Annotated in this window: 52 protein-coding genes; 28 read left to right on the plus strand and 24 right to left on the minus strand. The window is 61.0% G+C overall.

The window, feature by feature from the left end:
- Positions 1-57: 57 nt before the first annotated feature.
- Both B348_RS0117565 and B348_RS0117570 read right to left on the minus strand, forming a co-directional pair.
- Entirely contained in the window at positions 58-1,146 is a 1,089-nt protein-coding gene (locus tag B348_RS0117565; RefSeq protein WP_017737379.1) for an endonuclease/exonuclease/phosphatase family protein, read from the minus strand.
- Between the two features lie 40 nt (positions 1,147-1,186).
- Positions 1,187-1,846, minus strand: coding sequence for a YciC family protein (locus B348_RS0117570; protein WP_017737380.1), 660 nt, complete (start codon positions 1,844-1,846; stop codon positions 1,187-1,189).
- Between the two features lie 180 nt (positions 1,847-2,026).
- Here B348_RS0117570 and B348_RS0117575 point away from each other — a divergent pair, with 180 nt between their 5' ends.
- The 4 genes from B348_RS0117575 (at position 2,027) to B348_RS0117590 (ending at position 4,483) form a co-directional block, all read left to right on the plus strand.
- Positions 2,027-2,764 (plus strand): DUF2076 domain-containing protein, encoded by a 738-nt coding sequence (locus tag B348_RS0117575; protein ID WP_017737381.1) that lies wholly within the window; start codon positions 2,027-2,029, stop codon positions 2,762-2,764.
- A 128-nt stretch (positions 2,765-2,892) separates the two neighbouring features.
- A complete protein-coding gene (locus B348_RS0117580) occupies positions 2,893-3,369 on the plus strand; it encodes an NYN domain-containing protein (RefSeq protein WP_026136858.1) in 477 nt (158 codons plus the stop codon).
- A 25-nt stretch (positions 3,370-3,394) separates the two neighbouring features.
- Positions 3,395-4,006 (plus strand): PolC-type DNA polymerase III, encoded by a 612-nt coding sequence (locus B348_RS0117585; protein WP_017737383.1) that lies wholly within the window; start codon positions 3,395-3,397, stop codon positions 4,004-4,006.
- Between the two features lie 228 nt (positions 4,007-4,234).
- A complete protein-coding gene (locus B348_RS0117590; RefSeq protein WP_017737384.1) occupies positions 4,235-4,483 on the plus strand; it encodes an acyl carrier protein in 249 nt (82 codons plus the stop codon).
- Between the two features lie 88 nt (positions 4,484-4,571).
- Here the strand turns inward: B348_RS0117590 and B348_RS0117595 are convergent, their stop codons facing one another.
- Positions 4,572-5,033 (minus strand): Lrp/AsnC family transcriptional regulator, encoded by a 462-nt coding sequence (locus tag B348_RS0117595; protein WP_017737385.1) that lies wholly within the window; start codon positions 5,031-5,033, stop codon positions 4,572-4,574.
- 160 nt (positions 5,034-5,193) lie between these two features.
- On the opposite strand from B348_RS0117595, the gene yedA reads away from it, so the two are divergent.
- Both yedA and B348_RS0117605 read left to right on the plus strand, forming a co-directional pair.
- Positions 5,194-6,090 carry a drug/metabolite exporter YedA gene (gene yedA / locus B348_RS0117600; RefSeq protein ID WP_017737386.1) on the plus strand — a complete coding sequence of 299 codons (897 nt, stop codon included), beginning with the start codon at positions 5,194-5,196 and terminating at the stop codon, positions 6,088-6,090.
- A gap of 47 nt (positions 6,091-6,137) precedes the next feature.
- Complete coding sequence (locus tag B348_RS0117605) at positions 6,138-7,472, plus strand: DEAD/DEAH box helicase (RefSeq protein ID WP_017737387.1); 1,335 nt, start codon at positions 6,138-6,140, stop codon at positions 7,470-7,472.
- 121 nt (positions 7,473-7,593) lie between these two features.
- On the opposite strand, the gene B348_RS0117610 is transcribed toward B348_RS0117605, so the two are convergent.
- Both B348_RS0117610 and B348_RS0117615 read right to left on the minus strand, forming a co-directional pair.
- On the minus strand, positions 7,594-8,820 hold the full coding sequence (locus B348_RS0117610) for a TIGR03862 family flavoprotein (protein WP_017737388.1): 1,227 nt from the start codon (positions 8,818-8,820) through the stop codon (positions 7,594-7,596).
- 171 nt (positions 8,821-8,991) lie between these two features.
- On the minus strand, positions 8,992-9,912 hold the full coding sequence (locus B348_RS0117615; RefSeq protein ID WP_017737389.1) for a histone deacetylase: 921 nt from the start codon (positions 9,910-9,912) through the stop codon (positions 8,992-8,994).
- A gap of 75 nt (positions 9,913-9,987) precedes the next feature.
- Here B348_RS0117615 and B348_RS0117620 point away from each other — a divergent pair, with 75 nt between their 5' ends.
- The 3 genes from B348_RS0117620 to B348_RS0117630 are packed head-to-tail and all read left to right on the plus strand — an operon-like array spanning position 9,988 to position 12,049.
- Positions 9,988-10,557 (plus strand): GNAT family N-acetyltransferase, encoded by a 570-nt coding sequence (locus tag B348_RS0117620; RefSeq protein WP_017737390.1) that lies wholly within the window; start codon positions 9,988-9,990, stop codon positions 10,555-10,557.
- A 38-nt stretch (positions 10,558-10,595) separates the two neighbouring features.
- Positions 10,596-11,465 (plus strand): acyl-CoA thioesterase II, encoded by an 870-nt coding sequence (tesB, locus tag B348_RS0117625; protein ID WP_017737391.1) that lies wholly within the window; start codon positions 10,596-10,598, stop codon positions 11,463-11,465.
- The gene (locus B348_RS0117630; RefSeq protein WP_017737392.1) at positions 11,462-12,049 is read left to right on the plus strand and encodes an HAD family hydrolase; all 588 of its coding nucleotides are present in this window, start codon (positions 11,462-11,464) and stop codon (positions 12,047-12,049) included. The genes tesB and B348_RS0117630 overlap by 4 nt, the downstream gene beginning before the upstream one ends.
- A gap of 133 nt (positions 12,050-12,182) precedes the next feature.
- Here the strand turns inward: B348_RS0117630 and B348_RS0117635 are convergent, their stop codons facing one another.
- From B348_RS0117635 to B348_RS0117645, 3 genes are read right to left on the minus strand one after another with little or no spacing between them, the layout of a single operon-like run.
- Positions 12,183-13,157, minus strand: a complete 975-nt coding sequence (locus B348_RS0117635) for a hypothetical protein (RefSeq protein ID WP_017737393.1) — start codon at positions 13,155-13,157, stop codon at positions 12,183-12,185.
- The gene (locus B348_RS0117640) at positions 13,158-14,051 is read right to left on the minus strand and encodes a neutral zinc metallopeptidase (protein ID WP_017737394.1); all 894 of its coding nucleotides are present in this window, start codon (positions 14,049-14,051) and stop codon (positions 13,158-13,160) included.
- 57 nt (positions 14,052-14,108) lie between these two features.
- A complete protein-coding gene (locus B348_RS0117645; protein ID WP_017737395.1) occupies positions 14,109-14,522 on the minus strand; it encodes a lipoprotein in 414 nt (137 codons plus the stop codon).
- Positions 14,523-14,705: 183 nt separating this feature from the next.
- Between B348_RS0117645 and B348_RS0117650 the strand changes: the two genes are divergently transcribed.
- A complete protein-coding gene (locus tag B348_RS0117650; RefSeq protein ID WP_017737396.1) occupies positions 14,706-15,584 on the plus strand; it encodes a DMT family transporter in 879 nt (292 codons plus the stop codon).
- Between the two features lie 2 nt (positions 15,585-15,586).
- On the opposite strand, the gene B348_RS0117655 is transcribed toward B348_RS0117650, so the two are convergent.
- Positions 15,587-16,921, minus strand: coding sequence for an MFS transporter (locus B348_RS0117655; RefSeq protein ID WP_017737397.1), 1,335 nt, complete (start codon positions 16,919-16,921; stop codon positions 15,587-15,589).
- Between the two features lie 212 nt (positions 16,922-17,133).
- On the opposite strand from B348_RS0117655, the gene quiC reads away from it, so the two are divergent.
- Positions 17,134-19,035 (plus strand): 3-dehydroshikimate dehydratase QuiC, encoded by a 1,902-nt coding sequence (gene quiC, locus B348_RS0117660; protein WP_017737398.1) that lies wholly within the window; start codon positions 17,134-17,136, stop codon positions 19,033-19,035.
- An 80-nt stretch (positions 19,036-19,115) separates the two neighbouring features.
- Positions 19,116-19,781: a TetR/AcrR family transcriptional regulator gene (locus B348_RS0117665; RefSeq protein ID WP_017737399.1), complete on the plus strand. Its 666-nt coding sequence runs from the start codon at positions 19,116-19,118 to the stop codon at positions 19,779-19,781.
- A gap of 73 nt (positions 19,782-19,854) precedes the next feature.
- On the opposite strand, the gene B348_RS0117670 is transcribed toward B348_RS0117665, so the two are convergent.
- Positions 19,855-20,703: a shikimate dehydrogenase gene (locus B348_RS0117670; protein WP_017737400.1), complete on the minus strand. Its 849-nt coding sequence runs from the start codon at positions 20,701-20,703 to the stop codon at positions 19,855-19,857.
- Positions 20,700-21,140, minus strand: a complete 441-nt coding sequence (gene aroQ, locus B348_RS0117675; RefSeq protein ID WP_017737401.1) for a type II 3-dehydroquinate dehydratase — start codon at positions 21,138-21,140, stop codon at positions 20,700-20,702. The genes B348_RS0117670 and aroQ overlap by 4 nt, the downstream gene beginning before the upstream one ends.
- Positions 21,141-21,380: 240 nt before the next feature.
- On the opposite strand from aroQ, the gene B348_RS0117680 reads away from it, so the two are divergent.
- Positions 21,381-21,809 carry a hypothetical protein gene (locus B348_RS0117680; protein WP_017737402.1) on the plus strand — a complete coding sequence of 143 codons (429 nt, stop codon included), beginning with the start codon at positions 21,381-21,383 and terminating at the stop codon, positions 21,807-21,809.
- Positions 21,806-22,270 carry a DUF2442 domain-containing protein gene (locus B348_RS0117685; RefSeq protein ID WP_026136859.1) on the plus strand — a complete coding sequence of 155 codons (465 nt, stop codon included), beginning with the start codon at positions 21,806-21,808 and terminating at the stop codon, positions 22,268-22,270. Before B348_RS0117680 ends, B348_RS0117685 begins: the two co-directional genes overlap by 4 nt.
- Before the next feature lie 138 nt (positions 22,271-22,408).
- Here the strand turns inward: B348_RS0117685 and trmA are convergent, their stop codons facing one another.
- Both trmA and B348_RS0117695 read right to left on the minus strand, forming a co-directional pair.
- Positions 22,409-23,488 (minus strand): tRNA (uridine(54)-C5)-methyltransferase TrmA, encoded by a 1,080-nt coding sequence (gene trmA, locus B348_RS0117690; RefSeq protein WP_017737404.1) that lies wholly within the window; start codon positions 23,486-23,488, stop codon positions 22,409-22,411.
- A complete protein-coding gene (locus B348_RS0117695) occupies positions 23,485-24,780 on the minus strand; it encodes an NCS2 family permease (RefSeq protein WP_017737405.1) in 1,296 nt (431 codons plus the stop codon). Before B348_RS0117695 ends, trmA begins: the two co-directional genes overlap by 4 nt.
- Positions 24,781-25,002: 222 nt before the next feature.
- Between B348_RS0117695 and B348_RS0117700 the strand changes: the two genes are divergently transcribed.
- Positions 25,003-25,449 carry a DUF4879 domain-containing protein gene (locus B348_RS0117700; protein WP_026136860.1) on the plus strand — a complete coding sequence of 149 codons (447 nt, stop codon included), beginning with the start codon at positions 25,003-25,005 and terminating at the stop codon, positions 25,447-25,449.
- Here B348_RS0117700 and B348_RS0117705 read toward each other — a convergent pair whose 3' ends face one another.
- A complete protein-coding gene (locus B348_RS0117705; protein ID WP_017737407.1) occupies positions 25,450-26,691 on the minus strand; it encodes an MFS transporter in 1,242 nt (413 codons plus the stop codon).
- Between the two features lie 317 nt (positions 26,692-27,008).
- Between B348_RS0117705 and B348_RS0117710 the strand changes: the two genes are divergently transcribed.
- The 3 genes from B348_RS0117710 to B348_RS1000000131100 are packed head-to-tail and all read left to right on the plus strand — an operon-like array spanning position 27,009 to position 29,637.
- Complete coding sequence (locus B348_RS0117710; RefSeq protein ID WP_017737408.1) at positions 27,009-28,448, plus strand: cytochrome ubiquinol oxidase subunit I; 1,440 nt, start codon at positions 27,009-27,011, stop codon at positions 28,446-28,448.
- Between the two features lies 1 nt (position 28,449).
- Entirely contained in the window at positions 28,450-29,457 is a 1,008-nt protein-coding gene (gene cydB, locus B348_RS0117715; protein ID WP_017737409.1) for a cytochrome d ubiquinol oxidase subunit II, read from the plus strand.
- Between the two features lie 12 nt (positions 29,458-29,469).
- Positions 29,470-29,637, plus strand: coding sequence for a DUF2474 domain-containing protein (locus B348_RS1000000131100; protein WP_017737410.1), 168 nt, complete (start codon positions 29,470-29,472; stop codon positions 29,635-29,637).
- Between the two features lie 65 nt (positions 29,638-29,702).
- Here the strand turns inward: B348_RS1000000131100 and B348_RS0117725 are convergent, their stop codons facing one another.
- Both B348_RS0117725 and B348_RS0117730 read right to left on the minus strand, forming a co-directional pair.
- Entirely contained in the window at positions 29,703-30,827 is a 1,125-nt protein-coding gene (locus B348_RS0117725) for a methyltransferase (protein ID WP_017737411.1), read from the minus strand.
- 159 nt (positions 30,828-30,986) lie between these two features.
- A complete protein-coding gene (locus B348_RS0117730) occupies positions 30,987-31,697 on the minus strand; it encodes a LuxR family transcriptional regulator (RefSeq protein ID WP_017737412.1) in 711 nt (236 codons plus the stop codon).
- A gap of 459 nt (positions 31,698-32,156) precedes the next feature.
- Between B348_RS0117730 and B348_RS0117735 the strand changes: the two genes are divergently transcribed.
- A complete protein-coding gene (locus B348_RS0117735) occupies positions 32,157-32,933 on the plus strand; it encodes a ferredoxin--NADP reductase (RefSeq protein ID WP_017737413.1) in 777 nt (258 codons plus the stop codon).
- Between the two features lie 43 nt (positions 32,934-32,976).
- On the opposite strand, the gene mscL is transcribed toward B348_RS0117735, so the two are convergent.
- The gene (gene mscL, locus B348_RS0117740; protein ID WP_017737414.1) at positions 32,977-33,393 is read right to left on the minus strand and encodes a large-conductance mechanosensitive channel protein MscL; all 417 of its coding nucleotides are present in this window, start codon (positions 33,391-33,393) and stop codon (positions 32,977-32,979) included.
- Between the two features lie 287 nt (positions 33,394-33,680).
- Here mscL and katB point away from each other — a divergent pair, with 287 nt between their 5' ends.
- From katB to radA, 3 genes are read left to right on the plus strand one after another with little or no spacing between them, the layout of a single operon-like run.
- Entirely contained in the window at positions 33,681-35,222 is a 1,542-nt protein-coding gene (gene katB, locus B348_RS0117745) for a catalase KatB (protein WP_026136861.1), read from the plus strand.
- A gap of 59 nt (positions 35,223-35,281) precedes the next feature.
- Positions 35,282-35,821 (plus strand): ankyrin repeat domain-containing protein, encoded by a 540-nt coding sequence (locus B348_RS0117750; RefSeq protein WP_017737416.1) that lies wholly within the window; start codon positions 35,282-35,284, stop codon positions 35,819-35,821.
- A gap of 35 nt (positions 35,822-35,856) precedes the next feature.
- Entirely contained in the window at positions 35,857-37,224 is a 1,368-nt protein-coding gene (gene radA, locus B348_RS0117755) for a DNA repair protein RadA (RefSeq protein ID WP_017737417.1), read from the plus strand.
- A gap of 136 nt (positions 37,225-37,360) precedes the next feature.
- On the opposite strand, the gene B348_RS0117760 is transcribed toward radA, so the two are convergent.
- The gene (locus B348_RS0117760; RefSeq protein ID WP_017737418.1) at positions 37,361-37,729 is read right to left on the minus strand and encodes a PilZ domain-containing protein; all 369 of its coding nucleotides are present in this window, start codon (positions 37,727-37,729) and stop codon (positions 37,361-37,363) included.
- A gap of 174 nt (positions 37,730-37,903) precedes the next feature.
- Between B348_RS0117760 and B348_RS0117765 the strand changes: the two genes are divergently transcribed.
- From B348_RS0117765 to yjiA, 3 genes are all read left to right on the plus strand, one after another.
- Complete coding sequence (locus tag B348_RS0117765; RefSeq protein ID WP_026136862.1) at positions 37,904-39,970, plus strand: carbon starvation CstA family protein; 2,067 nt, start codon at positions 37,904-37,906, stop codon at positions 39,968-39,970.
- Between the two features lie 15 nt (positions 39,971-39,985).
- Positions 39,986-40,183 (plus strand): YbdD/YjiX family protein, encoded by a 198-nt coding sequence (locus tag B348_RS0117770; protein ID WP_017737420.1) that lies wholly within the window; start codon positions 39,986-39,988, stop codon positions 40,181-40,183.
- 168 nt (positions 40,184-40,351) lie between these two features.
- Positions 40,352-41,311 carry a GTPase gene (yjiA, locus tag B348_RS0117780; RefSeq protein WP_017737422.1) on the plus strand — a complete coding sequence of 320 codons (960 nt, stop codon included), beginning with the start codon at positions 40,352-40,354 and terminating at the stop codon, positions 41,309-41,311.
- A gap of 183 nt (positions 41,312-41,494) precedes the next feature.
- Here the strand turns inward: yjiA and glyA are convergent, their stop codons facing one another.
- On the minus strand, positions 41,495-42,748 hold the full coding sequence (gene glyA / locus B348_RS0117785) for a serine hydroxymethyltransferase (RefSeq protein ID WP_017737423.1): 1,254 nt from the start codon (positions 42,746-42,748) through the stop codon (positions 41,495-41,497).
- Positions 42,749-42,979: 231 nt separating this feature from the next.
- The gene (locus tag B348_RS0117790) at positions 42,980-46,831 is read right to left on the minus strand and encodes a bifunctional diguanylate cyclase/phosphodiesterase (RefSeq protein WP_026136863.1); all 3,852 of its coding nucleotides are present in this window, start codon (positions 46,829-46,831) and stop codon (positions 42,980-42,982) included.
- A gap of 285 nt (positions 46,832-47,116) precedes the next feature.
- Here B348_RS0117790 and ettA point away from each other — a divergent pair, with 285 nt between their 5' ends.
- The 3 genes from ettA to gdhA all read left to right on the plus strand — a co-directional run bounded on the left by ettA (position 47,117) and on the right by gdhA (position 51,079).
- Positions 47,117-48,781, plus strand: coding sequence for an energy-dependent translational throttle protein EttA (gene ettA / locus B348_RS0117795; RefSeq protein ID WP_017737425.1), 1,665 nt, complete (start codon positions 47,117-47,119; stop codon positions 48,779-48,781).
- A 179-nt stretch (positions 48,782-48,960) separates the two neighbouring features.
- Positions 48,961-49,518 (plus strand): hypothetical protein, encoded by a 558-nt coding sequence (locus B348_RS0117800; RefSeq protein WP_017737426.1) that lies wholly within the window; start codon positions 48,961-48,963, stop codon positions 49,516-49,518.
- Between the two features lie 223 nt (positions 49,519-49,741).
- A complete protein-coding gene (gene gdhA, locus B348_RS0117805) occupies positions 49,742-51,079 on the plus strand; it encodes an NADP-specific glutamate dehydrogenase (protein ID WP_017737427.1) in 1,338 nt (445 codons plus the stop codon).
- On the opposite strand, the gene B348_RS0117810 is transcribed toward gdhA, so the two are convergent.
- From B348_RS0117810 to B348_RS0117825, 4 genes are all read right to left on the minus strand, one after another.
- Complete coding sequence (locus B348_RS0117810) at positions 51,076-51,564, minus strand: GreA/GreB family elongation factor (RefSeq protein ID WP_017737428.1); 489 nt, start codon at positions 51,562-51,564, stop codon at positions 51,076-51,078. The two genes, gdhA and B348_RS0117810, sit on opposite strands and share 4 nt — an antisense overlap.
- Positions 51,565-51,634: 70 nt before the next feature.
- On the minus strand, positions 51,635-51,991 hold the full coding sequence (locus B348_RS0117815) for a hypothetical protein (RefSeq protein ID WP_017737429.1): 357 nt from the start codon (positions 51,989-51,991) through the stop codon (positions 51,635-51,637).
- A gap of 270 nt (positions 51,992-52,261) precedes the next feature.
- The gene (locus B348_RS0117820; RefSeq protein WP_017737430.1) at positions 52,262-53,347 is read right to left on the minus strand and encodes a type I restriction endonuclease; all 1,086 of its coding nucleotides are present in this window, start codon (positions 53,345-53,347) and stop codon (positions 52,262-52,264) included.
- 215 nt (positions 53,348-53,562) lie between these two features.
- Positions 53,563-53,862, minus strand: coding sequence for a chorismate mutase (locus B348_RS0117825; protein ID WP_017737431.1), 300 nt, complete (start codon positions 53,860-53,862; stop codon positions 53,563-53,565).
- Positions 53,863-53,963 lie beyond the last annotated feature (101 nt).

A 53,963-nucleotide genomic window follows, 5' to 3' on the forward strand; every position in this document is an offset into this window, starting at 1 on the left:
TGACCCACCGCTATCGCAGGCAAGCCAGCTCCCACACAAGCCAGCCCCCAATGGGCGCTATTGCGCGGCGGGCAACAGGAACCGCGCAATCACCGGCAAATGGTTGGAAATACGCAACGTATCGTCCTGCCGCACCCTGGCTTCCACCCGCTTGATGCGCGGGCTATAGAACAGATAATCAAGGGTGCGATCCGGGCCATCAATGCTCGGATCATTCGGAAAGTTCGTCAGCCATTTCTCCCGATCAATGCCACTGGATTGGCTGTTGCTCGGGATCATCGGGTATTTGTCCCACAGCAGATGCAGCTCGCTGTCCGGCGAATACTGCCCGCGTTTAGCCGCGTCCAGGCGTAGGAATTGCCCCAGCGGCAGCAGGTTGAAATCCCCGCCGATCAACCAGGGTGTGCCCCGGCCTTCGAATTTATCCAGCAGCTTGAGGGTGGCTTGCACTTGCGCCTGCACCGCACTGCGCCCAGGTGCGTTGCCGTCCAGGCGGGTGTTGAGGACGGCCAGTTGGCCACCGTCGCTCAGCGGCAGGTAAGTCAACAGCAGCGCCGGCTTGGGTTGGAACTGGCGGCTGAGGATATTGGCCTCGGGCGCCGGCAATTGCAGGCGCTCGGCATGTTCGATCTGGTAGCGGCTGAGGGTCGCCAGCTTGCGGCCGACGCTGCCGAAGATGTGGCGGTCGGGGACGAAGTCGGCTTTCCAGTCGAAGGCCTGGGCGCTGCAGGGGTAGAGGTCGACCAGGCGTTCCTGCAACAGGGCAAGCTGGTCCTGGTAGTGGGAGGGCTTGGCGTTTTCGTCGAGTTCCTGCAACAACAGGAGGTCGGGTTGTTCGTCGCGGATCACCCGGGCCACTTCGTCGAGGCTGAACGCCATGTCTTCGACGGTGGGGCGCTCGTCGGGGCCGCTGCCGTCGGCGGTGTCGTACCAGAAGACGTAGTTCTTGCCGGCCAGGTACTGCACGTTCCAGGTCATGACCTTGAGCGCCTGCCCCGGCAGCAGGGTCGGCGCACGCGGTGCCACGCAGCTGACGGGCAGGGTTTCCTTGGGTTCGGGGCGCCAGGTCAGGCTGTAGATCAGGGCAGTGAGCAGGCCTGCGCTGATCAGCAGGCCCAGCAGGGTGATGCGCAATAAACGGGTCATTGGCTCGGCTTATGGCGTTTCAGAGATGGCACGGAGCATATCACCGCGCGTCGGCGTCGCCACCGATCAGCATGAATAAACGGAACAGCACCACGCTGGTGAACAGCTGCAGGAAGCTGTGGGCGCTGTCCATCACCAACCCCAGCAGCGGCGCGGGCGTTGGGTAGGCCGCGACACTGGCGCCCTTGAGCAGCCACAGCGGCGCCATCACGCACAGCAGGCACACGAGGATGCGCCAGAAATGCCCACGGGTCAGGCGCAAGCTTTCCTTCATCGCCTCCAGCGCCGACATGCCGCGCAGCACCAACAGGTACTCGGCAAACGCCAGCACCACCATCAGCCACAGCCCCGGCAGGAAATACAGCGATAACCCCAGCAGGATCAACAGCGTGCTCATGGCTGTCAGCAGGGCAAAGCGCGGCCACAGGGTCAGGGCCATGGCCCATACATCCTTGGTGCGCGGCGACTCGCCACGGGTGCGGGCGTCGAGAAACAGGATCAGGGCGCCGGTGTACAGCGGGTACACCAGCAACCCCACCACCACGCTGTAGCCGGGGAACGCATCCGCGCCCAGCGTGTGGTCGAGTACCTGTTGCAGCAGGGCTTCGAGGATCACCAGCGGCAGGCACAACTGGACGATGGCGCCGAGGTTGCCGAGGGTGAAACGAAAGGAGTCGCGCAGTACGTCTAACGGATTCATCAAGTTCTTCGCAGGCCTGAAAGCAAGGGCAACACTTTAACCGATCGTGACCTTTGGCACGCAAACGTAAACCTTGCGTAAAGACCATTGAAACAACTCGTAACACCCCCATAACTAGATCGCACTCAGCCTGACGTCAGGCGAGGCCACGATTTCTACCGGCAATCTAACGAGGTCGCCATGAACAGCGAAGAGCAAACCCTGATCGATGGACTGTTTTCACGGTTGCAACAAGCCGAAACGGACTCAGCCCCCCGCGACGCCCTGGCCGAAGCGCGGATCAAGGAGCACATGACGCGCCAACCGGCGGCCGGGTACTACATGACCCAGTCGATCCTGGTGCAGGAACATGCGCTCAAGAGCCTCGACGCGCAGAACAAGCAGCAGGCGCAGCAGATCCAGCAGTTGCAGGAAGAGTTAGAGCGCGCCAAAGCCCAATCGGCACCCGCCGCAGCGCCGAGCAGCGGTGGCTTCCTGTCGAGCATCTTTGGTGGCGGCGGTTCTCGTGAACAGCCACCGGCGCAGAGCGCGGCGCCATCGTCGGGTGGCTGGCGTGAACCGGCACGGCCGTCGTTCAGCCAACCGCCGGCGCCGCAGCAAAGTTATCAACAGCCTCCCGCCGCCGCGCCGGTGGGCAGCGGCTTCCTCGGTGGCGCGATGAAAACCGCGGCCGGTGTGGCCGGTGGTGTGTTGCTGGCCGAAGGCATCAGCAGCCTGTTCCATCACAACCAGCAGCCGCAGGTGGTGGAAGAGATCATCGAACAGCCGGCACCGGCCAGCGATCAAGGCGGCTGGGGTAATGACGACCAGAAGTTTGCCGGCAACGACAACTGGGGCAGCAACAACTCGGACAGCTTTGCCGACAGCGATTATTCCGACGATTCCTCCTCCTTTGGCGACGACGATTCCTTCGTCTGACACTCCCAAGCCCGGTGCGCTTCGTCGCCCCGGGCTGATTTTTCTCGGAAACGCCCCCATGGCTGGCATACTGGCGCCTTTGCGGGCGTGCGCGTCCGGCATCCAAGTGGCTGTCATGGGGAAGTGCGGTGAAGAAAATTGCAGTGTTCGCCGATGTACAAAACCTCTACTACACCGTGCGCCAAGCGTATGGCTGCCACTTCAACTACGCTGCCCTGTGGGCTGACATCAGTTCACGCGGGCAGATCGTCGAGGCGTACGCCTATGCCATCGACCGGGGCGACAGCAAGCAGCAGCAATTCCAGCAGATCCTGCGCAACCTGGGCTTCACGGTAAAACTCAAGCCGTATATCCAGCGCAGCGACGGCTCGGCCAAGGGCGACTGGGACGTGGGCATCACCCTCGACATCATGGACGCCGCCGACCACGTCGACGAAATCGTCCTGGCCTCCGGCGACGGTGATTTCGACATGCTGCTCGAGCGCATCATCCACAAGCATGGCGTTGAAGCCGTGGCCTACGGCGTACCGGGGCTGACGGCCAATTCGCTGATACGCGCTGCCAGCCGCTACGTGCCGATCGAAGGCGCGTTGCTGCTCAAATAAATGGTTAGACGGAGTTGGAACAGGTTTGGAACGTATAGCGGTCATCGACTTTGAAACCACCGGCATCAGCCCCAGCAGCCAGTGCCGCGCCACGGAAATCGCCGTGGTCATCCTCGAGCGCGGCCAGATCGTGGACCGCTACCAGAGCCTGATGAAAACCGGCGTGCACGTGCCCGCGTTCATCGAACAACTCACTGGCATCAGCAACGCCATGCTGCGCAGCGCGCCACCGGCGGAGCGGGTGATGAACGAGGTCAACGAGTTCGTCGGCACCACGCCGCTGCTGGCGCACAACGCCGCGTTTGACCAGAAGTTCTGGGACTTTGAGCTGGGCTTGATCCGCCGTACCCGTTTGCAGAAGTTTGCCTGCTCGTTGCTGCTGGCGCGACGGTTGATGCCTGCGGCGCCGAACCACAAGCTCGGCACGTTGAACACCTTTGCCCAACTGCCCCACACAGGCAAGGCTCACCGGGCGATGGCGGATGCGGAGATGGCGGCGAACCTGACGGCGCATCTGGCGCAGGAGTTGCGCGGTACCCACGGTTTGCGCGAATTGTCCCACGACCTGCTGTGCAGCTTGCAGAAAGTCCCTGCGGCAAAAATCACCGAACACCTGAAGAAACATCGCGGGTTTTAACCCCACCACATTCCCCTGTGGGAGCGGGCTTGCCCGCGATGACGGTGTGTCAGGCAGTGCAAATGCTGGCTGACCCACCGCCATCGCAGGCAAGCCCGCTCCCACAGGGGTTATGTGTCGTTCATCGGGACTGTGTGCAGTCCAGCGCCTGATCCACGACCACTTTCGCCATCTCCACCAAATCTGGTATCTGTTTCGATATTGGAAGAGGGCAAGGAGATTGGCGAAATGAGGGCTCAGATCAGCGAAAGGGTCATTCAATTGTTCGTTGAAATAATTGGCTTTATCGACCGTAGCCAAGTGTCGGAGCAAACGGACTTCATCCATGACTTCAAGATCATCGATGACGACCTGACCTGTTTCATCATGCAGATCAAGTGGCAATTCAACCTGCGTGCGACTCAGGAAGATTGGGATCACATCACCACGATCAAGCAGGTTGTCGATCTGATTAAACAGCGCTCAAGTCCGCTGTGAGGCAACTGACGCCATCGCGGGCAAGCCCGGCTCCCACAGTGGAATGCATTCCAACTGTGGGAGCTGGCTTGCCTGCGATAGCGATCGTTCAGCCACCACTTTTCCCATTGCTCTCCAACTGCGCCAACGGCACCCGCCGCTCTATCGCACTCGACAAAATAATCGACGTCTTGCTGAAGCCAAACTTGGCGACCCGGTTGATCAAATTTTCAAGCTCCGGCATCGAGCCCACAGCCGCCTGCATGATCACGCACGGATCACCCGTCACCCGATGGCATTCGGTCAGCTCGGGGATTTCCGCCAGGGCGTCGTACACCTTCTGGCTGCCGTGGTTGGTCAAGCGCAGCTCAATGACACACTGGATCGGCAAACCGACCTTGGACAGATCCACCTTGGCCTGATACCCCGTGATCACCCCGCTGGCCTCCAACTTGGCCACCCGTTCCGCCACGGCCGGTGCCGAGAGGTTCACCGTGCGTGCCAGCTGGGCGTAGGACGCACGGCCGTCTTCGAGCAAGGCGCTGAGGAGCATGCGGTCGTATTTGTCCATGATAAGGCTCCAGTTGCGTGTGGCTTTCGAAAGCATGGGTTATAGCCTTCATAACCATGCTTTGAAAAGTGTATGGGCGGTTTAAACAGGTTTTGTAACTTATGTTTAAGGGCCTGCCTTTTTAGAATAAGCATCCCATCTCCTGCCATAGAGCCACCCAATGCCTGGCCCAAGTCGCTTTCCCTTACCGTTGATCGCTGCCTTTTTTGCGTTGTATGTGATCTGGGGTTCCACCTACCTGGTGATCCGTATCGGCGTGGAGTACTGGCCGCCGCTGATGCTCGGCGGGATTCGCTTTTTGGCGGCGGGGGCGGTGATGTATGGCTATCTGCGCTGGCGCGGGGTGCCGGCGCCGACGTGGGAGCAGTGGAAGGCGTGCGCGAAGATCGGGATTTTGCTGCTGACCTTCGGCAACGGCGCGGTGACGTTGGCCGAGCATTCCGGGGTGTCGTCCGGGGTGGCCGCGCTGGCGGTGGCGACGGTGCCGTTGTTTACCTTGCTCTGTGGATATTTCTGGGGTGCACGTAATACTCGTCTGGAATGGGCGGGTGTGATCCTGGGGATCGCCGGCATTGCCATGCTCAACATGGGCAGCACCTTGCAATCGAGCCCGATGGGCGCAGCTTTGTTGCTGTTCGCGGCCGCTTCGTGGGCGTTCGGTTCGGTGTGGAGCCGCCGCTTGCCATTGCCCCAGGGCGCGATGGCCAGTGCGGCGGAGATGCTGGTGGCGGGCGTGACACTGTTGATCGGCAGCGCGCTGACCGGTGAACGCCTGCAAGCCATGCCGCCGCTTGAAGGCTGGCTGGCCCTGGCGTACCTGGCCGTGTTCGGTTCGATCATCGCCTTCAACGCCTATATGTACCTGCTCAAGCATGTGCGTCCGGCAGCGGCGACCAGTTACGCCTATGTGAACCCAGCGGTGGCGGTGTTGCTCGGGATCGTATTCGTCGGCGAAACCATCGGCATGGAAGAAGCCCTGGCGATGCTGGTGATCATCAGCGCGGTCCTGCTGATCAGCCTGCCCCAGTGGCGCAAGCCCAAGCCCGAAATAAGGTAAACTGCGGCGCATTGCGTGCTTGCGCTGAATTTTCCTACGGTAACTACATGACTTTCGCCTCCCTTGGCCTGATCGAACCCTTGCTGCGCGCCCTTGAGACGCTTGGCTACCAGACCCCGACGCCGGTGCAGGCGCAAGCCATTCCGGCGGTGCTGGCCGGTCGCGACCTGATGGCTGCGGCCCAGACCGGTACCGGCAAGACCGCCGGTTTCGCCTTGCCGTTGCTGCAACTGCTGACCATGGAAGGGCCGAAAGTCGCCGCCAACTCGGCGCGTGCACTGATCCTGTGCCCGACCCGCGAGCTGGCCGAGCAGGTCCACGCCAGCGTCGCCGAGTACGCGCAAAACCTGCCGCTGACCACTTACGCGGTATACGGCGGCGTGAGCATCAACCCGCAGATGATGAAGCTGCGCAAGGGCGTCGACATTCTGGTCGCCACCCCTGGCCGCCTGATCGACCTGTTCCGCCAGAACGCGCTGAAGCTCAACCAGCTGCAAACCCTGGTGCTGGACGAAGCCGACCGCATGCTTGACCTGGGCTTCTCCGAAGAGCTGGCGAACATCTACCGCATGCTGCCGAAAAAGCGTCAGACCCTGCTGTTCTCCGCGACGTTCTCCGATGACATCCGCCTGCTCGCCGGGCAGATGCTCAACGACCCGCTGAGCATCGAAGTCAGCCCGCGCAACGTTGCTGCCAACACCGTGAAACAGTGGGTGGTGCCGGTGGACAAGAAGCGCAAGCCAGAGCTGTTTGTGCACCTGATGCGCAAGGGCCGCTGGAAGCAGGTGCTGGTGTTCGCCAAGACCCGTAACGGCGTGGATGCGCTGGTGGACAAGTTGCAGGGCCTGGGCATCAACGCCGATGGCATCCATGGCGACAAACCCCAAGCCACGCGCCAACGCGCGCTGGACCGCTTCAAGTCGAGCGACGTGCAGATCCTGGTGGCCACCGACGTGGCGGCCCGTGGCCTGGATATCGAAGACCTGCCGCTGGTGGTCAACTTCGACCTGCCGATCGTGGCTGAGGACTACATCCACCGCATCGGCCGGACCGGTCGTGCGGGCAACACCGGTGAGGCGATTTCCCTGGTGTGTGCCGATGAAGTGAACATGCTGTCGGCCATCGAGATGCTCACGCGTCAGACGTTGACCCGCAAGATGGAGCCGGACTTCGAACCGGAGCACCGCGTGCCGGACACCGATGCCAGCGGGCAGGTGGTGAAGAAGCCGAAAAAACCGAAGAAGCCTAAAACGTCGGGTGGTGGCGGCAAGCGCAACCTGGGCAAGTGGGTGGACAGCGGTGAAGTGGCACCGTCGGAGCCTTCGATCAAGCCGGTACGCAAGGTGCCGGTGTTTAATACCGGGCCGCGTAAGAAGAAGTGATTTTGCGCTGTAGCTGATGGCCTCATCGCAGGCAAGCCAGCTCCCACATTTTGATGTGTGAACACCGTCAAATGTGGGAGCTGGCTTGCCAGCGATAGCGGCATCGAATCCACCACTAATCTCAGCGCTTAAGCCACTCCACCATCCCCCGCCCAGCCGCTCGCCCGCTGGCAAAACACCCCGTCAGCAAATACCCGCCCGTCGGCGCTTCCCAGTCCAGCATCTCCCCCGCACAAAACACCCCGGGCAATTGCTTGAGCATCAAGCGCTCATCCAACGCTTCGAACGGCACGCCGCCGGCGGTGCTGATCGCTTCGTCCATTGGCCGGGTTTTCACCAGCGGCAGCGGCAGGGCCTTGATTGCGGCGGCTAGCAGCATTGGATCGTTGAAGTGTTCGGCAGGCGCCAGCTCGCGCAACAGCGCTGCCTTGACGCCATCCAGCCCCAACTGGCTGTGCAAATGCTTGCTCATCGAACGCGAACCACGGGGTTTGGCCAGCGCGGCGTGAATCTTGTCCACAGGCTTGCTCGGCAACAGGTCGATATGCACCGTGGCCGAGCCGGTTTGGTTGATCGCTTCACGAATCGGTGCCGACAGGGCGTAGATCAGGCTGCCCTCGATACCGGTGGCGGTGACCACGCACTCGCCGAGCCGGGGTTTGTCGTCACTCAGGCCGATCGCGACATTCTTCAACGGTGCGCCAGCGAATTTGCTGACCATCAATTCACTCCAGGCCGACACCTCGAACCCGCAGTTGCTGGGTTGCAGCGGCACATTGCATACACCTCGGTCTTCCAGCAACTTGAGCCAGGCGCCGTCAGAGCCCAGGCGCGACCAACTGCCGCCGCCGAGGGCCAGCAGCACCGCATCGCTGTGGACAGTTTTCTCGCCGTCGGGACTGTGGATAAGTAAATCACCGCTGGCATTCCAGCCCGTCCAGCGATGGCGGGTGTGGATAACCACGCCCTGGTCCCGCAGGCGCTTGAGCCAGGCGCGCAACAGCGGCGCGGCTTTCATGTCGGTAGGAAACACCCGGCCAGAGGTGCCGACAAAGGTTTCGATACCCAGGCCGTGTATCCATTCGCACAACGCCTCGGCGCCAAACCCACGCAGCAGCGGGGCCATGTGCGGTGCACGTTCGGCATAGCGCGACAGGAAAGCCGGGTAAGCCTCGGAATGGGTAATGTTCATGCCGCCCACGCCGGCCAGCAGGAATTTTCGCCCCACGGAAGGCATGCCATCGTACACATCCACGCGCAGCCCCGCCTGGCTCAAGACTTCGGCGGCCATCAGCCCGGCAGGGCCGCCGCCGATGATGGCGACGTGTTGAGGTGGGGTCTGGGGCATGGCAAGGGCTACGGTCGACTAAACAGGGCGAGCATTCTACCCGACGAGAACACAAACGACTGATCAAAAAATGTACAGCTTCCTACAAGCTATACAGTTACTGGCTCACAGAGGCTTACGCTCAAGTTATCCACAGGCCGTTCCACAGGCATTGTGGGTAACGCCCACAACTCAATGACAGCCTGATGACGCCCACACCCGCTGTGCGCTGTGGTGCAGGATGCCGTGGCGACGGGCCAGGGCAGGGCGGTCCTTGCTGTAGCCGCCGCCGATCACGCCCATCACCGGGATATCGCGGCCCAGGCAGTGGCGCATCACGCTTTCATCGCGGGCGGCGACGCCTTGGTCTGTCAGTTTGAGGTAACCGAGGGCGTCGTCCTTGTGCACATCGACGCCGGCGTCGTACAGCACCAGGTCTGGCTGGTAGAGCGGCAGCAGGTAGTTGAGCGCGTCGTCCACCACCTTGAGGTAATCGCCGTCGCCCATGCCCATGGGCAGCGGGATATCCCAATCACTCTGGGCCTTGCGCGCGGGGAAGTTTTTTTCGCAGTGCAGCGACACGGTGATGGCGTCCGGCGTGTCGTGGAGGATGCGTGCGGTGCCATCACCCTGGTGCACGTCGCAGTCGAAGATCAGCACGCGGTTGACCCGGCCGCTGGCCAGCAGGTAATGGCTGATCACCGCGAGGTCATTGAAGATGCAGAAGCCGGCCGGGTAATCGTAGTGGGCGTGGTGGGTGCCACCGGCCAGGTGGCAGGCGAGGCCGTGCTCCAGCGCCTGTTCGGCGGCGAGGATGGAGCCGCCGACCGCACGCACGGTGCGCCGGGCGAGGGCTTCGTTCCACGGCAGGCCGAGGCGGCGCTGGTCTTCGCGGGACAATTCGCCGCCCATGTAGCGTGCGATGTAGCCAGGATCGTGGGCCAGGGCCAGGATCTCGGGTGGGCACAACTGCGGGCGCAGCAGTTGGCTGTCCTCGGTCAACCCGCTGGACACGAGGTGGTCACGCAACAGGCGGAACTTGTCCATGGGGAAGCGGTGGTCCGCCGGGAACTCGGGGCTGTAGTCGTCGTGGTAGATCAGTGGCAAAGGCATGGGATTTTCTGATGGGAACCTGCGACGGATCTTACCCGCGTTGTACACTCACGCACATCGCAAGGGAGGGGACCCATGGAGCCGATACTCGAACTGGAAAGCGCACGGCTGGTGCTGCGCCAATGGCGCGACAGCGACCTGCCGGAGTTTGCGCGCATGTGCGCCGACGACCAGGTGATGCGCTACTTCCCGGCCAAGTTGAGCCACCTGGAAAGCGCCGCGCTGATCGGGCGGATCCGTGGCCACTTCGCCGAATACGGCTTTGGCCTATGGGCCTTGCAGCGCAAGGATACAGGCGAGTTCATCGGCCTCACCGGGCTGCTGAATGTCGGCTTTGACGCGGCGTTCACCCCGGCGGTCGAGATTGGCTGGCGCCTGGCCCGCGAGCACTGGGGCCTGGGTTACGCAAGCGAGGCGGCCTGGACCGCATTACGCGCGGGATTCGATCGCTTGCAACTGGATGAAATCGTCGCTTTCACCACCGAAGCCAACATGCCCTCACAAAAAGTCATGCAGGCCATCGGTATGCATTACGATCCCCAGGCAGATTTTGCACACCCCAAGGTCGCAGCCGATGACCCGCTGCGCCATCATGTGTTGTACCGCATCACCCGCGCCCAATGGTTGGACACGCTGCACGGATAAGCAGCCCGGAATGCCCCATAGATTGTAGGAGTTGCTCTATGAGCCAAGTATTGGAAGATCTGGTGGACCTGCTGACCCTGGAGCCGATCGAGGAAAACCTCTTTCGCGGCCGCAGCCAGGACCTGGGTTTTCGCCAACTGTTCGGCGGCCAGGTGCTCGGCCAGTCGCTGTCGGCTGCCAGCCAGACCGTAGAAGAAGCGCGGCACGTGCACTCCCTGCATGGTTATTTCCTGCGCCCCGGCGATGCAAAATTGCCGGTGGTGTATTCGGTGGACCGCGTGCGCGATGGCGGCAGTTTCAGCACGCGCCGCGTCACCGCGATCCAGAAGGGCCACCCGATCTTCACCTGCAGCGCCTCGTTCCAGTACGACGAAGAGGGCTTTTCGCACCAGAGCACCATGCCCGTGGTGGTCGGCCCGGAGAACCTGCCGTCGGAGCTGGAACTGACCCAGCAACGCGCGCACCTGATCCCCGAGCACATGCGCGACAAGCTGCTGTGCCCCAAGCCCATCGAAGTGCGCCCGGTCACCGAAAAAGACCCGTTCAACCCGCAGCCGTCCGACCCGGTCAAGTACGTATGGTTTCGTGCCGATGGCGCCCTGGCCGACACGCCTGCGCTGCATAAATACCTGCTGGCCTACGCCTCGGATTTCGGCTTGCTGACCACCTCGCTGCTGCCCCATGGCAAGACCGTGTGGCAGAAAGACATGCAGGTCGCCAGCCTCGACCATGCGCTGTGGTTCCACGCCGACCTGCGCGCGGACGACTGGTTGCTGTACGCCATGGACAGCCCGTGGGCCGGCAATTCCCGTGGGTTCTCCCGAGGCAGCGTGTACAACCGCGCCGGGCAACTGGTGGCGTCGGTGACCCAGGAAGGCTTGATCCGCCATCGCAAGGATTGGGCATGAGCCTGTCAGACGTTAAACACTGGGTATTCGACATGGACGGCACCCTCACGGTGGCCGTGCATGATTTTGCGGCGATTCGCGAGGCGCTGGAAATTCCGCCTGAGGACGACATCCTCACTCACCTGGCGGCTTTGCCCCAGGAGGTTGCGGCGGCCAAGCATGCGTGGTTGCTGGAACATGAGCGCGAGCTGGCGCTGGGTTCGGTGGCTGCAGAGGGCGCCGTGGAACTGGTGCGTGAGCTGGCCGGGCGTGGTTATCGCTTGGGCATCCTGACGCGTAATGCGCGGGAACTGGCACACATCACTCTGGAGGCGATTGGCTTGGCGGACTGCTTTGCCATCGAAGATGTGCTGGGGCGTGATGATGCCAAGCCGAAGCCGGATCCTGATGGATTGTTGAAACTGGCGGCGGCGTGGGATGTGGCGCCGGCGGAGATGGTGATGGTGGGGGATTACCGCTTTGACCTGGATTGCGGCCGGGCGGCGGGGACGCGCACGGTGTTGGTGAATTTGCCGGAGAACCCGTGGCCGGCGCTTGTCGACTGGCATGCTGAGGATTGCGCGGCCTTGCGCCGGATGATCTAGATAGGCCTCTGCAGATCAAATGTGGGAGCTGGCTTGCCTGCGATAGCTAACGGTCAGTTGAAATATGTTCAGCTGACCCACCGCAATCGCAGGCAAGCCAGCTCCCACATTTTTGATTGGGTTTCTTCAGTTGTTATTGTGCAAACAGGACTTTCTGGCCTTCAGGCGATGTAAACATCCCATCCCCGTTATGCCCCACCCCCGGCACCTCAATCAACCGATGCCCCAACTGCGGATGCCGCTGCTTGAGGTAGTCAAAATAGTTGTGCCCACGAATCAACCGATACGCACCCTGGGTTTCGGCCTCGCAGCCTTTGTCCAGCGCGTGATGATTCGGGTCGGTGTCCTGCTGGCCCAGCAGGTAAGTGATGTTGCGTGACACGTAAGCCTGTTCAAGCGCCTCGACGCTTCTGCCTTTGGCGTAAGCCGGCAAGTTCCGCATGCCGTATTTCCAGTCGTTGAAACCCGGGCAACTGGCCGCATCGAATTTCATTGGCCGCTGCGGGCTGAAGTAGGCGTAGGACGAAGGATTCGCCACCACATACCGCAGGCCGATGCCTTCGGTTTGCAGCTTCGGGTGGTCGTGGCTGGTGAGGGCAAAGCGCTGCACCACCTGGCCGCCACCGGAATGTCCGGCCACCACGATTTCCTTCAGCGCCGGGAACAGCTTGCGGTTGCCCAAGTGCTTGATGATTTGGTCGAGTGCGCCGTAGGAACTGATGTGGCCCGGGCCGGTGGACGGCTCGCCGGCCATCCAGCCATTGTCGGTCCAGCGCAGGATCTGCTTGTCCAGATGCTCATGCTGCGCATCCGACTCGATCAGAAAACGCGGGGCGATGACCAGGGTGCTGGCGCCTTGTCCGGCATTTTCGGCGGCCTTCTCGCCACTTTCCAGGTAGGTCTGCGCATCGCGCAGGCGACCGTGCACGATGATCAGCGCACGGGTCACGTCGGGTAGCGGCTGGCGCCAATCCTGGCTCAGGCCGACGCTGAGGTCGCCGGCCTCCAGGGGGAATCGATCAAGACTGGCTTCCTTGGCGCCGTGTCCGGCCGCCCAGGTTGAACAACTGACTAACAGGCCCAGCAGCAATCCCAATCGTTTATTCATTTAAAGACTCTTGGCGGAAAAGGTATCGCATTGAGTGATCTGGCCCTGGGCGAAGCCGGTCTTGAACCAGCGTACGCGCTGCGCCGAGGTGCCGTGGGTAAACGAGTCCGGCACCACGCGGCCCTGACCCTGTTGCTGCAAACGGTCATCGCCGATGGCGTTGGCCGCGTTCAGGGCTTCTTCGATGTCGCCGGGTTCCAGCCAGTTCAGGCGTTTTTGCGCGCGGTTGGCCCACACCCCGGCGAAGCAGTCGGCTTGCAGTTCCTGGCGTACCAGCAGGCCGCCGTCGCCCTGCATCTGCCGGCCCTGCTGGCGTGCGGCCTGGATTTTCGACGAGATACCCAGCAACGTCTGCACATGGTGCCCGACTTCGTGGGCGATCACGTAGGCCTGGGCGAAGTCGCCCGCAGCCTGGAAGCGTTGGGACATTTCGCGGAAGAAATCCAGGTCCAGGTACACCTGCTGGTCTGCCGGGCAATAGAACGGGCCGCTGGCCGATGTGGCCCCACCGCAAGCGGAATTCACCCGGCCGCGGAACAGGATCAGTTTCGGGTTCTTGTAGGCCAGGCCGTTTTCCTGGAACACCTGGGCCCAGGTGTCTTCGGTATCGCCGAGCACCGCGCGGACAAAATCCGCCTGCTCATCGTTGGCCGGCGGCGCCTGGCGCGTCTGGGTGCTGACCGACGGCGCCTGCTCCATCTGGCCGGTGAGCTGGCCGAGGATCTGCAACGGGTCCTGGCCGGTCAGCCAGCCAATGCCGACGATCAGCACGATGGCGGTCAGGCTCAGGCCCTTGCCACCGCCAAAGCGCATGCCGCCACCGCCACCGCCGCCGCCACTGTCATCGCGGGCATCCACCACGTTGTCGCTGCGTCGGCCTTTTTTCCATAGCATGGGGGCAATCCTCTCGGTGAACGGTCCTACAAGTAAGTGGGATGAGTATGGACGTTATTAGCGGCAGTAGCCTTCGCCGGTTGCCACGATCAGGCAGTCCTTTTTATCTGCCAGCCACTTCAGGCCGGTGGCTTCGCCGTCACCGGCGCGCAGCAGTTGCGGGCCGTCCGGGCGGGTGAAGGCGATGCCGTCTTCGGCGGCTTCACCTTTGAAGGTGCCCGAGTCGTCGGCGTCGAGGCCGTATTGCATGGTGAGGAGGTAGTGACCCCGGCCGATGCTGTCGTCCTTGGCGATGGTCAGGTGCAGGCCCTCGACGCCCACCCACTTGCCGACCCATTGGTCGGTGGGCGGGGTTGCTGGCACCAGCGTCGCTTGCACGGAGGCGGGCGCGGGTTTTGGTGCTTCCTTGGCTTCCTGGTTGCAAGCGGCAAGCAGGGCGACGGCAGACAGAACGAACAGGGTTTTTTTCATAGCGGCAGGCCTTGGCTAAAAAGTGTGCAACGTACGGGCAAACGTGGGACGTTGGACTTCAATCCCGTGATTTAGTGCGCTGTTCGCACAGTGTTTGGTTATGCTCTTGGGGCAGACGCCGGCCCGGCTGCTAGATTACCGGGTTGAGCAGCCCGCGTTCAGCCCGTCATGCAAGAGAACTCAATGACCGTCAGCACTCCCCTCTCCGGCGTCAACCACCCCTTCAAAGGCATTTTGCTGATTGTGGTGGCCACTTTCCTGTTCTCCAGCCACGACGCCTTGTCCAAATACCTCGCCGGGTTCTACCCGATCGTGATGGTGGTGTGGGCGCGCTACCTGGTGCACACCTTGCTGATGGCCGGGATTTTCCTGCCGCAATCGGGCCTGCGCGTGCTGCGCAGCAAACGGCCGGGCATGCAGGTGGTGCGGGCGTTGTGCCTGTTGGGCACCAGCCTGTTCTTTACGGCGGCGCTGCATTACATCCCGTTGGCGGAAGCCACAGCGGTGAACTTCCTCGCACCGATCCTGGTGACAGCCCTCTCGGTGCCGCTGCTGGGCGAGCACGTCACACGTGGCCAGTGGCTGGCGGTGATCTGCGGGTTTGTCGGCGTGTTGATCATCATCCACCCCGGCGGTGAACTGTTCACCCCGGCGGTGCTGCTGCCGCTGTGTTCGGCGCTGTTCTTCTGCTTCTACCAGTTGCTCACGCGCATCCTCAGCCAATACGACACACCAACCACCAGCAACTTCTTCGCCGGCCTGTGCAATACCTTGGTGATGAGTGCGCTGGTGCCGTTCTTCTGGCAGATCCCGACGCTGTGGCACGGTGTGTTGATGCTGGCGCTGGGCACCTGCGGGATGACCGCGCATTTGCTGTTGACCCAGGCGTTCCGCTTCGCGGCGCCGGCCTTGCTGGCGCCGTTCGGCTATTGCCAGATCGTGTTTGCGGGGTTGTTGGGTTGGCTGGTGTTCAACCATACCCCCGACGTGACCACGGTGGTCGGCATCGGGGTGATCTGCATGAGCGGGCTGGCCGCTGCCTGGCAGCAGCGGCGTCGGTAGAGTTAGACGTCTACGGTAGGAATCTTGCGCGGGGCCATGAAGTACATCCAGGTCAGCGCAATGAAGTACATCGCCGGGATCAGGGTGAACAACACGGTGTAGTTGTTGTTGGTCACGGTGAGGATGTGGCCGACGATCTGGGTCATGAACATGCCGCCGATGGCCGCGCACATGCCGCCGAAACCGAACACCGTGCTCATCATGTGCTTGGGCGTGTAGTCCATCACCAGGCTCCAGATGTTGGCGGTCCAGGCCTGGTGCGCACCGATGGCCAGGGAGATGGCAAACACCGCGACCCACAGCTGACTGGAACCGGCGGCCATGATTACGCCGACGATGCAGCAGGCGAACAGCAGCATCGACAGCAAGCGCGCCTTGATCGAGTTCATGCCACGACCGATCAGGAACGACGACAGAATCCCCCCACCCACACTGCCGAAGTCGGCTGTCAGATAGATGATGATCAGCGGGATGCCCATCTGGGTCACGTTGATGCCCAGGTTGTATTGTTGGTTGAGGAACGGCGGCAACCAGTACAGGTAGAACCAGAACACCGGCGCGGTCAGCGCGTAGGCAATGGCGAAGGCCCAGGTGCCGCGCATGCGCAGGATACGGCTGAACGGCACGCCCGGTTGTTCCGGTTCGACTTCCCGTTGCACGTAGTCCAGTTCCGATTGCTTAACGCTCGGATGGTCTTCCGGGTTGTAGTACTTCAAACCCCAGAACACCAGCCAGATCGCGCCCAGCGAAGCCATGCACAGGAACGCGGCTTGCCAGCCCCATACGTGCAGGATCAGCGGCAGCAGCATCGGCGTCATCATCGCGCCGACGTTGGTGCCGGCGTTGAAGATACCAGTGGCCACCGCACGCTCGCCGGCGGGGAACCACAGGCGCGTGGTCTTGACGCAGGCCGGATAGTTGGCGGCCTCGGTCAGCCCGAGGATAAAGCGGCAGACCATAAAGCCCACTGCCGACGTCGCCAGGCCGTGGGCGCCGGTGGCCAGGCTCCACAACAGCACGGCGCAGAAGAACACGCGTTTGACGCCGACCCGGTCGATCAAGCGGCCTTGCAGCACAAAGCCGATGGCGTAGCCGACCTGGAACCAGAAGTTGATATTGGCGTAGTCCATCGCCGTCCAGCTCATTTCCTTGGCGAGGATCGGTTGCATCACGCCCAGGGCGGCACGGTCGATGTAGTTGAGGGTGGTGGCGAAGAACACCAGGGCCAACATGCCCCAGCGAGTCTTGCCCACGGCCATGGCGCCGCGGATCTTGTCGCCGATGCCGGCGTGCGGGGTGCCGGGGCGCGCGGCCAGGGCGGAATTTTGCAGAGGCATGAGGTCGTACCCGTTTTTTGAAATTTTTATGGTGTGTTCTGGGTCAGGTTGCGGAGTCGATGGTGCGCAGCGGCTAAAAAATCGTCAATTCGCCAAAGCGGCTTAGTGTTCGATAATCGCACCAAAAACTAACCGGTTCGTACATTTTAATTGCTGTGGGTAGACTGGGGGCGAATAATTTGGCGCAAACAATAATTGCCGGGAGTCGCCCCATGCAACGTTCCATTGCCACCGTTTCCTTGAGCGGCACCCTGCCGGAAAAACTCGAAGCCATCGCCGCCGCCGGATTTGATGGCGTGGAGATCTTCGAGAACGACCTGTTGTATTACGACGGCAGCCCCCGCGAAGTTAGGCAAATGTGTGCCGACCTGGGGATTGCCATCACGTTGTTCCAGCCGTTTCGCGACTTTGAAGGCTGCCGCCGCGACCGCCTCGCACGCAACCTGGAGCGCGCCGAACGCAAGTTCGACCTGATGCAGGAGCTGGGCACCGACCTGGTGCTGGTGTGCAGCAACGCCTCCGCCGATTGCGTCGGCGATGAGCGCATATTGCTCGACGATCTCAGCCTGTTGGCCGAACATGCCGGCCGCCGTGGCTTGCGCATCGGTTACGAGGCGCTGGCCTGGGGCAAGCACGTGAACACCTGGCAGCAGGTGTGGAACCTGGTGCGCCAGGTCGATCACCCCGCCCTCGGCGTGCTGCTCGACAGCTTCCACACCTTGTCGCTCAAGGGCGACCCGAGTGGCATCGCGCAGATCCCCGGTGACAAGATTTTCTTTGTGCAGATGGCCGACGCGCCGATCCTGGCCATGGACGTGCTGGAGTGGAGCCGGCATTTCCGCTGCTTCCCGGGGCAAGGCGAATTCGACCTGGCGGGTTTTCTTGCGCCGATCATCCAGAGTGGCTACACCGGGCCCTTGTCCCTGGAGATTTTCAACGACGGTTTCCGCGCCGCGCCGACCCGAGCGAATGCGGCGGACGGCCTGCGCTCCTTGCTGTACCTGGAAGAGAAAACCCGTGAGCGCCTGCAACAGCAAGCCCCGGCGCAACCGGTGGAGATTCTGTTCGATACCCCGGCTGCCAGCGAATACGACGGCATCGAATTCCTGGAGTTTGCCGTGGACGAAAGCCTCGGCGCCAAGCTGACCCACTGGCTGGAACGCCTCGGTTTCGTCAAGGCTGGTCAGCATCGCTCAAAGAGCGTGAGCCTGTTGCGCCAGGGCGATATCAACCTGATCCTCAATTGCGAACCCTATTCCTTCGCCCACAACTTTTTCGAGGCGCACGGCCCGTCGTTGTGTGCCACGGCGCTGCGGGTCAAGGACAGCGCCAAGGCCCTGGAGCGGGCGGTGGCCTACAAGGGCCAGCCCTATCGCGGGTTGGTCGGCCCCAATGAGCTGGAACTGGCCGCCGTGCGTGCGCCGGATGGCAGCCTGATTTACCTGGTGGACCCGAGCGAAGGCACGCTGTACGACACCGACTTCAACCTGCAAACCGCGCCGGCGGCCGGTGGCGGCTTGCTGCGCATCGACCATATGGCCATGGCGCTGCCGGCCGACAGCCTCGACAGTTGGGTGCTGTTCTACAAGAGCCTGCTGGATTTCGAGGCCGACGACGAAGTGGTGTTGCCCGACCCGTACGGGTTGGTGAAAAGCCGCGCGCTGCGCAGCCGATGCAGTTCCGTTCGTCTGCCGCTGAATATTTCCGAGAACCGCAACACGGCGATTTCCCACGCGCTATCGAGCTATCGCGGTTCGGGTGTGCACCACATTGCCTTCGACTGCGCGGATATTTTCGCCGAGGTGCGCCGGGCCAAAGACGCGGGCGTGCCGCTGCTGGACATCCCGCTCAACTACTACGATGACCTCGCGGCGCGCTTTGATTTTGACGAGGAGTTCCTCAGCGAGCTGGCGTACTACAACGTGCTGTACGACCGTGATGCCAACGGCGGTGAGCTGTTTCACGTGTACACCGAGCCGTTCGAAGGGCGGTTCTTCTTCGAGATCATCCAGCGCAAGAACGGTTATGCCGGTTACGGCGCGGCCAACGTGGCCGTGCGCCTGGCGGCCATGGCCAAATCCCGCAGCGGTGCGGTGCGCCAAGCGCGGTTGTGAGCAATGGCGCGGTGCTTCCTTCGGGGAGCGCCGCAGCCCATAATCGGCGCCTGCACAATAAAAACGGCCGTGAGCGCACCATGACCCTGACTCCCGACCTCTCCGCTGCGTCCGAAACGCCGCGCAAGAGTCGTAAGAACAACCCGGAAAAGACCCGCGAAAATATCCTGCAGGAAGCGATCGTCGAGTTTGTCCAGCAAGGCCTGTCCGGCGCGCGCGTGGACGCCATCGCCGAGCGCATCCACACCTCCAAACGCATGATCTATTACTACTTCGGCAGCAAGGAGCAGCTGTACGTCGAGGTGCTGGAGAAGCTCTACGGCGACATCCGCAACACGGAAACCCGGATGAACCTCACCGCCCTGGAGCCCCGTGAAGCAATCCGTCGGCTGGTGGAATTCACCTTTGATCACCACGACCAGAACGTGGATTTTGTGCGCATCGTCAGCATCGAAAATATCCACAACGCCGAGTATGTGAAGCGTTCGGAGTCGATCAAGGCGATGAACAGCAACATCCTTGAAGCGCTTGGCGCGACGTTGCGGCGTGGGGCTGAGATGGGTGTGTTTCGTGCGGGGCTGGAACCGTTGGATGTGCACCTGCTGATCAACTCATTCAGCTTCTACCGGGTGTCCAACCGCCATACCTTCAGTGAGATTTTTCAGATCGAGCTGTCGGATGAGGCCATCAAGCAGCGGCATCGGGACATGATTTGTGAGTCCGTGATGCGGTACTTGCAGGCCTGACTCTTCAGGTTGGAACACAACCCCTGTGGGAGCAGGCAAGCCAGCTCCCACAGATTGGATTGGCTGTGCATCCTTAGTGATTCATGGCCTGAAAGTGCGCCAACATCCGCTGCGCGTCCGGCGCTTCGCCACTGAACAGCTCAAACGCCTTCACCGCCTGAAACACCGCCATATTGCCGCCGTCCAGCGTACGGCAACCCAGGGCCCGGGCATCCCGCAGCAGTGCTGTTTCCAGCGGGAAATACACAATTTCGGCCACCCACAGTTCTGCCCTCAGCAAGGCAGCTGGAACCGGTGTGCCCGGCAGCTTCGCCATGCCCATCGGCGTGGTGTTGACCACACCATCGGCCTCGGCCATGGCATTTTCCAAGTGGCCGCCGACCTGGGCGCGGCCCGGGCCGAAACGCTGGCTGAGGTTGTCTACCAGGTCCTGGGCGCGGCTGTTGTCCAGGTCGAAAATGCTCAAGTGCTCGACACCTTCGGCCAGTAGCGCGTGGGCCACCGCCGCACCGGCGCCGCCAGCGCCCATTTGCACCACACGCCGCCGCACGACATCACTCAGGTTACGCCGAAAACCCTCCGCGAATCCCAGGCAGTCGGTGTTGTGGCCGATGCGCTTGCCGTCCTTGAACACCACCGTATTCACCGCGCCGATGCCGCGGGCCTCGTCGGACAATTCATCGAGCAACGGCAGGATTGCCTGCTTGCATGGGTAGGTAATGTTCAGGCCGGTGAACTGCATCAACTCGGCGGCGTCCAGCAGGTCGGGCAGGGCATCCACGTTCAGGTGCAGCGGGTCCAGGTCGATCAGGCGATACAGGTAGCGCAAACCTTGGGCGTCACCTTCCTGTTCATGCAGGGCGGGGGTGCGCGAAGCCTGGATGCCGGCGCCGATCAGGCCGGCGAGAATGCGCGGCTTCATGGGTTCAACACCTGGCTGAAGTGTTCAAGGGCCAAGTGGTAGCCATGGCTGCCAAACCCGGCCAGTACGGCCTTGGCGATGGGCGACACAAAGGAGTGATGACGGAATGCTTCACGGGCATGCACGTTGGATAAATGCACTTCGATCACCGGCACTTCACTGGCCACCAGCGCGTCGCGGATGGCGACAGAGGTGTGCGTCCACGCGGCGGGGTTGATCACGATGCCGGCGCATCGGGTGCGGGCACCGTGGATCCAGTCGAGCAGTTCGCCTTCGTGGTTGGTCTGGCGAAATTCGATTTTCAGCCCGAGCTTCTCGGCGCTGCGCCCGCACAGCGCGGCGATGTCGGCCAGGGTTTCATGGCCATAGGTTGCAGGCTCACGGGTGCCGAGCAGGTTGAGGTTGGGGCCGTTGAGCACCAGCACGATAGGCGGCATGGGAGGGTCTCCACAGTTATTGTTAGTTGTGGAAGTAAAATGTACTGAATGGTTAATTTGGTCAATCGACGGCGGAAGATATGTTCGATTACCGAACGGTTATGCGCGGTAACAACACGGCGTTCGACGCTTGGTTCCCGGTTACTAGTCTGTGAAAAGCACCAGGATTTTGGAGCCGGTTGTCGGGTGACAAAGGCGAAATTGTTACCGGGCGGAAAATAACCTAACGGATGGGTTACGATGCGAATAGGCACTTACAAGGGATTTGTGATTTCAGTGTTGCTCAGGGATGAACATTGCCCGCCGCATGTTCATGTCAGGGGCGCGGGTTGGGATGCGCGCTTTCGTTTCAGCTTTTTGGGTGGCGAAGTGGAGCTATGGGATGTAGATCCTGAACGGCGGCGGCCGCCCGGTGCAGTTCTGCTGGGCATTCGTCAGGCGTTGATGCAGCGGCACTATCTGGCGCGAGCGCGAAGGATTTGGTGGGAGAAAATTCAGACGGTTTGCCTGGAGAACCATTCCTGGGATTGGGATGCTGCTGAGCTGGTGCCGGGGTTGGTCATCCGGCCAGGTGTCTATGTCATCGCAAGCGCGTGGCACGATGTTGTGGGGCCACGGACAATTTTGAATCTGGTGAGGGCACCAGATTCCGTGAGGATTGATTTATGAAAATTATAAAAGCCAAAGTTTCGCCCTACGTGCCGCTCACCGAGGCCGATATCGATAAAGCGATAGCAAGGGGACGCAAGACACGGCATTTGTACGCCCGCGCCAGCTCGGTGAGCTATGAGGACAAGAGCATTTCCATCGGCTTCAGCGACGGTAGCCGGGTCTCGCTGCCCGTGGCGGGCCTTCCCGAGTTCGAGGGGTTTTCCTTGGAGGACTTCCAGCAATTGGAGGTCGGTTTCGGCGGTAAAGCGCTGTGCTGTGAACCCCAGGACCTGGACGTGTCCATCACCGGCCTGATCGCTACGAGCCAGCCCCTGATGGACCTGGCCGTGAGCCTGGTGGCCGCGCGCAACGGCCGCAAGCGCAGCGCCGCCAAGGCTGCCGCTGCCCGTGCCAATGGCAAGAAGGGCGGGCGGCCGCGCAAGGATACGGTGAAACCCGAGGATTCGACTGATGTTTGAAGATCCAATGTGGGAGCTGGCTTGCCTGCGATAGCGGGCTGTCAGTTAGCCCAGCAGTGCCTGATACACCGCTATCGCAGGCAAGCCAGCTCCCACACAAGCCAGTTCCCACAGGGGGATCGTGGGTGGCTGTGAGATTTAGCGACGCGTCAGCAGCACACCTGATTCCATATGGTGCGTCCACGGGAACTGGTCAAACATCGCACACTGGGTAATACGGTGGGTGTCATGCAGTTGCGCGATGTTCGCCGCCAATGTCTCTGGGTTGCAGGAAATGTACAGGATGTTGTCGAAACGCCGGGTCAGCTCGCAGGTGTCCGGGTCCATGCCGGCGCGCGGTGGGTCGACGAATACGCTGCCGAATTCGTAGCGCTTGAGGTCGATGCCGTGCAAGCGACGGAACGGGCGCACTTCATTCAGGGCTTCGGTGAGTTCTTCGGCGGAAAGGCGCACCAGGGTGACGTTATCCACCGCGTTTTCATCGAGGTTGCTCAGGGCGGCATTGACCGAGGTCTTGCTGATCTCGGTGGCCAGCACTTTGCGCACGCGGGTTGCCAGCGGCAGGGTGAAGTTGCCGTTGCCGCAGTACAGCTCCAGCAGGTCATCCGGCCGGTCGCCCAGCGCTTCGTAAGCCCAGTTGAGCATCTTCTGGTTCACGGTGCCGTTGGGCTGGGTGAACGCGCCTTCGGGTTGGCGATAGCTGAAGGTACGACCGGCGACGTCGAGTTTCTCCACCACGTAGTCCTGGCCGATCACAGCGCGTTTGCCCTTGGAGCGGCCGATGATGCTCACGTTCAAGTCCGCCGCCAGCTGGTTCGCGGCGGTGTGCCAATGCTCGTCCAGCGGGCGGTGATAGCACAGGGTGATCATCGCGTCGCCGGCCAGGGTGGTGAGGAACTCCACCTGGAACAGCTTGTGGCTCAGGGCGGCGCTGGCTTGCCAGGCGGCCTTGAGTTGCGGCATCAACTGGTTGATACGCAGGCTGGCGATGGGGAACTCTTCGATCAGGATCGGCGTGCGTTTGTCGTCCTGGGCGAACATCGCGTAGTGGCGATCACCCCCTTCGCGCCACAGGCGGAACTCCGCCCGCAGGCGGAAGTTCTGCAGCGGCGAGTCGAATACCTGTGGCTCAGGCGCATCGAACGGGGCCAACAGGTCACGCAGGCGCGTGACCTTGTCTTGCAGTTGAGCGGTGTAGCTTGCGGCGTCAAAAGTCATGCGTTGAACCAGCCCAGCTTGATCACGAACAGAATCGACAGAATCACCAGCGCCGGGTTCAGCTCACGGTAGCGGCCCGAAAGCAGCTTGATGGCGGTCCAGGCGATGAAACCGAAGGCGATGCCGTTGGCGATGGAGTAAGTGAAGGGCATCGCCAGGGCGGTGATCACCACCGGCGCTGCAACAGTGATGTCATCCCAGTCGATTTCCGCCAGGCCCTGGGTCATCAGCACGGCCACGAACAGCAGCGCTGGCGCGGTGGCGAAGGCCGGGACGCTGCCCGCCAATGGCGAGAAGAACAGGGCCAGCAGGAACAGGATCGCTACCACGATGGCGGTCAAGCCGGTGCGGCCACCGGCGCTCACGCCCGCGGCGGATTCGATGTAGCTGGTGGTGGTCGACGTACCCAGCAACGAACCGGCCATGGCGGCGGTGCTGTCGGCGATCAGCGCACGGCCCATCTTTGGCATGTGGCCGTCCTTGCCCATCAGGCCGGCGCGCTTGGCGACGCCGATCAGGGTGCCGGAGTTGTCGAACAGGTCCACGAACAAGAAGGCGAAGATCACGCTGACCAGGCCGATGTCCAGCGCGCCCTTGATGTCCAGTTGCAGGAAGGTCGGGCCCAGGGACGGTGGCATCGACACGACGCCGCCGAACGGGGTCACGCCCAAGGCGATGGATGCAATGGTCACCGCGAGGATGCCGATCAGCACTGCGCCGCGTACAGCCAGGGCTTCCAGCGCGACGATCAGTACGAAGCCGAGGGTGGCCAGGATAGGCGCGGCTTTGGTCAGGTCACCGAGGCCAACCATGGTGGCCGGGTTGCTGACGACGATGTCGGCGTTGTGCAGGGCGATCAATGCCAGGAACAGGCCGATACCCGCGGCAATCGCCGAGCGCAGGGGCAGGGGGATGGCGTTGATGATCCACTCACGGATGCGGAAGATCGACAGCAGGAAGAACAACACCGCCGAAATAAATACCGCACCCAGTGCCACCTGCCAGGTATGACCCATGTGCAGGACCACGGTATAGGTAAAGAAGGCGTTGAGGCCCATGCCCGGCGCGAGCGCAATCGGGTAGTTGGCGATCAGGCCCATCACGGTCGAACCGATGGCCGCTGCCAGGCAGGTCGCGACAAACACCGCGCCCTTGTCCATGCCGGTCTGGCTGAGGATGCTCGGGTTGACGAACAGGATGTAGGCCATCGCCAGGAACGTGGTGATACCCGCGAGAATCTCGGTGCGCACATTGGTGTTGTGGGCTTTGAGTTGAAACAGCTTTTCCAGCATGCCGGCTCCCTGTGACGCTATTTTGCGTCGTGATTTGTTGACCTCTAAGTCAAAGCACAAACTGCGCCAAGCGCCTGTGGTTTCAGAGAGGATCGGAAAAAGCGGCGCATCATACCAGCAGCCGAGGCCCTGTGGTGGTTGGCCTCGCCCTTGTGAACAATCCCTCAGGATCATGGCCTTGAGGCATACTGCGCCGACGTTTAAATCAGGGTCATCGACAGCATGAAAAAAGCCAACGCGTGGAGTCTAGCTCTGATCCCTTGTCTCGGCCTGTGGCTCGGCGCAGCACCGGTGTGGGGCGCGACCGCACCGCCGTTGAGCGAGGTGCGGGTGTTCAAGGTCGAGTCGGCGCGCTGCACCGAAACCATCCCGGAACGTGCACAAGGCACGCAGATGTGCACCCACCGTGGGCCCACCAAGGTCTCGGTGATGGAAGTCGGCCTGGGCAACAACCCCGTAGGCCGATTCGACGGTGCCGTGCTCAACGGCCAGCGCACGCCGGTGTGCCAGGTTGGCAGCGTCAGCGAGGTGTGCAACGGCGCGGGCACGTTGATGGGCTACATCTATGTGTTCGACCTGAATGTCGAAGCCCAGGGCTGGTTCGAATACAGCAACTCGTCGATCAACGGCCCGCAGAACACCCTGAAAACCCTGCTCAATATCCGCTGATCAGACCTTCGCCGCTTCCTCGACCGGCACATGCATGCGGTCGCGATTGGCCAGGGTCGGGAACAGTTTGATCCACGTCCCGGTCACGATCAGCGTACCGACGCCGCCCATGACCACTGCTGGCACGGTGCCGAACCAGTGGGCGGTAATCCCCGATTCGAACTCACCCAACTGGTTGGACGCGCCAATAAACAGGCCGTTGACCGCACTGACGCGCCCGCGCATTTCATCCGGCGTTTCCAACTGCACGAACGATGCACGGATGACCATGCTGATCATGTCGGCCGCGCCGAGTACCACCAGCACCGCCAACGAAAACCAGAACGAGGTGGACAGGCCGAACGCGATGGTTGCCACGCCGAACACGCCGACGGCGGTGAACATCACGCGGCCGACATGGCGGTCTACCGAGAAGCGCGCCAGCCACAACGACATCAACAGCGCGCCCACCGCGGGCGCCGAGCGCAGCAGGCCCAGGCCCCAGGCGCCGGTCAGCAGGATGTCCTTGGCGAACACCGGCAACAACGCAGTGGCGCCGCCCAGCAACACGGCGAACAGGTCCAGGGAGATGGCGCCAAGGATGTCCGGGCGGCTGCGGATAAAGCGGATGCCGGCCAGCAGTGAATCCAGGGTGGCCTTGCCTTTGTTGAGCGGGGTCTGGCGGGCGGGCAGGTTGAGGGTCAACCCGCAGGCAATCAGGTACAGCACCACGGTGGGGCCGTACACCCACACACTGCCAAATGCGTAGAGCAAACCGCCCAGGGCTGGCGCGACGATGGTTGCCAGTTGCTGGGCCGACTGCGACGACGCCACCGCGCGCGGGAACAAGGCGCTGGGCACGATGCTTGGCAGCAGCGCCTGGGTAGTGGGCATTTCAAACGAGCGGGCGGCGCCGAGCAGGAAGGCGAGGATAAAGATCATCTCGCGGGTGACATTGCCGGTCAGGCCACCGATGGCCAGCGACAGCGCAATCAGCGCCTGCACGGTCTGGCAGATGGCCGCGACCTTGCGCCGCTCATAGCGGTCGGCCACATGCCCGGTGTGCAGCATGAACAGCACGCGCGGGACGAACTCCACCAAGCCGACCAAACCCAGGTCGAGCACGTTGCCGGTCAGTTGGTAGAGGTTCCAGCCGATGGCCACGGTGAGCATCTGGAAACCGCTGGCGGTGAAGATGCGCGCCAGCCAGAACGCGATGAAAGGGCGGTGGTGGCGCAACAGCAACACGGGTTCACTGGGCATCGGGAATTCAGGTCAGGGCCGGAGGAGAGGCCGAGATTAGCATTAAGTTGTAACAGATAGTTGCTGAAACTGAGCTGAGGCAGTCTGTCACGCGGCAAAAGACCACGCCGTCCTACATTGAAAATGGGACTACTCTTTCAGCAATGCTTGATCCAGATCAAAACCTGCCCAGGGATTGCTCTGGCGGCCTTAGGGCCAGATTCCCTACGTGGTTGGTTAAAAAAAGAACGAATTGAAATTCGCCAGACTCCATATCCGTGGGGGCAGTGGGTGCAGGCTCCCGCCAGCAGCCGGTATTACCTGACAGAGGAAGACTTATGTTCGGTTTGGAGGCGCTAGATCTCGCCCGAATTCAATTCGCGTTCACCATCTCATTCCACATCCTGTTCCCGGCGATCACCATCGGCCTGGCCAGTTACCTTGCGGTGCTGGAAGGCCTGTGGCTCAAGACCCACAACGACACCTACCGCGACCTCTACCATTTCTGGTCGAAAATCTTTGCCGTCAACTTCGGCATGGGCGTGGTGTCTGGCTTGGTCATGGCCTACCAGTTCGGCACCAATTGGAGCCGCTTCTCGGACTTCGCTGGCGCCGTTACCGGGCCGCTTCTGACGTACGAAGTGCTCACGGCCTTCTTCCTTGAGGCCGGTTTCCTTGGGGTAATGCTGTTCGGCTGGAACAAGGTGGGGCGCAAGCTGCACTTTTTCGCCACGGTGATGGTGGCCGTCGGTACGTTGATCTCCACCTTCTGGATCCTTGCGTCCAACAGCTGGATGCAGACGCCCCAGGGCTTCGAAATCATCGACGGCCGGGTCATTCCCACCGATTGGCTGGCGGTGATCTTCAACCCGTCCTTCCCGTACCGCCTGGCGCACATGGCCACGGCCGCGTTTGTGGCCACCGCGTTTTTCGTCGGCTCCTCGGCCGCCTGGCACCTGCTGCGCGGCAAGGACAACCCGGCAATCCGCAAGATGCTCTCGATGGCGATGTGGATGGCCCTGATCGTCGCGCCTATCCAGGCGGTGATCGGTGACTTCCACGGCCTCAATACCCTGAAGCACCAACCGGCGAAAATCGCCGCGATTGAGGGCCACTGGGAAAACAAAGGCAACGAGCCGACTCCGCTGATCCTGTTCGGCTGGCCGGACATGAAGGCGGAAAAGACCAAGTACGCCGTCGAAATCCCCTACCTGGGCAGCCTGATCCTGACCCACTCCCTGGACAAACAGGTGCCGGCCCTCAAGGAGTTCCCGCCTGAAGACCGTCCCAATTCGACCATCGTGTTCTGGTCGTTCCGGGTCATGGTCGGCCTGGGCTTCCTGATGATCTTCACCGGTCTGTTCAGCCTGTGGCTGCGCCGGGGCGACAAGATGTACACGTCCAAGCCGTTCCTGTACCTGGCGTTGTGGATGGGCCCGTCGGGGTTGATCGCGATTCTCGCCGGCTGGTTCACCACGGAAATCGGCCGTCAGCCGTGGGTGGTCTACGGCCTGATGCGCACGGCGGATGCGTCCTCCGGGCATAGCCTGGTGCAGATGACGATTACGCTGGTGTTGTTCGTGGTGGTGTACTTCGCGCTGTTCGGCGCCGGCCTGGGCTACATGATGCGCCTGGTGCGCAAAGGCCCGCAGACCCACGAAGGCGATGAGCCGACCCACGGTGGTCCTGGCCAGAAACGCACGCCAGCCCGTCCGTTGTCTGCCGCCGATGATGGCAGCGATGACGACCACACCCACATCCAGCACAAGGGGCATTGAGATGGGTATTGATCTTCCGCTGATCTGGGCCGTGATCATCATCTTCGGCATCATGATGTACGTGGTCATGGACGGCTTCGACCTGGGTATCGGCATCCTCTTTCCGTTTATCCCGGGCAAGGTTGACCGTGACGTGATGATGAACACCGTCGCCCCGGTGTGGGACGGCAACGAAACCTGGCTGGTCCTCGGTGGTGCGGCGTTGTTCGGCGCGTTCCCGCTGGCGTATTCGGTGGTGTTGTCGGCGCTCTACCTGCCGCTGATCCTGATGCTGATCGGCCTGATCTTCCGTGGCGTGGCCTTCGAGTTCCGCTTCAAGGCCAAGGACGACAAGCGTCACCTGTGGGACAAGGCGTTTATCGGCGGCTCGCTGGCGGCGACGTTCTTCCAGGGCGTGGCGCTGGGGGCGTTCATCGATGGCATCCCGGTGGTGGACCGCCAGTTCGCCGGCGGCTCGCTGGACTGGGCCACGCCCTTCACGATGTTCTGCGGTGTGGCGCTGATCGTGGCCTACGCGCTGCTGGGCTGTACCTGGCTGATCATGAAGACCGAAGGTTCGTTGCAGGAAAAGATGCACAACCTGGGGCGGCCGTTGGCCTTCGCACTGTTGGCGGTGATTGGCATTGTCAGTATCTGGACGCCGCTGGCGCACCCGGAAATCGCCGCACGCTGGTTCACCCTGCCGAATCTGTTCTGGTTCCTGCCGGTGCCGATCCTGGTGCTGGTGACCCTGTACGGCTTGATCCGCGCGGTGGCACGCAATGCGCACTACACGCCGTTCCTGCTGACGCTGGTGCTGATCTTCCTTGGCTACAGCGGCCTGGGGATCAGCCTGTGGCCAAACATCATCCCGCCGTCCGTGTCGATCTGGGATGCCGCCGCGCCGCCGCAAAGCCAGGGTTTCATGCTGGTGGGCACGTTGTTCATCATCCCGTTCATCCTGGGCTACACCTTCTGGAGCTACTACGTGTTCCGCGGCAAGGTCACCCACGAAGACGGTTATCACTAGGAGGGTCGTTCCATGTCCGGCAAACCTTCGTTGCACGAGATTGAACAGGCCGAGAAACAGCCACTGTGGCGGCGCCTGGGGTGGTTGGCGATGATCTGGACCGGCAGCGTGCTGGCCCTGTTTGTCGTGGCCAGCCTGATGCGCATGTTCATGAATGCGGCGGGCCTGAGCACACACTGACATCCCAACCGGGCTTGATGGCCCGGCCTTTCAACCCTGCCCCTCGCAAGAGCGGCAGGGTTTTTTTATTTGCGCGCTTTGAGGATCACGAATTTTGGCGTGGTGGCGACTTGTTCTACGCCGCGAAACAGGCGGGCCAGCTTGGTGTGATAACCCAAGTGACGGTTGCCGACGATATAAAGGGCGCCGCCCACCACCAACGTTTCCCGTGCCTGCTGGAACATGCGCCAGGCGAGGAAGTCGCCGACCACTTGCTGCTGGTGGAATGGCGGGTTGCACAGCACCACGTCCAGCGAGTCGGGCTCCTGGCCGGCCAGGCCGTCGGCGGCGCGCAGGATCACGTCACGTTGGCCGAGGGCGGCTTGCCAGTTTTCCTGCGCCGATTGCACGGCCATATAGGACTCGTCCACCAAGGTGTACTGCGCGTCGGGGTTGTGCAGGGCGCTGGCGATCGCCAATACGCCGTTGCCGCAACCCAGGTCTGCCACGCGGGCACTGCCGAGGTTTTTCGGCAGATGCGGCAGGAAGGCGCGGGTGCCGATGTCCAGGCCTTCGCGGCAGAACACGTTGGCATGGTTGAGCAGTTCGATGGCGGGCGCGTCCAGGGTGTAGCGGGTCGGGTAGGGCGAGACTGCGAGGGGCCGATCCTCAACGGTGGCGATCAACAGCCGCGCTTTTTTTACGGCGAGCGAGGCGTGCATCGGCCCGATATAACGCTCCAGCAACTCCCCGGCGGCCCGTGGCAAGTGCTTGATCATCGCCCCGGCGATGACTTCCGCGCCCGGGGCCAGTTGGCCTTGCAGGCGAATCAGTTGCTCTTCCAGCAACGCCAGGGTCTTGGGGACGCGGATCAGTACGCGGTCAAAAGGCCCGCTCGGCACCTGGCTGGCGGGGATGAATGGCACCGCATCGAATGCCTTGCCGTTGCGCGTGAGGTTTTTTTCCAGCCCCTGGGCCGCGAGAAAGGAGTCGCCGCTGGAGGTCACCTGCACCCGGCCTGCAAGGCTGGCCGCCAGGGCGCCAAAGCTGTCGTTGAGCACCAACACGCGTGTCGCGGCACTCGGCTGCTGCTGCGCCAGATGGTTGAGCAGGTACTCGTCGGCGGCATCGAAGGCTTGCAGCGGATCGTTGTGTTGTTCTGGCTGGCGGATCAGATCGAGCTGGGCGAAGGGGCTTTCGAGCAGGGGCATGGCGGGGAGGCTCTGGGTAATCGATGGGTGTTCGGCAGTCTTCGGCCAAACCGTCTGAGTGAACTGCGAGGCGACACCCGGGGGCTGCTTCAACACTCAGAATTGGCCGTAAATGTTACGTTTTTTCCGGCGGGATTACATGGGGTGTTTCTGTACGTGCTAGAGAAGCCCCGCTCTGGAAGCACAGAGAACGGCAGCGATCTTGTTTGTCACGCCCAGTTTCTTGGTTGCGCAGCCGATATGAAAGCCGACTGTCCGCGGCGAAATCGAGATAATGCTGGCGATTTCTTCCGCTGTCTTGCCCATGCCCGACCATCTGAGAATTTCCGTTTCTCGTGCTGTCAGCGTGTGCTGCGCCTTGGTGCTGGGTTTGTGTGCGTATTGCTGCGCGACGACAGCGTGCATTGCGTGACACAGCCACAACACGTTGCCGGCCTTTTCATACAGCTCCTGTGGGCTGACCTCACCGCAGCCGCGCCCCAGGGTCAGCATGCTGTAGACGCCCTGGAAGTCGTGCACAGGTTGCGTCCAGGCCTGGTGTACACCAAATGATTGGGCCAGCGACCACAAGCCAGGCGCCGTGCCGAAGGTTTTTTCCTCCCAGACGATGGGCAGTACGCAGCGTTTGCAGTGAGCGACAACAGGGTCTACTTCGAAGAAGTGCGCTTGTTGATAAAGATTGTTCCATCCATTCGGATAGTTGTTGATTTGGATCGGTTTGGTTTCGTTGTTGGGTACTTGAGAACTCATCGTAAAGGAACAATATTGGAAGTCGAGCTCACGGATATGGTGGGTGACCATGTCAAAGACAGTTTGAATCTCGTTTTTAGCTTCCAGTTTAGGGGGCTGAGTATTTCGCCAGTTCACCATTGGTAACTCTCCATGGGTTTCTACGTGGCGCGGGTACGTCCTCATTCCAGCGCTTCACGGAAATTAGTGTAGGACATGCCTTACACGGCAAAGTGAAAAAATCGTCAGTACGCTTAGCTGACACGGCGCTGATTTTTTGTACGAGAGATGGTTGTTTTGTATAGGAAGCGTAGAGGGAAGTTATTTTTTTATTGGATTTAAGGGGTTGTGAGCGGCATCAAAATGATGGCGTTTATATGAAGTGGTTAATCTGACTTTGGATTGGATGTGTGTTAATAGCCAAATATTTAGTCTGAGTAAAAGCTCCCGCTTTTCAGAAAACCGTCTTGACGGGTTGACACGTTTCAGCTGATTGCAAGCTGCCGCCGCTCTGCCCCGCAGCAATGCCAGTACAAATCAATGGTGTTTGCGCACACGGCTTTGAGAGAAACTAGGCGCCTGTGTAAAACGGAGTTCCCCATGACGGCCAGTGCTGAGAAATTTACCCGGCAGACCCTGCTCGACGTGCAATCGTTGACCCCTAGCCTCTTCACCCTGCGCACTACCCGCGACCCGGGCTTTCGTTTCACCGCTGGCCAGTTCGTGCGCCTGGGGGTGACCAAGGCGGATGGCAGCACCGTGTGGCGCGCTTATTCCATCGTGTCGTCGCCCTTTGACGAGCACCTCGACTTTTTTTCCATCGTTGTGCCCGGTGGCGAGTTCACCAGTGAGCTGAGTCGCCTGCAGGTGGGCGATACCTTGATGGTGGAGCGCCAGGCCACGGGCTTCCTGACCCTGAACCGTTTTGTCGACGGGCGTGACCTCTGGCTGCTGGGCACGGGTACCGGGGTGGCGCCGTTCCTGTCGATCCTGCAGGACTTCGAGGTCTGGGAGAAATTCGAGCGCATTGTCCTGGTGTATAGCGCCCGGGAAGCCAAGGAGCTGGCTTATCAATCGCTGATCAGGGAGTTGGGCGAGCGCGAATACCTGGCCGAGTACGCGCACAAGCTCATCTACATTCCCATCGTCACCCGCGAGCAGCACCCCGGCGCGTTGAATGGACGCATCACCACGCTGATCGAGAATGGCGAACTGGAGCAGGCGGCCGGCGTCGAGCTGACCTCGGAACACTCCCGCGTGCTGATTTGCGGCAATCCGCAGATGGTCGATGACACACGCCAGTTGCTCAAGCAACGCGATATGCAACTGAGCCTGAGCCGGCGTCCTGGCCAGGTGGCGGTGGAAAACTACTGGTAAAAAAAAGGCGCCTCGAAAGGCGCCTTTTTCATACCGGCTTCAGTTAAAGCGGTTTGTCGTTCTGTGCCTTGAGCAGATCGCGGATCTCACCCAGCAACACTTCTTCCTTGGTCGGCGTCGGCGGCAGGCTTGGCGCCACGGCCTCTTCACGCTTCAGGCGGTTGATGGCCTTCACGCCCATGAAGATCGCAAACGCGACGATCACAAAGTCGATCACGCTTTGGATGAACTTGCCGTACGCCAGCACCACCGCAGGCACGTCGCCTTGCGCGGCCTTGAGCGTTATCGCCAGGTCACCAAAGTCCACGCCACCGATCAACAGGCCGATGGGGGGCATCACCACGTCGCCTACAAACGAGGAAACAATTTTGCCGAAGGCTGCGCCGATGATGATACCGACGGCCATATCGACCACATTACCTTTGACCGCGAAGGCCTTGAACTCACTGATCACGCCCATAGGTTATTCCTTGTTACAGATGAGAAGGGTGGAGGTCAGTGTAAGTCAGTCGTAGAGGGCTTGCGCGACACAACTGTTAACACTGTTAGGTTTTATCGACACATTAAAACGCAAATAGTTTGCAAAGTGCCATCAATCGCGCGCGAATTACTCGTCATTTCAACGGCTTACCACATTATTTTCTCAATCGACCTGGTGGTGTTTTTCTATTTATCTTCCGGCTCCCGGGTCACTAGCCTCTGGCAAGCACAACTGAATGTGCACTAAAAAAACCAGAGGAAACCTCGATGAAGAACCCAATGAACCGCGGGCCTGTTTCAGCGCGATCCGTGCTGGTACTGGCAGCCGCCAGCCTGCTGTCCCTGTCGGTGCAGGCCGCCAACCTGACCCGCGACAACGGCGCTGCCGTTGGCGACAACCAGAACTCGCAAACCGCTGGCGCCAATGGCCCGGTACTTCTCCAGGACGTGCAGCTTATTCAAAAGTTGCAACGCTTCGATCGTGAACGCATCCCCGAGCGCGTGGTGCATGCCCGTGGCACCGGCGCCCACGGCACGTTCACCGTCACCGATAACCTCAGCGACCTGACCAAGGCCAAGGTGTTCGCGGCAGGCGAGGCGACTCCGGTATTCGTGCGCTTCTCGGCCGTGGTCCACGGCAATCACTCTCCGGAAACCCTGCGTGACCCACGTGGTTTCGCCACCAAGTTCTACACCGCTGAAGGCAACTGGGACCTGGTGGGCAATAACTTCCCGACGTTCTTTATCCGTGACGCCATCAAGTTCCCGGATATGGTCCATGCCTTCAAGCCGGACCCGCGCACTAACCTCGACGACGATTCCCGCCGTTTCGACTTCTTCTCCCATGTACCCGAGGCCACCCGTACATTGACCGAGTTGTACTCCGACTCCGGTACTCCGGCGAGTTATCGGGAAATGGACGGCAATGGCGTACATGCCTACAACTTGATCAATGCCAAGGGCGAAGTGCACTACGTCAAGTTCCACTGGAAGAGCCTGCAAGGCATCAAGAACCTTGATCCCAAGCAAGTTACCGAAGTGCAGGGGCGGGATTACAGCCACATGACCAACGACTTGGTCACCCATATCAACAAAGGCGACTTCCCCAAGTGGGACTTGTACGTGCAAGTGCTCAAGCCTGAGGACCTGGCCAAGTTTGACTTCGACCCGCTGGACGCCACCAAGATCTGGCCGAATGTTGCCGAGCGTAAAGTCGGGCAGATGGTGTTGAACCGCAACCCGGCGAACGTCTTCCAGGAAACCGAACAAGTTGCCATGGCCCCGGCCAACCTGGTGCCGGGCATCGAGCCTTCGGAAGACCGCCTGCTGCAAGGCCGGGTGTTTTCCTACGCCGACACCCAGATGTACCGCTTGGGCGCCAATGCCCTGCAACTGCCGATCAACGCACCTCGGGTGACCGTCAACAACGGCAACCAGGATGGCGCGATGAACTTCGGCAAGACCACCAGCGGCGTGAACTACCAGCCAAGCCGCCTGCTGCCACGGGAGGAACCGCAAGCCGCACGCTACAGCCAGTCGCCACTGGCGGGCAGCACCCAGCAAGCGAAGATCCAGCGTGAGCAGAACTTCAAGCAGGCTGGCGATTTGTACCGCTCCTTCAGTAAGAAAGAGCGTCAGGACTTGATCGAAAACTTCGGCGGCTCCCTGGCAACCACCGATGACGAGAGCAAGCACATCATCCTGTCGTTCCTCTACAAGGCAGACCCTGAGTACGGCACCGGCGTGGCCAAGGTCGCCAAGGGTGACCTGGCGCGCGTGAAGGCGTTGGCAGACAAACTGACGGACTGATCCGTCGGTCACGGCCGGCGCCCTTGATCGGGCGCTGGCCTTTTGGCAGGAGAACACCCATGCGTATTTCCATCGGACTGCTGCTGGCCATGCTGGCCTTTGTTGCCCAGGCCGGGCCCCCCGAACCGGCCGCCCTCAAGGCGCAGTTGCAGGACTACTATTTCGACGCGGCGCGCCGTGGCGATCTCGACATGCTCAACACCTTCATCGACGCCGGCTACAGCCTCAATACCCAGGACGATAAAGGCTACACCGCGCTGATCCTGGCGGCTTACCACGGCCAAGGCCCGTTCGTGGAGCGCTTGCTCACTGCCGGCGCCGATGCGTGTGTGCAAGACAACCGTGGCAACACGGCGCTGATGGGCGCGATCTTCAAGGGCGAGCTGAACATCGCCCAGCGCCTGCTGGGCACCGACTGCAATCCCGACCAACGCAATGGCGCCGGGCAGACGGCGGCGATGTACGCCGGGTTGTTCAACCGTCTTGAACTGCTGGACGAGCTCAAAGCCAAGGGCGCTGATCTCAACGCCGAAGACCCGGTCGGCAACAGTGCGTCACGCTTGGCCAGCGGTGAAATTCGGACCCCGGCAGCGCGCTGAGCTATCATCGCGGTTTTTCGGTTGGAGGTTCTCGAATGGCAAAGGCCAAGCGCATGTACGGCTGCACAGAGTGCGGCGCGACCTTTCCCAAGTGGGCCGGCCAATGTGGCGAGTGTGGTGCGTGGAACACCCTCACTGAGACCATGATCGAAAGCGGTGGCGCTGCGGCACCTACCGGGCGTGCGGGCTGGACCGGGCAGCAGGCGCAGATCAAGACGCTGGCCGAAGTCAGCGTCGAAGAGATTCCGCGCTTTTCCACCGCCTCCGGCGAGCTGGACCGCGTCCTCGGCGGCGGCCTGGTGGACGGCTCGGTGGTGCTGATCGGCGGCGACCCCGGCATCGGCAAATCCACCATCCTCCTGCAAACCCTGTGCAGCATCGCCAGCCGCATGCCGGCGTTGTACGTCACGGGGGAAGAATCCCAGCAACAAGTGGCCATGCGCGCCCGTCGCCTGGGCTTGCCCCAGGACCAACTGCGGGTGATGACCGAAACCTGCATCGAAAGCATCATCGCCACGGCACGGATCGAAAAGCCCAAGGTCATGGTGATCGACTCGATCCAGACCATTTTCACCGAACAACTGCAATCGGCGCCGGGTGGCGTGTCCCAGGTGCGTGAGAGTGCGGCGCTGCTGGTGCGCTATGCCAAGCAGAGTGGCACGGCGATCTTCCTGGTCGGGCATGTGACCAAGGAGGGCGCGCTGGCCGGGCCTCGGGTGCTGGAACACATGGTGGATACCGTGTTGTATTTCGAGGGCGAGTCCGACGGCCGCCTGCGGTTGCTGCGGGCGGTGAAGAATCGCTTTGGGGCGGTCAACGAACTGGGGGTGTTCGCCATGACGGACCGGGGGCTGAAAGAAGTCTCCAACCCATCGGCGATTTTCCTCACGCGCGCCCAGGAAGAAGTCCCCGGCAGCGTGGTGATGGCAACGTGGGAAGGCACCCGGCCCATGCTGGTGGAAGTGCAGGCGCTGGTGGATGACAGTCATCTGGCCAATCCGCGCCGCGTCACCCTGGGCCTGGACCAGAACCGCCTGGCGATGCTGCTGGCGGTGTTGCATCGCCATGGTGGCATTCCGACCCATGACCAGGACGTGTTCCTCAACGTGGTGGGCGGGGTCAAGGTGCTGGAGACCGCGTCCGACCTGGCGTTGATGGCCGCGGTGATGTCCAGCTTGCGCAACCGGCCGTTGCCGCACGACCTGCTGGTGTTTGGTGAGGTTGGCCTGTCGGGCGAGGTGCGCCCGGTGCCGAGTGGCCAGGAGCGGTTGAAAGAGGCGGCCAAGCATGGCTTCAAGCGGGCCATCGTGCCCAAGGGCAACGCGCCGAAGGAGTCGCCGCCGGGGATTCAGATTATTGGCGTGACGCGGTTGGAGCAGGCGTTGGATGCGCTATTCGAGTGATCCCCAATCCTTCAGGCAATGCTGTTCCCTGTGGGAGCTGGCTTGCCTGCGATTGCGGTGGGTCAGCTAAGCAAGTGCAAGCTGGTGCGCCGCCATCGCAGGCAAGCCAGCTCCCACAGTTGATTTATGATGCTTGTCAGGTCTCCAGCAGTGCCGCCAACTCCCGGTGCAGCTCTTCCTCATCGCCAAGGTTCAACTCGATCAACCTTCGCAAGTGACTGATCGAATCCAGGTCAATGTGCTGGCACACAAACCCCAATTGCCCATGATCCTCATGGGTCAGCCGTACCTGCATCTTGATAGGGGTCTTGGGGTCCAGGCGTATATCGACATCGAACGGTAATGCCTTGTTGCCCTTCCAGTCCTCGGGTCGTTGCGCCAACAAACCCTTTAACGACAAATCCACCAATTGCACTGGCCATTCCCGGCCGTTTTGCCGAAGTTCGGTCTTGGCATCAAAGGCGATCCGCCGGAAACGACGGCGATCAGACGCTTGCTCGGTCATGGTGAAACCCTCTGGAGATAGGGGGATTGTAGCCCTGCGCCATCACTGGCCCGATATTTCTGCTTTTTTTGCCCGCAGAAGGCTCTAGACCAACGTAGGGGGGTGGTCTTTAAAGCCAACAGCGCTAAACTCGGAACGGCTGTCCTTTCTGTCCACCCTGGCTGGAATATAAAAATGAAAAATAATAATAGCCTGCTACGCCACCTACCCTGGCTGGTGCTGGCAATCGTAGGAGCGTGCGCCCTTGGCGTAGTGGCCTTGCGCCGCGGCGAGGCGATCAACGCCTTGTGGATTGTGGTCGCTGCTGTGGCCATCTACCTGGTTGCATACCGCTACTACAGCCTGTTCATCGCGAATAACGTGATGCAACTCGATCCACGGCGGGCGACCCCCGCAGTGATCAACAACGACGGTCTGGACTATGTGCCGACCAACAAACACATCCTTTTCGGTCACCACTTTGCGGCGATTGCCGGTGCAGGCCCCCTGGTCGGCCCGGTACTGGCGGCGCAAATGGGCTACCTGCCCGGCACGCTGTGGCTGATTGCCGGCGTGGTGCTAGCCGGTGCGGTGCAGGACTTCATGGTCCTGTTCCTGTCCACCCGTCGCAACGGCCGTTCCCTGGGGGATATGGTGCGCGAAGAGATGGGCCGCATTCCGGGGACCATCGCGCTGTTCGGCTGCTTCCTGATCATGATCATCATCCTCGCGGTGCTGGCGCTGATCGTGGTCAAGGCCCTGGCCGAGAGCCCGTGGGGCATCTTCACGGTGATGGCGACCATCCCGATCGCGATGTTCATGGGCATCTACATGCGCTACATCCGCCCGGGCCGCATCGGCGAGATTTCGATCATCGGCGTACTGTTGCTGCTGGGTTCGATCTGGCTGGGCGGGCAGATTGCGGCTGACCCGGTGTGGGCCAAGGCCTTCACCTTCACCGGCATTCAAATCACCTGGATGCTGATCGGCTACGGTTTCGTCGCCGCGGTATTGCCGGTGTGGCTGATCCTGGCGCCGCGTGACTACCTGTCTACCTTCCTGAAAATCGGCACGATCATCGCCCTGGCCATTGGCATCCTGGTCACCATGCCCGACCTGAAAATGCCGGCGCTGACCCAGTTCATCGACGGCACCGGCCCGGTGTGGAAGGGCGGCCTGTTCCCGTTCCTGTTCATCACCATCGCCTGTGGCGCGGTCTCGGGTTTCCATGCGCTGATCTCCTCGGGCACCACGCCCAAGTTGCTGGCCAATGAAAGCCATGCCCGCTACATCGGTTACGGCGGCATGTTGATGGAGTCGTTCGTGGCCATCATGGCGATGGTTGCCGCTTCGGTGATCGAGCCGGGCGTGTACTTCGCCATGAACAGCCCGGCCGCCGTGGTTGGTGCGGACGTGGTCACCGTGGCGCAAACCGTCAGCAGCTGGGGCTTTGCGATCACGCCGGAGGCGCTGCAAGCAGTGGCCCATGACATCGGCGAAACCACCATCCTGGCCCGTGCCGGCGGTGCGCCGACGTTGGCGGTGGGGATCGCGCAGATCCTGCACAGTGTGCTGCCGGGTGAAAACACCATGGCGTTCTGGTACCACTTCGCGATCCTGTTCGAAGCGCTGTTCATCCTTACCGCAGTTGACGCCGGTACCCGTGCCGGTCGCTTCATGCTGCAAGACCTGCTGGGTTCCTTCGTGCCGGCGCTGAAACGCACCGAATCGTGGACCGCCAACCTGATCGCGACCGCCGGTTGCGTGGCAATGTGGGGTTACCTGCTGTACCAAGGTGTGATCGACCCACTGGGCGGCATCAACACCTTGTGGCCGCTGTTCGGTATCTCCAACCAGATGCTGGCAGGCATCGCGCTGATGCTGGCGACGGTTGTGCTGATCAAAATGAAACGCCAACGCTACATCTGGGTGACCATGCTGCCAGCCGTCTGGCTGCTGATCTGCACCACCACCGCAGGCTTCATCAAGCTGTTCGACGCCAACCCGGCGATCGGCTTCCTGTCGCTGGCGAAGAAGTACAGTGATGCCCTGGCCAACGGCCAGATCCTCGCTCCGGCGAAGAGCATCGACCAGATGCAGCACGTGATCTACAACGCGTACACCAACGCAACGCTGACGGCGATGTTCCTGTTCGTGGTGTTCAGCATCCTGTTCTATGCGCTCAAGGTCGGCGTCGCCGCCTGGGGCAATAAAGAACGTACGGATAAAGAAGCCCCGTTCCAGGCCCAGCCGGACGCGTGATAGAGGATTGCAGCCATGTTCAATGACATCAGTCGCCTCGGTAAATACCTCGGTCAGGCCGCGCGCCTGATGGTCGGCATGCCCGACTACGACACGTACGTCGAGCATATGCAAACCAAGCACCCGGACAAGCCGATGATGGACTACAAGACGTTCTTCCGGGAACGTCAGGAAGCCCGTTACGGCGGCAAGGGTGGGCCCAAGTGCTGTTGAGTTAACGCAATATCCCCTGTGTGAGCAGGGCTTTATGTGGGAGCTGGCTTGCCTGCGATAGCATCACCTCGGTCTGACTGAAAAACCGAGTTGTCTGCATCGCAGGCAAGCCAGCTCCCACATTTGTTTTGTGTGCCTTCATTATTCCTTCATCAAAAGGAGCATTTTTTGTCCTCTCCCATCCCCGTCACCATCCTCAGCGGCTTCCTCGGCGCCGGCAAGACCACCTTGCTGCGCCACCTGCTCAAGGCCGAGCACGGCCTGAAAATCGCCGTGATCGAAAACGAATTCAGTGACGCCGGTATCGACACCCAGCTGTTGGGCGCAGAGCCGGTACAAGTCATGACCCTGTCCAACGGCTGCGTGTGCTGCACCATCCACACCGACCTGACCAAAGCCCTGTACCTGCTGCTCGAACGCCTGGACAGCGGCGAGATCGCCTTCGACCGCCTGGTGATCGAGACCACCGGCCTGGCCGACCCGGCACCGGTGGCGCAGACCTTTTTCATCGACGAGGAACTGCGTGAGCGCTACATCCTCGACGGCATCATCACCCTGGTGGACGCGGCCCACGCCGAGCATCACCTGACCCAGACCATCGCCCAGGCCCAGATCGGCTTTGCCGACCGCCTGCTGGTGAGCAAGCGCGACCTGGTGGATGACGCCACCTTCGACGCCCTCAGCGAGCGCCTGACGCGCATCAACCGGCGTGCGCCGATTCGTGTGGTGGACCACGGCAACATCGACCTTGCCGAATTGCTCGACGTGCGTGGCTTCAACCTCAACGCCGGCATGAGCCTGCGACCGGTGAGCAAGGCGCCGTCTATCGACCGCATCTCCAGCCTGGTGCTGCGCACCGACCAGCCGCTGGATATCGATCGCCTCAGCGAGTTCATGAACGCGCTGCTGGAAGATCACGGCAAGCAACTGCTGCGCTACAAGGGCGTGCTGAATATTGCCGGGGAAGACCGCCGGATGGTGTTCCAGGGCGTGCTCAAGCTCTACGGGTTCGATTGGGATACCGAATGGGCCGAGGGCGAGGCGCGGGAGAGTGTGATTGTGTTTATTGCCGACGAATTGCCGGAAGACAAGATTCGCGAGGGTTTTGCCCGCGTCTACCAATCCTGACTTGAAATCCGATCCACTGTGGGAGCTGGCTTGCCTGCGATAGCGGACTGTCAGTTAGCCCATCAGCGGCTGATACACCGCTATCGCAGGCAAGCCAGCTCCCACAGGTGACCGTGTTTCACTTTTCGATTGGGTATAAAAAGCCCGGCTCAAGAGCCGGGCTTTTCATTCAAGCAACTGCAATCAAGCGCCGTATACCGGCAGCTTCTTGCAGATGGCCTTGACCTTCTCACGGACCGCGTCGATCACGGCTTCGTTGTTCAGGTCAGCCAGGATGTCGCAGATCCAGCCAGCCAGTTCCTTGCACTCTGCTTCCTTGAAGCCACGAGTGGTCACAGCCGGAGTGCCGAAGCGCAGGCCGGAGGTGACGAACGGCGAACGTGGGTCGTTCGGCACGGAGTTTTTGTTCACGGTGATGAAGGCTTTGCCCAGGGCAGCGTCAGCATCTTTACCGGAGATGTCCTGCTTGATCAGCGACAGCAGGAACAGGTGGTTTTCAGTACCGCCGGACACCACGTCAAAACCGCGCTCGATGAACACGCTGGCCATGGTCTGGGCGTTCTTCACCACTTGTTGCTGGTAGGTCTTGAACTCAGGCTGCAGTGCTTCCTTGAAGCAGATCGCTTTGGCGGCGATCACGTGCTCCAGCGGGCCACCCTGGGCGCCCGGGAATACGGCGGAGTTCAGCTTCTTCTCGATGTCGGCGTTGGCGCGCGCCAGGATCAGGCCGCCACGTGGACCGCGCAGGGTCTTGTGGGTAGTGGTGGTCACTACGTCAGCGTAAGGCACCGGGTTCGGGTAGACGCCAGCGGCGACCAGACCGGCCACGTGGGCCATGTCGACGAACAGGTAAGCGCCAACCTTGTCGGCGATAGCGCGGAAACGTGGGAAATCCAGGATCTGCGAGTAGGCAGAGAAACCGGCCACGATCATTTTTGGCTTGTGTTCAACTGCCAGGCGCTCGACTTCGTCGTAGTCGATCAGGCCGTTGGCATCGATACCGTATTGAACGGCGTTGTACAGCTTGCCCGAGGAGGAAACGCTGGCGCCGTGGGTCAGGTGACCGCCGTGGGCCAGGCTCATGCCCAGGATGGTGTCGCCGCCTTGCAGCAGGGCCAGGTACACGGCGCTGTTGGCTTGGGAACCGGCGTGTGGCTGGACGTTGGCGTAATCGGCGCCGAACAGTTCCTTGGCACGGTCGATGGCCAACTGCTCAACCACGTCGACGTACTCGCAACCGCCGTAGTAGCGCTTGCCTGGGTAGCCTTCGGCGTACTTGTTGGTCAGAACCGAACCCTGAGCCTCCATGACCGCTGGGCTGGTGTAGTTTTCCGAAGCGATCAGCTCAATGTGCTCTTCCTGGCGCACGGCTTCTTGCTCCATGGCGGCAAAGAGATCGGCGTCGTACTTGGCAATAGTCAAATCACGGCTGAACATGGCGGTCCTCAAGGATCGGGGGCAGAAAAGGAGGGCATTCTAACCCAATGGGTTTTAGATGGCATATGAAAGGACATCATGTCGCGGACAAGTGGGGCTCATCTGGGGATAAGTGGTGCTTGTACCGGCCTCATCGCAGGCAAGCCAGCTCCCACACTTGATCGGGTTCACACAGTCCAAATGTGGGAGCGGGCTTGCCCGCGATGAGGCCAGCAGCCTCACCACAAAGTCTCAGTCGAACATGAACAGCGCATCATTACTGAACTGCGCCTCAAACCGACTCGCCGGCATCGGCCGCCCGAACAGATACCCCTGCACCTCATCGCAACCATGCTCACGCAGGAAGTCCAGCTGCTCATGGGTCTCCACGCCCTCGGCGATCACCGCCAGGTTCAGGCTGTGGGCCATGGCGATAATGGCGCGGGCGATCTGCGCGTCCTGTTCGCCAGACGGCAGGCCATCGACAAAGGTGCGGTCGATCTTCAACACGTCGATGGGGAATTGCTTGAGGTAGTTGAGCGACGAATAGCCGGTGCCGAAGTCATCCACGGCAATGCTCAAGCCCAGGTTTTTCAGGCTGTCGAGGATATGCATGGCTTCGTTGACTTCGCGCATCAGGATACTTTCGGTCAGCTCCAGCTCCAGGCACGCCGGCGGCAGGCCGGTGTCTTCCAGGATGCTGGCGATGCGCTCGCCCAGTTGACCGTCGGAGAACTGCCGCGCCGAGATGTTCACCGAGACTTTCGGCACGCGCACCTTGTTCTGGTGCCAGGTCTTGAGCTGGCGGCAGGCTTCGCTGATGACCCAGTCGCCGACGTCCACCACCAGGCCCAGTTCTTCCAGCACCGGGATAAAGTCCCCTGGCGGCACCAGCCCGCGACGGGGATGACGCCAGCGCAGCAGGGCTTCGGCGCCGGTCAAACGTTTGCCATCGCCGCTGAACTGCGGCTGGTAATAGAGCACGAATTCGTTCTGGTCCAGGGCGTGGCGCAGGTCGCTTTCCAGCTCCAGGCGTTCCAGGGCGCTGGCGTTCATGTCGGCCTGGTAGAACTGGAAGTTGTTCTTGCCGCGCTCCTTGGCGTGATACATCGCAGTGTCGGCGTTTTTCATCAGCTGGCTCAGCTCATTGCCGTCCTGCGGGCTGAGGGCGATGCCGATACTGGCCGTGACAAAGAACTCGCGACCCTCCAGCACAAACGGCTTCACCAGGCTGGCGAGGATCTGCTCGGCCACATGGATCGCGCGGTTCAGCGCCATCTCGCGGCTGATGCGCGGTTGCAGCAGCAAGGTGAACTCGTCGCCGCCCATGCGCGCCACGGTGTCGTCTTCGGCGACGCAACCGAGCAGGCGCGTCGCCATTTCCTTGAGCATGCGGTCGCCGGCGGCGTGGCCCAGGGAGTCGTTGATCGGTTTGAAGCGGTCAAGGTCGAGGAACATCAGCACCACCCACGACTTCTGCCGCTCGGCCGACTGCAACGCGGTGTGCAGGCGGTCCTGGAACAGCGTGCGGTTGGGCAGGTGGGTCAGGGCGTCGTAATAGGCCAGGCGGTGGATGCGCTGCTCGCTGGCCTTGCGCTCGCTGATATCGCTGAAGAAGCACACGTAGCTGGCCAGGTCGCCTTCGTCGTCGAACACGGCAGTGATGCCGACCCACGCCGGGTAATGCTCGCCGTTGCGGCGCTTGAGCCACACTTCGCCTTCCCAGGTGCTGTGCTGGTGCAACTGCTTGAGCACGTAGCGCAGATGGGCTTCCTGCTGCTCGTCGACGGTGAGCATGTTTGGTAACTGGTCGAGCACATCCGCCACGCTGTAGCCACTGACGCGGCTGAACGCGTCGTTGGCCTGCACGATGTAGCCAGCGGGGTCGGTGATCAGGATCGCCGAAGTGGAGTGTTCGAATACCGTGGCCGCCATGCGCAGGTCTTTCTCGGCGCGGCGTTGCTGGCTGATGTCGCGGCCGACGCCGAGGATGCCTTCGAACGTACCGTGTTCATCCCACACCAGCACCAGGCGCAGTTCGATCGGCACTTTGCGCCCGTCGGCGCGCAGGCAGTCAAACAGGAACAGCTGGGTTTGCGCTTCGTCGCGCAGCTTGGCCAGCGCGTCGGTGTCGCCGAGGGCGCGGCTGACCTGTTCCACCAGGCTATAGATGCCGCTCAGTTGCTGCGGGTTGGCGATGATCGATTGCCAGCCGTTCTTGAACACCCAATCCACGTCATAACCCAGCACGGCGTTGACCGAGGGGCTGATGTAGTTGAGGGCCAGTTGGCTGTCGGTGGAGCAGATCACGTCGCTGATGCTTTCGGCGAGCATGCGGTAGCGCTGTTCGCTGTCGCGCAGGGATTCGCTGGCTTCGATCTGGTCGGTGATGTCCTTGGCCACGCCGATGATGCGCGTGACTTGCGCCGCCTTGTCTCGGGCCAGGGCCTGCTCGCGGATATCGAAGCGGCGCCACTGGTTATTGCGGTGACGGAAGCGCAGCTGGCATTGCAGCTGCGTCGAATAGCCGGCCTGGCGCTGCTGCTGGCGCAGGTCGTGGTAGCGCTCGGCGTCTTCGGGATGCAGCAGGATTTCCCAGAAGTACTCACCCATTTGCTGCAGTTCGGCCTTGTTATAGCCGAGGGTGTGGCCCAGGTGGTGGTTGCTGAAAATCATGCGCTGGCTGATCACGTCCTGCACATACAGGTGGTCGGGCACGGTGCGCACCACGTCCGACCAGAAACTCTCGCGTTCCACCAGCGACAACTCGATCAGCTTGCGGCTGGTGATGTCGCTGATGCTCAGGATCACGGCCTTGAAGTCGTCCTGCTGCTCCGGCAGGCGCATCACCAGCCACAGGTATTGTTCGTTGCCGGCGACGTCGTTGAGCTGGATTTCCAGCTCCAGTTGCTTCTGTTCGGTCAGGACCGCTTCGAGCACCTGGTAGCCGATGGCCGTGGCGTTGCGCGGGCAATCATCGATCAGGCGTTCCCAGGCCTCTTCGCACGAGCCGACGTTGAGCAGGCGCACCGCGACCTGGTTGACCTCGGTGATGCGCAGTTCCTTGAGCAACTGCTGGCGCTGCTCGCGGTTGCCTTGCAGCCAGTCGTGCAACTGCTCGCGGGTTTGCAGGCGGGCCTTGTCGAAAAACGCGTTGAGCCCCGACAGGTCGAGCACGCACAGGGCCACGCCGGTGCCTTCGAAAATATCCTGGTAACGCCGCCGGCCCTCGTGCACCTGGCGCTGGCGGCGGCGCATGTTGACCAGTACGAGCACCGGGATCAGCGAGAACGCCAGGCCCAGCAGGCATTTGCCGATAAAGGCCGGCAGCAGTTCTTCCAGTACGGCGGTGCGGTCGAACAGCCCGCGTAATTGCCAGTCGCTTTTGCTCAGGGGGGTGACGAGTACGCTTTTGTTCAGTTCGTCCGGGGTCAACGCAGAGGACCATTGCGCCGGCATGCCGCTGTCACGGCTGACCACGCGGTGGTTCAGGCGGTTTTCGATGGCCCACATCGGCCGCTGGCCCTGGCCGTCCTGGCGGGTCAGGTTGACCAGGTAGTTCGGCGCCAGGCGCAGCGCCCAGTAGACCCGTGAGCCGCCGCTGGGCTGGTGCAGCAACAGGTAGATGATAGTGCCGTCGCTGCTGTTGCTCAGGTAATAAGGCTGGGAATGGCTGCGCTGCACCAGCTCTTCGAGCCAGGCAGCGTCCTGGCTGTCGCTGGCGCTGTCACTGATCATGGCGCCGCTGGGGGCGAGCAGGGCGATGCTGCGCAACTCCGGCAGGGAGCGCTGCAAGGTGTGCATCAAGGCTTGCTGCTGTTCGTTGTTGCGCGGCGGCTCGACCATCGGCAGCAGGTTCAGGGCGATTTTTGCGCTCAGGGCCATGTTCAGGCTGATCTGCTCAGCCAGGTCGGCGCTGTAGTCGATGGTGTATTGCTGCTGGTTTTTCTGGTTTTGCTGCAACTGGTCCAGCAACTGCCAGAACAATAAGGCGAGCAACATGAGGACAAGCGTCGCCAATGCGCCTTTCAAGGTGCCGTGCAGGGGTGCTCCCGGCGCTATGTGAGCGGCGCGCAGAGGAGTGGGCGGCGTGACTTTGGACAAGCTGTGATCCTGCGGGTTGGCTGGACTGGCGTGCGGCACGCACTATAAGCCGGACGCCGAAGGGCGGCTAGCATGCCTTGAGTTGTGGCAAAGTGCCAGCCCCGCTTGGCTGGACTGACCAAGCGCATTCAGGTAGCTTTGCCGGTTACGCGAGGGCGTTCCAGCCCCAGACATTCAGGCTTTTTTCCGCACGCAGGCATTGATCATCGTCAACGGCCCGCGCGGCGCATGGCCTGACACGGGCTTCGCCCGCTTAATTCATCAGTCACTGACGCTAGGTTCACCATGGCTCAATACGTCTTCACCATGCATCGGCTGGGAAAAGTTGTTCCGCCGAAGCGGGAAATCCTGAAAAACATTTCGCTGTCCTTCTTCCCTGGCGCCAAGATCGGCGTGCTCGGCCTCAACGGTTCGGGTAAGTCCACGCTGCTGAAAATCATGGCCGGCGTCGATACCGAGTTCGAAGGCGAAGCCCGCCCGATGCCCGAGCTGAACATCGGTTACCTGCCGCAAGAGCCGATCCTGGACCCGACCAAGACCGTGCGCGAAGTGGTGGAAGAAGCCGTCGCCGTGATCAAGAACGCCCAGGCGCGCCTGGACGAGGTCTACGCGGCTTACGCTGACGAAGACGCCGACTTCGACAAACTGGCCGCTGAACAGGCCAAGCTCGAAGCGATCCTGCAGGCGGGCGATGGCCACAACCTGGAGCGCCAGCTCGAAGTGGCCGCCGACGCCCTGCGCCTGCCGGCGTGGGACGCCAAGGTCGAATTCCTGTCCGGTGGCGAGAAGCGTCGTGTGGCCCTGTGCCGCCTGCTGCTGTCGGCCCCCGACATGCTGCTGCTCGACGAACCAACCAACCACTTGGACGCCGATTCCGTCGCCTGGCTGGAACATTTCCTCCACGACTTCCCGGGCACTGTGGTTGCGATCACGCACGACCGTTACTTCCTGGACAACGTTGCCGGCTGGATCCTCGAGCTCGACCGTGGCGCCGGTATCCCTTACGAGGGCAACTACTCCGGTTGGCTGGAAGCCAAGTCCGACCGCCTGGCCGCCGAATCCAAGCAGCAATCGGCCCACGAAAAAGCCATGAAGGAAGAACTGGAGTGGGTGCGCAAAGGCGCCAAGGCCCGCCAGTCGAAATCCAAGGCACGTCTGCAACGCTTCGAAGAAATGCAATCGCAGGAATTCCAGAAGCGTTCGGAAACCAACGAGATCTACATCCCGGCCGGTCCGCGCCTGGGTGACAAGGTCATCGAGTTCAAGAACGTGTCCAAAGGTTATGGCGACCGCGTGCTGATCGACAACCTGTCGTTCTCCATGCCAAAAGGCGCGATCGTCGGCGTTATTGGTGGTAACGGTGCGGGTAAATCCACACTGTTCCGCATGCTGATGGGCAAGGAAACCCCGGACTCCGGCAGCATCGAGATCGGCGAAACCGTGCAACTGGCCTGTGTGGACCAGAGCCGCGAAGACCTCGACGGCAGCAAGACCGTGTTCCAGCAGATTTCCGACGGTTCCGACCAGATCCGCATCGGCAACTATGAAATCCCGTCGCGTACCTATGTTGGTCGTTTCAACTTCAAGGGGGGCGACCAGCAGAAGTTCGTCAAGGACCTGTCCGGTGGTGAGCGCGGTCGCTTGCACCTGGCCCTGACCTTGAAAGAGGGCGGCAACGTCCTGCTGCTCGACGAACCGTCCAACGACCTCGACGTTGAAACCCTGCGTTCCCTGGAAGAGGCCCTGCTGGACTTCCCGGGCGCCGCCATTGTGATCTCTCACGATCGGTGGTTCCTTGACCGCGTCGCGACCCACATCCTGGCGTACGAAGACGACTCGCAAGCGGTGTTCTTCGAAGGTAACTACACCGAGTACGAAGCGGACCGTAAGAAGCGCTTGGGCGATGCTGCTGCCCAGCCGCACCGCGTGCGTCACAAAAAACTGGCCTGATTCGGGTTGGTGGTTTGAAAAAGCGGAGCCTTCGGGCTCCGTTTTTTTTGCGTGCGGTTTGGCGTTTCGAGGGGCGAGCCGTGTCGGCTTTTCCGACGGGCTCCAGCGAGCTCGATACCTGTGACACGCCAGTCCCAATCTCTAGCATGAGCAGCTATTACTTATGGAGGAGCAGGGGTATGCGTTACTTGACAGTGGTCGGCCAGGATCGAAGCGGAAACGACAAAATCGACACGGTGAACCTGTATTTTTACCAGAAGCAGGGTTCGGCCCCCGACCAGTTGATCCATCATGCCCTGGCGGTCGATCTGACCGGTGATGCAAAAGTCGATGTCCAGTGTGCCGGCGACATCGACTTCGATGGCAACCCGAGCGTGCAGGATAGGTTCATGCTCAAGCAGTTCGCTGACGACTTCCTCAAGCTCAAATGGCTTAATCAGCACGCCCTGATGCGGCGGATCCTGACCCTTTCGGTCGAGCACTTCGGTAGCGACGGCAAACCGAGTAGTGTGCGGCTGGAGTTCACCGAGCAACTGGGGCTCAACGGGCGAACCGTCACCACCTATAAAGCCGCGGCCTATGACAGCGACGGCGACCATGTGCTGGACACATTCTCTGATATCGACGTGGATAAAAATGGCATTGCCGACGAAGTCGACAGATCCCTCATCGACGAGTTGAGTCGTGGCTTTCTCAAGTTCAATTGGTATCAGGCGCCTGCCGCGTGTGGCCATTGAGGCGGTGAGTCCGGCGTGGCTTGAGGTGGCGTCTATACGGGGGCAAAGACGGGGTCTGCGATCCCCGTTTGGGTGCATGAAAGCCCTGGATTTCCGGTTTATTTATATCAAATGCACCATTTAAATTCACAAAGGCGACATTTTGCCCTGTCGCAGTGCGACATGAATTGATAAAGTCCGGCCCAATCTCATTTAAAAACAATCAATTTGCCGAGACTTTTCCATGATCGAATCCGTCGAATCCTTCCTTGCCCGCCTGAAGAAACGCGACCCGGACCAGCCAGAATTCCACCAGGCCGTAGAAGAAGTCCTACGCAGCCTGTGGCCGTTTCTGGAGTCCAATCCGCATTACCTGACCTCGGGTATCCTGGAGCGCATCTGCGAGCCGGAACGTGCGATTACCTTCCGGGTGTCGTGGGTGGATGATCATGGCAAGGTCCAGGTCAATCGCGGTTTCCGTATCCAGATGAACAGCGCCATCGGCCCCTACAAAGGCGGCCTGCGCTTCCACCCGTCGGTGAACCTGGGCGTGCTGAAATTCCTCGCCTTCGAGCAGACTTTCAAGAACTCCCTGACCTCGCTGCCCATGGGCGGCGGCAAAGGCGGCTCGGACTTCGACCCCAAGGGCAAGAGCGACGCCGAAGTCATGCGCTTCTGCCAGTCCTTCATGAGCGAACTGTACCGCCACATTGGCGCCGACGTGGACGTACCGGCCGGCGATATCGGCGTGGGTGCCCGCGAGATCGGCTTCCTGTTCGGCCAGTACAAGCGCCTGAGCAACCAGTTCACCTCGGTGCTGACCGGCAAGGGCATGACCTACGGCGGCAGCCTGATCCGCCCGGAGGCCACCGGTTTCGGTTGCGTGTACTTCGCCGAAGAAATGCTCAAGCGCGACGGCCTGCGGGTTGAAGGCAAGCGCGTGGCGGTATCCGGTTCCGGCAACGTGGCGCAATACGCGGCGCGCAAGGTCATGGACCTGGGCGGCAAAGTGATTTCCCTGTCCGACTCCGAAGGCACCCTGTACGCCGAAAGTGGTTTGACCGAAGAGCAGTGGTCGGCGCTGCTGGAGTTGAAGAACGTCCAGCGTGGTCGCATCAGCGAATTGGCCGAGCGTTTCGGCCTGGAGTTCCGCAAGGGCCAGGCCCCGTGGGAGCTGGCCTGCGACATCGCGCTGCCTTGCGCGACCCAGAACGAACTCGACGCCGACGCCGCCCGCACCTTGCTGCGCAATGGCTGCCTCTGCGTGGCCGAAGGCGCCAACATGCCGACCACGCTGGCGGCTGTGGATATCTTTATCGAGGCAGGCATCCTGTTTGCCCCGGGCAAGGCATCCAACGCCGGCGGCGTGGCCGTGAGCGGCCTGGAAATGTCGCAGAACGCCATGCGCCTGCTGTGGACCGCCGGTGAAGTGGACAGCAAGCTGCACAACATCATGCAGTCGATCCACCACGCGTGCGTGCACTACGGCGAAGAAAACGGCCGGATCAACTACGTGAAGGGCGCGAACATCGCCGGCTTTGTGAAAGTGGCTGATGCGATGTTGGCGCAAGGCATCGTCTAAACCTCAGGGTCGATGCGCAACACTTCGATCAGCTGATCGCCAACGGGGCGTTTCCACAGCACCTCGTCACCCACCTGGGCCCCGAGCAATGCGCGGCCCAGGGGCGAGCCCCAGTTGATCAGGCCCGCCGCAGCGTCAGCCTGGTCCTCACCGACCAACTGAATACGCTGCTGCGCGTCCTGCTCGTTGGCGAAAGTCACCCAGCTGCCGATCTGCACCTTCTCGCTGGAGGTGGCCGGCGGTACGACCAGGGCGCTCAGCACCCGCAGGTTGAAGTAGCGCAAGTCCCGCTCCAGGTCGGCCTGGCGTTGTTTATCGCCTTTGGCTGATTCGAGGCTGTAGGCGTGCTGCAACTGTGCAACCTTGGCTTGCAACTGCGCCAACCCTTGCGCAGTGACACGGTTGGGCTGACCACTGACCTGACGCTCCACCGGCTGATCAGCCTGGGCGGCGGCGTTGTCCTCATTCACAAAAGCTCGGCTCATGACAGTCTCCCTCAATGGAGTTTCGGCCATATTCGCTGCGCTTTAGTTTCAGTGGATGTCTGAAAGCGACCTATTGCGAACGATAGGCCCTGGCGGCATCGCGGTCTTTCTCATGCTGCCAGGCGCGCTCACGGTCGTCCCAGTGATTGTCCTTGTAGTCGCGCAGCTCTTCGTTCTCACGCATGGCCTTGCACTGGCGAAAGCCGTCTTCCCAACCTTCGGCGTACTCGCGGTCTTTCAGGTAACGCGGGACGTTCTTGCGAAACTCCCCGGTAATCACGCCAGCCGCCTGGCGACCGCTGCTGCAACCGTCGTCAAAGCCATCGGCGAATGCCGGTGGATAACCTTTGGCCAATAAGTCCTGATGGGTTGATTGGCAACCCGCCAGCCACATCACCGAACACAGCAATACCGCATACCGCCACATGACAGACTCCCTGGCCGGTTCCCGGCTGATAGGGAGAAGTCTAGATAGAGGATTGTCGGGGTGGTGTGAAAGGAAGGTGATAATGGTGTTTGGTGCTAGGTGGTCCAGTTGCCCGGGTGACGCGATCAAGCAGTATTGGTACGGAGCAAATGTGGGAGCGGGCTTGCCCGCGATAGCAGTGGGTCAGTCAGTGGGTACTTGGCTGAAACATCGCTATCGCGGGCAAGCCCGCTCCCACATTTTGGATCTTTGCTGAGTTTTATAGTTGGGTCACGCGTAGTAACCCACCGTTTTTTTCAGCTGATCCGCGTACTCGTAAATCTCATCGATGGACGAAATCGCATGCCGGGTTTCATTCTTTTCTTCGTCAAATACTCCGAGGTATTTCTGACTACGATTGAAGTGAAGGCGACAAATCGGCTTGCGATTGTTGTCGTCCAGCAATATCCCGAAATAGCTTTGGGTATCCCGCTGAACAATGCGTTTGGCATCGACCACAGAGCGCACAACTGCCCGTACGATGTGATAGCCCTCCAGTTCTTCCAGTGTTGTCAGAATTTTGTCTTCTGATTCGTCTCTATCTTGCGCTTCTGTATTTGCACCGTTTGAGACGGGGATTGAAGCCATCGTCGGTTGGATCACACCACTCATCGCCGACTTGAGGCGATCGTTGATTTGGTCGTTTAAAAACTGGGCAAGCGCTTTTCGTGTCAGTTCGAAAAACTGCTCACGCACTTTCTGTGTGATGACGCCCTCGTAAACACGGGAAGCGAAGAATTTCACGAAGTCGTCTTCTGGTTTGCTGACCTGGGTGCCGATGAGCTTTTTCAGTTGGCTGACATATTTCAGTTCTCCTGCGGCATTGATGATTGAATCAACATCGAATGCCGACTTGGTGAGTTTGATCAACTCGGGAACCGAATACTCATCAATGTCCAACAAGTCCAGTTCTAGAAACGGCTTTTCGTCCATTTTGTTCGGGGCGTCCAAGTCTGTGAAAAACCGGTAGACCTGGCCGTTGGTGAGAATTGAGATTCTTGCGCTGGTGACGTGAAAGTAACGAAAGAGCTGTGATGCGTGATTGATGCTCAATGACTCGCCAATTTTTTTGCATTCGATGAGTATTTGGACCTCACCGTCTTTCATGATCGCGTAGTCGATTTTTTCGCCTTTCTTTGTGCCCACATCACAGACAAATTCGGGCATCACCTCCTGCGGATCAAACACGTCGTAGCCCAACACCGTGTTGATAAAAGGCATTACGAAAGCATTCTTTGTCGCTTCTTCGGTTTGAATGGCAGGGCCTTGTAGCCGAACCTTTGCTGCCAGACTGGTGAGCTTTTCAAAAAATTCCATACTAAGCCTCTACCTATTCGGATCCGTGTATAGATGTGGTGGCAATATGATTGCCACCCGAGACTAGACTCAAATCCCCATAAAGCGAGGCTCAGTCTGAGCAAGTTAAGGATCGTTCAAAAAAGCTAAAAAAACTTCAGAGATTTCTTGCTTGTTAATCAGTGGGTTGGATGCGGCTCAGGGTTTTCTGTGCAGGCGAACAAATTTGTTAATTCTTAACTGACTTCTCCGAGCGCCGCATGCTCAGCCAATTCCTGCTGGATAAACGCCGCGATCATGGCGCGATAGACCTGTTCGGTGACGTCCGGGTTGGCGCCCACGGTATTGGACAGGTTGCGCACTTTGGCGATGACCTGTTCAACCCGCTGCGGGGCCTTGACGCTGTCGGTGTCTTTTTTGAAGCGAGCGGCTTGGGAGACGTATTGGCCGCGTTCGGCGAGCAGGGTGACGATTTGCTGGTCGAGGCGGTCGATGTTGCTGCGGACTTCGTCGAGGGTGGTGCAGGTAACGGCCATGTTGTTGGAACTCCCTGATAGCTATCTGAATAACCGTAGACCCATGTGGGAGCGGGCTTGCCCGCGATTGCAGTGTGTCAGTCACTGGAGACTTGGCTGAT

It is taken from the genome of Pseudomonas sp. CBZ-4, assembly GCF_000346755.1.
Taxonomy (GTDB): domain Bacteria; phylum Pseudomonadota; class Gammaproteobacteria; order Pseudomonadales; family Pseudomonadaceae; genus Aquipseudomonas.

What these genes read in the sequence shown, in the direction of transcription:
- B348_RS0117565 (WP_017737379.1), bottom strand. Translation starts at nt 1,146, where the DNA reads ATGACCCGTTTATTGCGCATCACCCTGCTGGGCCTGCTGATCAGCGCA.
- B348_RS0117570 (WP_017737380.1), bottom strand. Translation starts at nt 1,846, where the DNA reads ATGAATCCGTTAGACGTACTGCGCGACTCCTTTCGTTTCACCCTCGGC.
- B348_RS0117575 (WP_017737381.1), top strand. Translation starts at nt 2,027, where the DNA reads ATGAACAGCGAAGAGCAAACCCTGATCGATGGACTGTTTTCACGGTTG.
- B348_RS0117590 (WP_017737384.1), top strand. Translation starts at nt 4,235, where the DNA reads ATGAGGGCTCAGATCAGCGAAAGGGTCATTCAATTGTTCGTTGAAATA.
- B348_RS0117595 (WP_017737385.1), bottom strand. Translation starts at nt 5,033, where the DNA reads ATGGACAAATACGACCGCATGCTCCTCAGCGCCTTGCTCGAAGACGGC.
- yedA (WP_017737386.1), top strand. Translation starts at nt 5,194, where the DNA reads ATGCCTGGCCCAAGTCGCTTTCCCTTACCGTTGATCGCTGCCTTTTTT.
- B348_RS0117605 (WP_017737387.1), top strand. Translation starts at nt 6,138, where the DNA reads ATGACTTTCGCCTCCCTTGGCCTGATCGAACCCTTGCTGCGCGCCCTT.
- B348_RS0117610 (WP_017737388.1), bottom strand. Translation starts at nt 8,820, where the DNA reads ATGCCCCAGACCCCACCTCAACACGTCGCCATCATCGGCGGCGGCCCT.
- B348_RS0117615 (WP_017737389.1), bottom strand. Translation starts at nt 9,912, where the DNA reads ATGCCTTTGCCACTGATCTACCACGACGACTACAGCCCCGAGTTCCCG.
- B348_RS0117620 (WP_017737390.1), top strand. Translation starts at nt 9,988, where the DNA reads ATGGAGCCGATACTCGAACTGGAAAGCGCACGGCTGGTGCTGCGCCAA.
- tesB (WP_017737391.1), top strand. Translation starts at nt 10,596, where the DNA reads ATGAGCCAAGTATTGGAAGATCTGGTGGACCTGCTGACCCTGGAGCCG.
- B348_RS0117630 (WP_017737392.1), top strand. Translation starts at nt 11,462, where the DNA reads ATGAGCCTGTCAGACGTTAAACACTGGGTATTCGACATGGACGGCACC.
- B348_RS0117635 (WP_017737393.1), bottom strand. Translation starts at nt 13,157, where the DNA reads ATGAATAAACGATTGGGATTGCTGCTGGGCCTGTTAGTCAGTTGTTCA.
- B348_RS0117640 (WP_017737394.1), bottom strand. Translation starts at nt 14,051, where the DNA reads ATGCTATGGAAAAAAGGCCGACGCAGCGACAACGTGGTGGATGCCCGC.
- B348_RS0117645 (WP_017737395.1), bottom strand. Translation starts at nt 14,522, where the DNA reads ATGAAAAAAACCCTGTTCGTTCTGTCTGCCGTCGCCCTGCTTGCCGCT.
- B348_RS0117650 (WP_017737396.1), top strand. Translation starts at nt 14,706, where the DNA reads ATGACCGTCAGCACTCCCCTCTCCGGCGTCAACCACCCCTTCAAAGGC.
- B348_RS0117655 (WP_017737397.1), bottom strand. Translation starts at nt 16,921, where the DNA reads ATGCCTCTGCAAAATTCCGCCCTGGCCGCGCGCCCCGGCACCCCGCAC.
- quiC (WP_017737398.1), top strand. Translation starts at nt 17,134, where the DNA reads ATGCAACGTTCCATTGCCACCGTTTCCTTGAGCGGCACCCTGCCGGAA.
- B348_RS0117665 (WP_017737399.1), top strand. Translation starts at nt 19,116, where the DNA reads ATGACCCTGACTCCCGACCTCTCCGCTGCGTCCGAAACGCCGCGCAAG.
- B348_RS0117670 (WP_017737400.1), bottom strand. Translation starts at nt 20,703, where the DNA reads ATGAAGCCGCGCATTCTCGCCGGCCTGATCGGCGCCGGCATCCAGGCT.
- aroQ (WP_017737401.1), bottom strand. Translation starts at nt 21,140, where the DNA reads ATGCCGCCTATCGTGCTGGTGCTCAACGGCCCCAACCTCAACCTGCTC.
- B348_RS0117680 (WP_017737402.1), top strand. Translation starts at nt 21,381, where the DNA reads ATGCGAATAGGCACTTACAAGGGATTTGTGATTTCAGTGTTGCTCAGG.
- B348_RS0117685 (WP_026136859.1), top strand. Translation starts at nt 21,806, where the DNA reads ATGAAAATTATAAAAGCCAAAGTTTCGCCCTACGTGCCGCTCACCGAG.
- trmA (WP_017737404.1), bottom strand. Translation starts at nt 23,488, where the DNA reads ATGACTTTTGACGCCGCAAGCTACACCGCTCAACTGCAAGACAAGGTC.
- B348_RS0117695 (WP_017737405.1), bottom strand. Translation starts at nt 24,780, where the DNA reads ATGCTGGAAAAGCTGTTTCAACTCAAAGCCCACAACACCAATGTGCGC.
- B348_RS0117700 (WP_026136860.1), top strand. Translation starts at nt 25,003, where the DNA reads ATGAAAAAAGCCAACGCGTGGAGTCTAGCTCTGATCCCTTGTCTCGGC.
- B348_RS0117705 (WP_017737407.1), bottom strand. Translation starts at nt 26,691, where the DNA reads ATGCCCAGTGAACCCGTGTTGCTGTTGCGCCACCACCGCCCTTTCATC.
- B348_RS0117710 (WP_017737408.1), top strand. Translation starts at nt 27,009, where the DNA reads ATGTTCGGTTTGGAGGCGCTAGATCTCGCCCGAATTCAATTCGCGTTC.
- cydB (WP_017737409.1), top strand. Translation starts at nt 28,450, where the DNA reads ATGGGTATTGATCTTCCGCTGATCTGGGCCGTGATCATCATCTTCGGC.
- B348_RS1000000131100 (WP_017737410.1), top strand. Translation starts at nt 29,470, where the DNA reads ATGTCCGGCAAACCTTCGTTGCACGAGATTGAACAGGCCGAGAAACAG.
- B348_RS0117725 (WP_017737411.1), bottom strand. Translation starts at nt 30,827, where the DNA reads ATGCCCCTGCTCGAAAGCCCCTTCGCCCAGCTCGATCTGATCCGCCAG.
- B348_RS0117730 (WP_017737412.1), bottom strand. Translation starts at nt 31,697, where the DNA reads ATGGTGAACTGGCGAAATACTCAGCCCCCTAAACTGGAAGCTAAAAAC.
- B348_RS0117735 (WP_017737413.1), top strand. Translation starts at nt 32,157, where the DNA reads ATGACGGCCAGTGCTGAGAAATTTACCCGGCAGACCCTGCTCGACGTG.
- mscL (WP_017737414.1), bottom strand. Translation starts at nt 33,393, where the DNA reads ATGGGCGTGATCAGTGAGTTCAAGGCCTTCGCGGTCAAAGGTAATGTG.
- katB (WP_026136861.1), top strand. Translation starts at nt 33,681, where the DNA reads ATGAAGAACCCAATGAACCGCGGGCCTGTTTCAGCGCGATCCGTGCTG.
- B348_RS0117750 (WP_017737416.1), top strand. Translation starts at nt 35,282, where the DNA reads ATGCGTATTTCCATCGGACTGCTGCTGGCCATGCTGGCCTTTGTTGCC.
- radA (WP_017737417.1), top strand. Translation starts at nt 35,857, where the DNA reads ATGGCAAAGGCCAAGCGCATGTACGGCTGCACAGAGTGCGGCGCGACC.
- B348_RS0117760 (WP_017737418.1), bottom strand. Translation starts at nt 37,729, where the DNA reads ATGACCGAGCAAGCGTCTGATCGCCGTCGTTTCCGGCGGATCGCCTTT.
- B348_RS0117765 (WP_026136862.1), top strand. Translation starts at nt 37,904, where the DNA reads ATGAAAAATAATAATAGCCTGCTACGCCACCTACCCTGGCTGGTGCTG.
- B348_RS0117770 (WP_017737420.1), top strand. Translation starts at nt 39,986, where the DNA reads ATGTTCAATGACATCAGTCGCCTCGGTAAATACCTCGGTCAGGCCGCG.
- glyA (WP_017737423.1), bottom strand. Translation starts at nt 42,748, where the DNA reads ATGTTCAGCCGTGATTTGACTATTGCCAAGTACGACGCCGATCTCTTT.
- ettA (WP_017737425.1), top strand. Translation starts at nt 47,117, where the DNA reads ATGGCTCAATACGTCTTCACCATGCATCGGCTGGGAAAAGTTGTTCCG.
- B348_RS0117800 (WP_017737426.1), top strand. Translation starts at nt 48,961, where the DNA reads ATGCGTTACTTGACAGTGGTCGGCCAGGATCGAAGCGGAAACGACAAA.
- gdhA (WP_017737427.1), top strand. Translation starts at nt 49,742, where the DNA reads ATGATCGAATCCGTCGAATCCTTCCTTGCCCGCCTGAAGAAACGCGAC.
- B348_RS0117810 (WP_017737428.1), bottom strand. Translation starts at nt 51,564, where the DNA reads ATGAGCCGAGCTTTTGTGAATGAGGACAACGCCGCCGCCCAGGCTGAT.
- B348_RS0117815 (WP_017737429.1), bottom strand. Translation starts at nt 51,991, where the DNA reads ATGTGGCGGTATGCGGTATTGCTGTGTTCGGTGATGTGGCTGGCGGGT.
- B348_RS0117820 (WP_017737430.1), bottom strand. Translation starts at nt 53,347, where the DNA reads ATGGAATTTTTTGAAAAGCTCACCAGTCTGGCAGCAAAGGTTCGGCTA.
- B348_RS0117825 (WP_017737431.1), bottom strand. Translation starts at nt 53,862, where the DNA reads ATGGCCGTTACCTGCACCACCCTCGACGAAGTCCGCAGCAACATCGAC.